We start from the raw sequence: 55,643 nt of genomic DNA on the forward strand, positions 1-55,643 counted from the left end.
GCATGCGCCGTTTTTAGGATTGAAAGTTAACAGGTACCCACTCTGTTTACAAGCAATATTTGAGGGGAAGGCTCAGGGTCAGGTCCACCATTGCTACACGAACTGGACTGTAACCCGCAAAAATCCCGGGTCGTGCGCCATTTCCAATGCACGGGATCAAACATTCGGCCCGAACGGATCAGGCCGTGTAGAAATGGTGGACCTGACCCCGGAGTTGCTGCTAGGCGCGGCGCGCTTCCTGCACGCCGCTGACCTCGGCGATGGCGTTGAGCGCTTTTTGCAGTTGCGCGGTGGCGCCGATTTCGGCCGTGAACGTCATGCGCGCGTAGCCTTTGGCGCTTTGCGTGTTGACGCCGATGACGTTGATCTTTTCACGCGAGAAGATTTCGGAGATGTCCCGCAGCAGGCCCTGGCGGTCGCCCGCGAGGATGAAGATGTCGACCGGGTAGACCGTGTCCGAGACCGCGCGCCCCCATTCGGTGACGATCACCCGCTCCGGCGCCTTGGCGCGCATTTCGGCGAAGTTCTTGCACGTTGTGCGGTGGATCGAGACGCCCTTGCCGCGCGTGACGAAGCCGACGATGCCGTCCGGCGGCGCCGGCTTGCAACACTTGGCCAGCTGCGTCATCAAGCCGTCGGTGCCGACCACCAGCACGCCAGACTTGGCGCCCTGGTCCACGCTCGACGCCTTGCTCTTGCCCAGGACCACCGCGTCCTCGGGCTCGACCGGCTCGCCGGTGTCGTGCAGCGCGTGCTCGACATGGCGCAGGCTGAATTCATCCTTGCCCACCGACAGGAACAAATCGTCGACCTTGGCGAAGCCCAGCTTGTTGGCCAGCGCTTCCAGGTTGACCGCCGTCTTGCCTTCGCGCTGCAGCGATTTTTCCACCATCGCGCGCCCGTGCGACAAGGTTTCCTGCATGTCGATGGCGTGGAACCAGGCGCGGATCTTCGAGCGCGTGCGGGTGGCGACCGTGTATTCGTCGCTGAGCCAGTCGCGCGACGGTCCGGCCGTGCCGGGCGCGCCCTTGGCGGTGATGATTTCGCAGGTCTGGCCGTTTTTGAGCGGCGTGTTCAGCGGCACCATGACGCCGTCGACGCGGGCGCCGCGGCAGCGGTGGCCCACGTCGCTGTGCAGGTGATAGGCGAAGTCGACCGGCGTGGCGCCGACCGGCAACTCCAGCACCCGCGCCTGCGGCGTGAGCACGAAGATGCGGTCGTCCAGCGCGGCCGACTTGAGCTTCTCCACCCATTCGCGCTGCTGCTCCTCCTGCCCGACGACCGCGTCGGCGACGTCGGTTTTCCACGCCAGCAGCTGGCGCAGCCAGGCGATCTTTTCGTCGTACTTTTGTCCGGCGAAGTTGGAACCGCCCTCCTCCTTGTAGCGCCAGTGCGCGGCCACGCCGTATTCGGCGAAGCTGTGCATCTCTTGCGTGCGGATCTGCACTTCCAGCGGGCGGCCGTCCTCGGCCGTCACCACCGTGTGCAGCGACTGGTAGCCGTTCGGCTTCGGACGGGAGATGTAGTCGTCGAATTCCTTCGGGATCGGCGTCCAGATGTTGTGCACCACGCCCAGCACCGTGTAGCAGGTCTTGACGTCGGCGACGATTACGCGGAAGGCGCGCACGTCGTACAGGTCGGTGAAGTCGAGCTCCTTGCCCTTCATCTTGCTCCAGATGGAGTAGATGTGCTTGGGACGGCCGAACACCTCGGCCTGGATGCCGGCCGCCGCCATCTCCGATTGCAGCCGCGCGATGGCGTTGGTGACGAAGCCTTCGCGCATCATGCGCTTTTCTTCGAGCATCTTGGCGATGCGCTTGTACGCCTCCGGCTCGATGAAGCGGAACGACAAATCCTCCAGCTCCCACTTCAACTGCCAGATCCCCAGCCGGTTGGCCAGCGGCGCGTACAAATCGAGCGTTTCACGGCCGTAGGCGCACGTCATGTCGTTGAACAGCTTGATGTCGGCGAAGTAGCGCAAGGTCGTCACGCACGAGGCCAGCCGCACCAGCACCACGCGCATGTCGGAGGCCATCGCCAGCAACATCTTGCGCAGGGTTTCGACCTGCGCCACCGCCATCTGCGCGGCGTTGCGGCCACGCCCCACCGCCACCGGCGCCACGCCGCCATGGCCACCCGGCGCCTGCGTCAATTCACGCAAGCGTATCAGCTGGCGCACGCCGGCCACCAGGTCGCCGACCTCCTGGCCGAAACGCGGTTCGATCACCGCCGCCTGCGTGGTGTCGAGCAAGGTCAGCTCGAACATCAGCCCGGCGATGCGGGTCTCGACGTCGGTGCGCATGAACGACAAGGTGCCGGCCACGCCGATCGAGAAGTCCAGCGCCGACTGGCCGCTGGTGCTGACCAGGTCGCCATACGCGGTGCTGGCGAAGTCGAGCGCCGACAGCATGCGCGCGCTGTCGTCGGGCGTGAGCCCCTGCACCAATTGTTCCGACGTGGCGCTGGTAAGCGCGGTGATTGAAACCATGATGTTCCTAACGCTGCGCGGCGACGATGACGATCTCGACCAAAACTTCGGGATTGGCCAGCTTGGCCTCTACCGTGGCGCGCGGCGGCGTGTGGCCGCTCGGCACCCAGAGGTCGTACTCTTCGTTCATGCCCTCGAAATCGGCCATGTCGGCGATGTAGATCTGGCAGCTGAGGATGCAGGTTTTGTCGCTGCCCGATTCGGCCAGCAGGCGGTCGACGTGACCGAGCACTTCACGGGTTTGACCCTTGATATCGAGACTGGTTTCTTCGGCGATCTGGCCCGCCAGATAGACGGTGCCATTGTGTATTGCCACTTCGGACAATCGTTTGCCTACATGCAGTCGTTTGATTTCCATACTTTTTCTTCTCTACGTTGTTCCAGGTGATTCAGTGGCCAGCCCGCCTTTCAGCCGAGCAGGAATTTCCGGGCGATCGCGATCTGATCGTCATGGATGAAGGTCGGCGCGTGGCCGACATTCGGTATTTCCACCAGGGTGGCTTTCGGACCGCGCTGCGCCATCAGGGCCGCCGTCTCGCGCGTGAGCAGATCGGAATCGGCGCCGCGCACCAGCAGGGTCGGGCAAGTGATGGCGTCGTAGGCGGCCCACAGCATCGCCTCGTCGGCGCCGGCAGACTCCGGCGTGGCCGAACGGAACGGCAGCGACAGCCCCATATCGTAGTGACGCACCCACTTGCCGTCCTTATCCTGCCGCAAGACATCGGTGGCCAGTTTATGCCATTCCTGCTCGGTGTGCTGGCCGAAGGACGCCGAGACGTCGCGGACGAACTTGGCGCCATCCTCGAACGTCTCGAAGCGCAGGTCCTGGCCGATGTAGTCGCCGATGCGCTGCAGCGCCACGGGCGCCAGCACCGGGCCGATGTCGTTGAGCACCAGCTTGCGGATCGGATTGTCCGGCAGCGAGGCCAGGCCCAGGCCGATCAGGCCGCCCATCGAGGTGCCGAACCAATCGATCTTTTGCGCAGGCCCCTGGTCCAACACACGTGCCAGCAAGGTCACCATGTCGCTGACATACTGGGGAATGCGGTACAGCTGCGGATTCCTGAGCCAGTCGGAGCGCCCCCGGCCGACGACGTCCGGGCAGATCACGCGGTAGTCGGACGCCAGCGCGCGCGCCATGCTGTCGAAATCGTCGGAGACGCGGGTCACGCCGTGCACGCAGACCAGCACGTTCGGGTTGGCCTCGTCGCCCCATTCCTTATATGCCATCCGGTGCAAGCCAGCCAACGACAGGCACTGAACAGACTTTATTTTCGCTTCGAGCATGCGGCTTCCTTGATGGTTTTTATGTAATGATGTTCTGAAATACCATTTTACCGGGCGTTGCGCTTAAAATCCTACCGAAGTGTAGCGCAGCCAGCCTTTTATCTCCAACCCCGCAGAGGACACCATGACAAACAAGACTTTGAGCGGTAAAACAGCATTGGTCACCGGCTCCACGTCCGGCATCGGATTGGGCATCGCGCGCACCCTGGCGGCCGAGGGCGCCAACGTGCTGCTCAACGGTTTCGGCGACGCCGCCGAGATCGACAAATTGCAGCAGGACCTGGCCAGGGAGTTCGGCGTCCAGGTCGCCTATCACAACGCCGACATGTCCAAGCCGGCCGAGATCGAAAACATGATCGCCTTCGCCGGCGACAAGTTCGGCGGCGTCGACGTGCTGGTCAACAACGCCGGCATCCAGCATGTCGCCAACATCGAGGATTTCCCGGTGGAGAAATGGGACGCCATCATCGCCATCAACCTGACATCGGCGTTCCACACGTCGCGCCTGGTGCTGCCGCGCATGCGCGCCAACAACTGGGGCCGCATCATCAACCTGGCCTCGACCCACGGCCTGGTGGCGTCGGCCGGCAAGTCGGCCTACGTCGCCGCCAAGCACGGCCTGATCGGCCTGACCAAGGCCGGCGCGCTGGAGACGGCCAGCACCGGCGTCACCGTCAACGCCATCTGCCCCGGCTTCGTGCTCACGCCGCTGGTACAAAAACAGGTCGACGCGCGCGCCGCCAAGGACGGCATCAGCAACGACGAGGCGAAGAAGGCGCTGCTGGCCGACAAGCAGCCGTCGGGCGAATTCGTCACGCCGGAGGAGTTGGGCGCGCTGGCGGTCTTCCTGTGCGGCGACGCCGCCAAGCAGGTGCGCGGCGTGGCGTGGAACATGGACGGCGGCTGGGTCGCCCAGTAAGCGGACACGGGAGACACGGAAGACACGTAGGGCGGATTAGGCGGCACGCCGTAATCGGCCAATGCATGCGCCGTCGAAACACATGCATTGGCCGATTACGCGCTGCGCGCCAATCCGCCCTACGTGTTATCCCTCATATGGAAGAGATATCACAGCCAGTGATTTGCGGGTTTCCACAATAGTGATAACTCTCCAGTTGGGACATCATGAACTCCTCAAACGAACGCGAGGAGACCCCGTGAAAAAGCCATTCTATAAAATCCTATATATCCAGGTGTTGTTCGCCATCGCCTGCGGTATCCTGCTCGGCATCTTCCTGCCTGCCGATGCGGTCGCCATGAAACCGCTGGGCGACGGCTTCATCAAGCTGATCAAGATGATCATCGCTCCGGTGATCTTCTGTACGGTGGTCTCCGGCATCGCCGGCATGCAAGACGTCAAGAAAATCGGCCGCGTCGGCGGCAAGGCCCTGATCTACTTCGAAGTGGTCTCCACCTTCGCGCTGGCCATCGGCCTGGTCGTGGCCAACGTGCTCAAACCGGGCGCCGGCTTCAACGCCGATCCGGCCCACCTGGACGCCAAGTCGATCGCGCAATACACGCACGCCGAAGGCCTGACCACGACCGACTTCATCATGAACATCATTCCGAAGACGTTCGTGGACGCGTTCGCCAAGGGCGACATCCTGCAAGTGCTCTTGATCGCCATCCTGTTCGGCTTCTCGCTGTCGCTGCTCGGTGAGCGCGGCCGTCCGATCACCAAGCTGATCGACGAGCTCTCGCACGCCATCTTCGGCGTCGTCAACATCATCATGAAGGTGGCCCCGATCGGCGCGTTCGGCGCGATGGCGTTCACCATCGGCAAATACGGCCTGGCCTCGCTGATCCCGCTGGCAAAACTGATGGGTTCGTTCTACCTGACCTGCGGCCTGTTCGTGTTCGTCGTGCTGGGCCTGATCGCCCGCTACACCGGCTTCTCGATCTTCAAGTTCATCAAGTACATCAAGGAAGAACTGCTGATCGTGCTGGGCACCAGCTCGTCGGAAAGCGCACTGCCTTCGCTGATGACCAAACTGGAACGCCTCGGCTGCGCCAAACCGGTGGTCGGCCTGGTGGTTCCAACCGGCTACTCGTTCAACCTGGACGGCACCAACATCTACATGACGATGGCCGCGCTGTTCGTTGCCCAGGCAACCAACACCGAGCTGACCCTGATGCAGGAACTGACCATCCTGGGCGTGGCGATGCTGACCTCCAAGGGCGCCTCCGGCATCACCGGCGCCGGCTTCATCACCCTGGCCGCGACCCTGGCCGTGGTGCCGACGATCCCGGTGGCCGGCATGGCGCTGATCCTGGGCATCGACCGCTTCATGAGCGAATGCCGCGCGCTGACCAACTTCGTCGGCAACGGCGTGGCGACGGTGGTGGTGTCGGCCTGGGAAAAAGAACTGGACCGCGACAAGATGAACGCGGAACTGAACAACCCTGGCTCGACCGTGGTCGCCGTCGACACCGAAGTGAAACCAGCGATCATCGTGCCAGCGCACTAAGCCGGCATCCCGCTAGCAAAAAGCCCCGCGCAGCGATGCCCGGGGCTTTTTCTTTGCCCGGTCGCACAACGTCGGATAAAATTTTTCTTTTGTATAACTTAATAGTCCATGAGACAATTAAAGTTATCCACTAGGAATCCAAAATGAACAACACCCTACGCGCCCTCTGCTGCGCCGCCCTGTTCGCCGGCAGCGCCGCCGCCCAGGCGGCCAGCTATGTCTTCGAGTACACCATGCTCGACAACACCCACGTCACAGGCAGCTTCGACGGCACGGCCAACGGCAACCTGGTCGAAGGCATCAGCAGGCTGGCGATCGCGGTCAACGGCTTCGCCATGCCGAACAGCGGCAACCTGTACGCCTACGCCGCGGACGGCGGCTTCGTCCAGGGCGGCGCCCGGATCTCGTTCGACGGCCTGGCCACCTCGCTGCTGGCGTTCGACGGCCCCGTCACCGGCAGCTGGACCTCGAGCTTTATCATCGGCGCCTTCAACGGCGGCGCCACCGATGCCATCAACTACAACATCGCCGGCCTGCCGTTCAACGGCGAAGGCGACGGCGACTATTCGGCCGGCCGCTGGAGCCTGACGGCCGTGTCGACGGTGCCGGAGCCGGCGACCTACGCGATGCTGCTGGGCGGCCTGGCGCTGGTGGGCGCCCTCGCCCGCCGCCGCAACCCGTCGGCCTGATCCCGCACCCGGCAAAAAAATAGCACGCCGAAGCGTGCTATTTTTTTATACGACCGCGAAAACCGTCACAGCGCCGACATGTCCAGCTCGACGCCGGTGGCGGCCTGGATCTGGTCCCGGCTCACGCCCGGCGCCAGCTCGGTCACCTTGAGGCCGGCCTCGGTCACTTCCATGACACCAAGATCGGTGACGATCAGGTCGACCACGCCCACGCCGGTCAGCGGCAAGTCGCATTTTTTCAGCAGCTTGTGCGACGTCGTGCCGTCCTTGGCGGTGGCGACGTGCTCCATCAGCACCACCACCCGCTTGACGCCGGCCACCAGGTCCATCGCGCCGCCCATGCCCTTGACCATTTTGCCCGGAATCATCCAGTTGGCCAGGTCGCCGCGCTCCGACACCTGCATCGCGCCCAGGATGGCCAGGTTGATCTTGCCGCCCCGGATCATGCCGAACGAATCAGCCGAGCTGAAGTAGGCCGCGCCCGGCAGCGCCGTCACGGTTTGCTTGCCGGCGTTGATCAGGTCGGCGTCGATTTCGTCCTCGGTCGGGAACGGGCCGATGCCCAGCAGGCCGTTCTCCGACTGCAAATACACGTCCATACCGGGCGGCACGTAGTTGGCCACCAGGGTGGGCAAACCGATGCCCAGGTTGACGTAAAAACCGTCCTGCAATTCCTTCGCCGCGCGCGCGGCCATTTCGTCACGTGTCCATGCCATGATAGTTGTCTCCGATGTTCTTAGTTGGCGCGCACGGTGCGCTGCTCGATGCGTTTTTCCGGCGTCGCGTTGACGACGATGCGGTGCACGAAAATGCTCGGCAGGTGCACGGCGTCCGGATCGATCTCGCCGATCTCGACCAGGTGCTCCACTTCGACGATGGTGATCTTGCCGGCCATCGCCGCGTTCGGGTTGAAGTTGCGGGCGGTCTTGCGGAACACCAGGTTGCCGGCCTTGTCGGCCTTCCATGCCTTGACCAGCGCCACGTCGGCCACCAGGCTGCGTTCCATCACGTACTGCTCGCCGTCGAATTCGCGGATTTCCTTGCCGTCGGCGACGATGGTGCCGACGCCGGTCTTGGTGAAGAAGGCGGGAATGCCGGCGCCGCCGGCGCGCAGCTTCTCGGCCAAGGTGCCTTGCGGCGTGAACTCCAGTTCCAGCTCGCCTGCCAGGTACTGGCGCGCGAACTCCTTGTTTTCCCCGACGTAGGATGCGATCATCTTCTTGATCTGGCGCGTTTCGAGCAGCTGGCCCAGGCCGAAGCCGTCGACGCCGGCGTTGTTGGAGATGGCGGTCAAGCCGGTCACGCCGGAATCGCGCAACGCGCCGATCAGCGCTTCGGGTATGCCGCACAAACCGAAGCCGCCCACGGCGATCGTTTGACCGTTTTGAACGACGCCCGCCAACGCTGCGGCGGCATCCGGATAGATTTTGTTCATGTTGTCCCTTAACTCTTGTATTTAAGTGGTGCTGGTCTTATTTATCGAAGTCGGTTGTTCGTGCTTTGTTGCTAAATCAGTTGATAACATTGTTAACTGCGCTACCAATGCGGCGTCTCAGCATAGAATACGCTCTCCAAAAGCACAATACCGTAGAACTACCTGCCACTTTCACCATGAACGCCGCCCCCGTCATCGATTACGAATCCATTTTCCTGCACGCGCCGGTCGGCATGTGCATCTCGGAAAATCGCGTCATCCAGCGCTGCAACGACGCGCTGGCGTCGATGTTCGGCTATACCCGCGCCCAGCTCGAAGGCTTGTCCTTCCTGGCGCTGTATCCGACGATGGACGAGTTCCTGCGCACCGGCGACCGCATCATTCCGATCATGAACGCCAAGGGCCGCTACTCGGACGAACGCATCATGCGCCGCGCCAGTGGCGAACTGTTCTGGTGCCACGTCACCGGCCATTCGATGAAGGCCCAGGAGCCGCTCGGCCCCGGCATCTGGACCTTCGAGGACGTCAGCGAAAAACGTCCCGTCACCGCCGAGCTGACCCCGCGCGAGCGGGAGATCGCCGCCCTGCTGGTCGAAGGCAAGACCAGCAAAAGCATCGCCCGCCAGATCGACCTCAGCCCGCGCACGGTGGAAATGCACCGCGCCAAGCTGATGCGCAAGTTCTCGGCCTCGACCTCCTCGGAACTGGTGCACAAGCTGGTCGGCATCCAGCTCTAGCGGGTCCCCGCTTGTCACATCGCGGTCATGCCATCGTCGGCCGAGATGATGGCGCCGTTGATGAAGTTCGAATCCTCCCCAGCCAACAGCAACAGCAAACCATCGAGATCCTCCGGCGTGCCGGGACGCTTGCGCGGCAGCATGTTGATCAGCTTTTGCCCCTGCTCGCTGGCGAAATAGTCCTCGTTGATCTCGGTCGAGATGTAGCCGGGACAAATGGCGTTGGTGTTGATGCCGTACTTGCCCCACTCCACCGCCATCGCCTTGGTCATCTGCACCACGCCGGCCTTGCTCATGCAATAGACGCCGATCTGCGGCAGCACGCGCAAGCCCGCCACCGAGGCGATGTTGATGATGCGGTGCTTCTTGCTCGGGTCGCCCTTGGCGCGCGCGATCATGCGCTTGGCGGTCTGCTGCGCGACAAAAAAAGCGCCGCGCAAGTTGGTGTCCATCACGAAGGCATAGTCCTCGGGCGTGACATCGACCAGCCGCTGCGTGGTCGACACGCCGGAGTTGTTGACCAGGATGTCGATCGGCCCGGCCTCCGTCTCGGCGTGGGCGATGGCCGACTTGATGCTGGCGAAGTCGGTCACGTCCAGGCTGACCACGTGCGCGGCGCCGCCGTCGGCCTCGATCTCGGCGCGCAGCTCCTTGAGCCGCTCGGTGCGGCGCGAGGCCAGCACCACCTGGGCGCCGGCCTGGGCCAGCACTTTGGCGAACCGGGCTCCCAGACCGCTGGAGGCGCCGGTGATCAGCGCGATTTTTCCCTCAAAGTTGACTTCTATGCCCACGAGCTACTCCTAGATTTATTGGTGACGAATTCCTGATAGCCGGGTCTAACCCGGGTCTAACCCTAATGCCGCCAAGTTAAGTGATGTTCGTAGGGCGGATTAGGCGGAACGCCGTAATCGGCCATGAGCCGCCGACGGAGCATGGCCGATTACGCTGCGCTAATCCGCCCTACGTGATTTAGATGAACGCTTCACTTAGCGGCATTAGGGTCCAACCCCGGGGGTTCGCCCCGGCTGTCGAAACGTAATCATTACACAAATCGCCAGTATTAGATTGCGGTGTCTAATAATGTCCCTCAAAATGGCGCCAAAGTTGCATTCGGACGGAAAAAGAAGCACACTCGTGCTAAAATTTTCCCCATCACGCAGCCCCCTCTTAAAACCACTATAAAAAAGACCATGACACAGCCTCAAAATCTCGTAGAACAGTACGGCCCGCGCGACGCGATGGAGTACGACGTCGTCATCGTCGGCGGCGGCCCCGCCGGCTTGTCGGCGGCGATCCGCATCAAGCAGCTGGCGGCCGACAAGGGCCGGGAAGTCTCGGTCGTCGTGCTGGAAAAAGGCGGCGAGCTGGGCGCCCACATCCTGTCGGGCGCCGTCATGGACCCGAAGGCGCTGACCGAGCTGATCCCCGACTGGAAGGAAAAAGGCGCGCCGCTCAACACCGCCGTCACCGAGGACCGCGTGCTGTTCCTGACCGAAACCAAGTCCTTCAAGACGCCCGGCTTCGCGCTGCCGGCCTGCTTTGAAAACCATGGCAACTACGTCATCTCGCTGGGCAACGTGGTGCGCTGGCTGGGCCAGCAGGCCGAGGCGCTGGGCGTCGAGATCTTCCCCGGCTTTCCCGCCGCCGAGATCCTGTACAACGACGACGGTTCCGTCAAGGGCGTCGCCACCGGCAACATGGGCGTCAAGCGCGACGGCGAGGCCGGCTCGGACTTCCAGCTGGGCATGGAGCTGCACGGCAAATACACCTTGTTCGCCGAGGGTTCGCGCGGCCACCTGGGCAAGCAGCTGATGGCCAAGTACGACCTCAACAAAGGCAAGGACCCGCAATCGTACGGCATCGGCCTCAAGGAACTGTGGGAAATCGATCCGGCCAAGCACCAGCCCGGCCTGGTGGTGCACACCACCGGCTGGCCGCTGGACAACAAAACCTACGGCGGCTCCTTCCTGTACCACCTGGAGAACAACCAGGTCGTGGTCGGCTATGTGGTCGGCCTGAACTACGAGAACCCCTACCTGTCGCCGTACGAGGAATTCCAGCGCTACAAGACCCACCCGGCCATCAAGCCGTTCTTCGAGGGCGCCAAGCGCATCTCCTACGGCGCCCGCGCGATCACCGCCGGCGGTTTGCAATCCTTGCCGAAACTGGTGTTCCCGGGCGGCGCGCTGATCGGCTGCGACGCCGGCTTCCTCAATATGAGCCGCATCAAGGGCAGCCACGCGGCCATCAAGACCGGCATGCTGGCGGCGGAGGCCGCGTTCGAGGCGCTGGGCGCCGGCCGCCAGCACGACGAGCTGGCCGCCTTCCCGGCCGCGTTCGAACAATCGTGGCTGCACGAGGAGCTGCACGTGGCGCGCAACGTCAAGCCATGGCTCAACAAGGGCCTGGTGCTGGGCTCGCTGATGACGGGCATCGACCAGATAGTCTTCCGCGGCAAGGCGCCGTGGACCCTGCACCATACCCACGCCGACCACGAATGCCTGAAGCCGGCCTCGCAGTTCGCGCCCATCGCCTACCCCAAGCCGGACGGCAAGCTGACCTTCGACCGCCTGTCGTCGGTGTTCATCTCCAACACCAACCATGCCGAGGACCAGCCGATCCACCTGACGTTGAAGAACGCTAGCGTGCCGGTCGACGTCAACCTGGCGCAGTACGCCGGGCCGGAGGCGCGCTACTGTCCGGCCGGGGTCTACGAGTTCGTTAAAACCGACGCCGGCGCCGACCGCCTGCAGATCAACGCGCAAAACTGCGTCCACTGTAAAACCTGCGATATCAAGGACCCGACCCAGAACATCGTCTGGGTGACGCCGGAGGGTGGCGGCGGGCCGAACTATCCGAATATGTAAAAAAGCAACAATATCCACGCAGCACGGCCTTCGGACCGTGCTGTTTTTTTATGCGGGGCGCGATTTAGCGGGACTGCCGGCAGGAAACGGAAGATAATTGACTGGTGGAAAAACAGCGGAGGGCGGCGGTTTCGCTGGGGCGAAGTCACTGTTACATATTTTTTTTAAGAAATTTCCACAAAGCATTTAATGTCCTTCCAAGTACGGTCGTCTTGTACTTGGGAGAGCGCAAAATACCGACGCTCCGAACTGAATCCACCTACCAGGAGTATTTCCATGCTGAGCCTTCACACCAACTCTTCCGCCCTTTCGGCACAAAACTCGATCTCGCGCACCCAGTCGTCGCTGTCGACCTCGCAGACCCGCCTGAGCACCGGCTTCCGTGTCAACTCGGCGATGGACGATGCTGCAGGCCTGCAGATTGCAACCCGCCTGAAAGCCCAATCGAGCGGTATGGCCATGGCCATGCGCAACACCCAGAATTCGATCTCGATGCTGCAAACGGCCGAAGGCGCGTTTGACGAAGTCACCAACATGCTGATCCGCATGAAAGATCTGGCCACCCAGGCAGCCGACGCCTCGTCGACCGCAAAAGACCAGGCCGCACTGCAGTCCGAGTTCGACGCGCTGGGTAGCGAATTGAACAACGTGATGAAAAACAGCACCTTCGGCGGCGCCAAGCTGATGGACGGCGGCACCATTGCAGCGTCGATGACGTTCCAGATCGGCGCCACCAAGTCCGAGCAAATGACGATCGACCTGTCGACCGCCATGACCGCCCTGACCGGCACCGCCCTGACCGCTGTTTCCGCACGCTACGCCGCCGGCGGCGCCGCTGTCGGCACCGAAATCTCGGACGGCACCGACGGTACCGCCTCGGCCAGCAACGCAGCCGGTCAAACCGCCGCCAACAACACCATCGACACGATCAGCACCGCAATCGACCAGGTCGGCGGCATCCGTTCGTCGCTGGGCGCGGCCTCCAACCGTCTGGACCACATCTATAACAACCTGTCCAACATTTCGAGCAACACGAAAGCCGCAACTGGCCGTATCATGGACACCGACTTCGCGACCGAATCGTCGAACATGACTTCCAGCCAGATGCTGCTGCAAGCCGGCACCGCGATGCTGAAGCAGTCGAACAGCACGTCGTCCCTGGTTATGTCCTTGCTGCAATAATCGTAGCTTTTCCGTCCCGCGCGCGGGACGGGAAAACAAGGAGCCAACCGGAGTTTTCGGTTGGCTTTTTTTTCACCGGATCGTATCAGCCACATTAAAGAGCGAGCCTGATGGCCGTAGACCGCGTCGGCGCCACGTTGCGCCCCTTGAGCATCCCAGATCGGCAGGCCGGACAGCCGGGCCCGTCCGTGCGCGGGCCGATCGACGCGCGCGACAGCAACGCCCCCTACCCGGTCACGCCGCTGGCCCCGGCCGGGCCGGCCCGCGTCGGCGCGCTGTTCGACGGCCCCGACGCCCAGCCGCTGCCGCAGTCCGGGCTCGACGCCCTGGCCGCCGCGCTCAACAATCTGGCCGACACAGCCGAACCGTCGGCGATGCGGCCCAACCAGGTCTTCCTGTCGCGCCAGCTGGTCTGGCAACCGCCGGACACGGCCATGATGGCCGGCTCGTGGCAAACCATGGTGCGCGCCTACGGCGAGCAGCGCGCGGCCTGGCTGGAACAGGCCAGCGGCCAGCACGTTCCGTCGAGCCTGTTCATGGCCGACCACACGCCGTCGGCGCTGCGCGAGGGCCGCCCCGGCCTGCCGCTGGTGACGGAAATGGAACCGTGGCGCTTCGCCGTGTTCGCCTGGGGCGCCGAACGGCTGGTGCTGCGCGTGGTCGTCAACGACGACGAGGAACCCGAGCGCCAGCGCCGCAAGCGCTCGCGCGTGGCACTGCGGCTCGAACTGATGCTGCCCGGCCTGGGCCGGGTCGTCATCCAGATGGAACCGGCGGCCGGCAACGGCGTCATCATGGAAGTGGGCGCGGCGCACACCTCGGCCATGCAGCACATGCGGGAAATCCTGCCGCATCTGGCGGCGATGGTGGGCCGCTGCGGCCTGACGATATTGCGCTGCCGCCTGCGGCGCGAACTGCCGCCGACCAGCAGCGAGCACCCCTACCCCACCCGCGCGCACACGGCGGCGCTGACGCCGGCCGTCTTCAAGGCCATGGCCGAAATGGCGGTCATGCTGTCGCAGCCGCTGCCGCCGGACGACGTTTTTGCGGAAACCGCATGATAAACTCGCGCGCATGAGCGTAAAAGACATCGAACACGATCCCGCCCGGGCGGCGCCGGAAGCGGTCGGCTTCGGCGCCGCTTTTCTGTATTGGCTCAAGCTCGGCTTCATCAGCTTCGGCGGACCGGCCGGCCAGATCGCCATCATGCACCAGGAGCTGGTCGAGCGGCGCCGCTGGATCTCGGAGCAGCGCTTCCTGCACGCGCTCAACTACTGCATGGTGCTGCCCGGTCCCGAGGCGCAGCAACTGGCGATCTACATCGGCTGGCTGATGCACCGCACCCGGGGCGGCATCGCCGCCGGCGTGCTGTTCGTGCTGCCGTCGCTGTTCATCCTGATCGGCCTGTCCTGGATGTACATGGCCTATGGCCACACGCCGGCCGTGTCCGGCCTGTTCTACGGCATCAAACCGGCCGTCACCGCGCTGGTGTTGCACGCCGCCTGGCGGGTCGGCTCGCGCACCCTGAAAAACGGCTGGCTGTGGGCCATCGCCACGGCCGCCTTCCTGGCCATCTTCCTGCTGGCGATCCCGTTCCCGCTGATCGTGCTGGCCGCCGGCCTGGCCGGCTACCTGGGCGGGCGCTACGCGCCGCAACGTTTCAACGGCACGGGCGGCCACGGCAAGGCCGCCGCGACCCTCGGCCCGGCGCTGATCGACGACCACACGCCGACGCCCGCCCACGCGCAGTTCAGCTGGCGGCGCTTCCGCAACGTGCTGCTGGCGCACCTGGCCCTGTGGCTGGGCGGCATGGGCGCCTTGATCGCCCTGTTCGGCACCGACGCCGTGCTCACGCGCATGGCCTGGTTCTTCACCAAGGCCGCGCTGCTGACCTTCGGCGGCGCCTACGCGGTGCTGCCGTACGTGTTCCAGGGCGCGGTCGAGCACTACCAATGGCTCAGCGCGGCGCAGATGATCGACGGCCTGGCGCTGGGCGAGACCACGCCGGGGCCGCTGATCATGGTGGTGTCGTATGTGGGCTTCGCCGGCGGCTGGAACACGGCCATCTTCGGCGGCGACGCGCTGTTGCTGTCGGGCGCGGTGGCGGCGGCGGTGGTCACCTGGTTCACCTTCCTGCCGTCGTTCCTGTTCATCCTGCTGGGCGGCCCGTTCATCGAATCGACGCACGGCAACCTCAAATTCACCGCGCCGCTGACCGGCATCACCGCCGCCGTGGTCGGCGTCATCGTCAACCTGGCGCTGTTCTTCGCCTGGCACACCTTGTGGCCGAGCGGTTGGAGCGGCGCCTTCGAATGGCCCGCCGCGCTGATCGGGCTGGCGGCCGGCGTGGCACTGTTCCGCTACAAGCGCGGCGTGATCCAGGTCGTGGTAGCCTGCGGACTGGCCGGCCTGGCCTGGACGCTTTTCGTCAAATGAGGACTATGAGAGCTTACATTTACCCCGTTTACATTTATCCCGCGCTGCTGCTGGCCGCCCTTGGTGGCTGCGCCCTGCGGACACCGGCGCCGACGCCGGTGCATGTCTGGGAAAGTCCGGCGGCCGAATATCCGGCGATCTGCATGGTGATGCGATCGGACGGCTCGCTCGCATTCAAGGGCGGTTTCCAGTTCTACCAGCCGGGCAAATGGCGGCAGGACGGAGCCACCGGGATGCTGACGGTGACCCTGGGCGGCAACGCCGACTTCCCGTCCGACATCGCCAAGGTACAGCTGCGCAGCAAGATCGGCGCGCTGGCGGCATACAACGAACAGCGGCGCGAGCTGACCTACAAGGTCGGCGCGGCGACGCAGTTCATCGCGCTGGGGAATTTTTACTTCTACCGCAAGGACGCTTGCAGCGCCACGTGACCTGATCCGGCACCCGCTGGCTGTGACGCATGCGTGGCGGATTACGCTACGCTAATCCGCCAAGCTCCGCCAGCGGCACATGACCAACCACGCACCAGCCCGTGTAGCAATGGTGGACCTGACCCCGGATCAGCCAACGGTGCCGATGATGCTCACTTCGCGGTTTTCGGGGATCTCGTTGTACGACAGCACGTGCAGGCCGGGCGCGAACAGGCGCGCGTAGCGCGCCAGCAATGGCCGGATCTGCGGCAGCACCAGCAACAGCGGCGGCGTGGCCTGCTGCTTCATCTGCTCGCGCGCCACCGGCATGTTGACCTGCAGCTGCGCCAGCAGGTGCGGGTCGATCGGGTAGTTGTCCAGCACCACCTTGCCGCCCTGGCGCGCCTGGTTCAACGAACCGAGCAACATGTTCTCCAGGTCGCCACCGAGGTTGAACGCCAGCATCTCGGTCTTTTGCCCGAACAAGCCGGTGACGATCTGGCGCCGCAGCGCGCAACGCACCTCGGCCGCCAGCAGGATCGGGTCCTTGGTGGTCTCCGAGCTGTCGACCAGGGTGGTGGCGATCGGCACGATATCCTTCAACGACACGTTCTCGGCCAGCAGCACGCGGAACACGCGCAGCATCTGCGTGTGCGTCAGCGCCTTGTCGAGCGAGGCGGCCAGCTTGGGCGACAAGGCCGTCAACCGGTCCATCAGCGCCGGCACGTCCTCGTGGCGGAACAGCTCGGGCAGGTATTCGCGGATCAGCTTGGACAAGTGGGTGGCGATCGCGCTCGGCGCCTCCACCACCTGGTAGCCCAGCCCCAGCGCGTTGGCCTTCTCGCTGGTTTCGATCCACGTCACCGGCATGCCGTAGGCCGGCTCGATGCCGGGGATGCCGTCGATCTGGCCGTAGACGTTGGGCGACGGGATCGCCATCAGGCGGTCGGCGAACACCTCCGCCTGGGCCACCACGCTGCCCGAGAGCATCACCGAATACTGCGACGGCTTGAGACCGAGGTCGTCGCGCACGACGATGGGCGGCAGCAGCAGGCCCATCGATTCGGACAGGCTCTGGCGCACGCCGCGCACCCGCTTGGTCAGCGGCTCGCCGTGGGTCTTGTCGATCAGGCTGACGAGCTTGTAGCCCAGCGCGACCTGCAACTGCTGCACCGCCGGCAGGCTGTGCCAATCGAGCTCGGGCGCGCGGTCGTCGCGCAGCGCCGCCTCGATGGCGTCGATGCCGGAGGTGTCCGGCGCCTTGACCACCTGCCCCAGCTTCCAGCCGACATAGGCCAGCACCAGCGCGAACGGCGTGAACATCTGCCACGGCATGCCCGGCACCACGGCCAGGATGAGCATCATGCCGGCGGCGCTGAACATCACCTGCGGCGACGTCAGCACCTGGTCGCCGACCTGCTTCTCGAAGTCGCCCGAGTCGGAGATGCGGGTCACCAGGATGGCCGAGGCGGCCGACAGCAGCAGCGCCGGGATCTGCGCCACCAGGCCGTCACCGATGGTCAGCAGCGCGTATTGCTTGAAGGCGTCGCCGAACGACATGTCCTGCATGATCGAGCCGATCGCCACGCCGCCGACCATGTTGATGATCAGGATCAGGATACTGGCGACGGCGTCGCCGCGCACGAACTTGGAGGCGCCGTCCATGGCGCCGTAGAAGTCGGCCTCGGCGGCGACGTCCTTGCGCCGCGCCTGGGCCTTCTCCTGGTTGATCAGGCCGGCGTTGAGGTCGGCGTCGATCGCCATCTGCTTGCCCGGCAAGGCGTCCAGGGTGAAACGCGCGGACACCTCGGAGATGCGCTCGGCGCCCTTGGTCACCACCATGAAGTTGATGATCATCAGGATCACGAACACCACGATACCGACCACGTAGTTGCCGCCGATGACGACCTCGCCGAAGGCCTCGATCACCTCGCCGGCCGCCGCCGTGCCCTCGTGGCCGTGCAGCAGCACCACCCGGGTCGAGGCCACGTTCAACGTCAGCCTGAGCATGGTGGTGGCCAGGATCACCGTCGGGAACACCGAGAAGTCCAGCGGCCGCTTGGCCGAGACGGCCACCATGATGACGATCAGGGCCAGCACGATGTTGAACGTGAACATCACGTCCAGCAGGATCGGCGGCAACGGCAGGATGATCATCGCCAGGATCACCAACAGGAATATCGGTGTGGCGAACTTGTGGCGACGCGCTTCGGCGATCAACCGCTGGAATAAATTCATGACTGCTTAACCTCGCTCATGGATGTTGGTACGACGACTTCGTTCGGATACGCCGGCTCGGCGGCGCGCCGCCCGGTACGGAATGCCTTCAGCTGCAGCACATAGTTCAGCACCTGCGAGACCGCCTGGTACAGCTGCACCGGGATCTGCTGGTTGACCTGGCTGGTGTTGTAGATGGCGCGCGCCAGCGGCGCCAGCTCCATCACTTCGATCTTGTGTTCGGTGGCGATCTGGCGGATGTAGAGCGCCATCTCGTCGACGCCCTTGGCCACCACGTACGGCGCCTCGGCGCGGTCGTGGTCGTACTTCAGGGCGACCGCGTAGTGTTCCGGGTTGACGATGACGACGTCGGCGCTGGGCACGGTCTTGCGGGCGCTGTTGCGCGCCAGCGCGCGCTGCAGCTGGCGGATCCGGCCCTTCACTTCCGGCCGGCCCTCGGTCGACTTGTGCTCCTCCTTCTGGTCCTGCTTGCTCATGCGCTGCTGCTTGGCGAAGAAGAAGGCCTGCGCCGGCACGTCGATCAGCGCGAAGATGACGAACACGGCGATCAGCGCCATCAGGCTGTCGAGCATCAGGTTCGAGCCGTTCATCATCGCCTGCCCCATCGGCATGTGCTGCAGTTGCGTGTAGTCGCGCACGGTCGAACGGGCCACGTGGATGAGCACGGCGATCAGCACGCCGGCCTTGGCGATCGACACCAGCAGCTCGAAGCCGTGCTTGGCGCCGAACAGCCGGCCCAGGTTGGCGGCGGGACTGAGGCGGCTCAGCTTGGGCGCCCAGTGCTTGGTGGTCATCACCCAGCCGCCCGGCACCATCGCCCCCAGCACGATGAACAGCGGCACCACGAACAGCGGCAGCACCATCTTGATGAACAGCAGCATGGCGCTGCCGAACACGGTCGACATCGCGTTGTCGATCGACCCGACGCTGTCGAACGGCGCGAAGCTCTGGTGGAAGATCTCGTTGAAGTCCGCCATGTAGTTCGGCAGCAGGTAGACGAACAGCTTCAGGCTCACCAGGATGCCGATGGCCGTCGACAGGTCGCGCGAGCGGACCACCTGCCCTTCGTCGCGCGACTTCTTGAGCTTCTGTTGGGAAGCCTTTTCTGTCTTGTCGCCGGTGCTGTTCTCAGCCATTGGCGGCCACCTGCATCTGCTGGCGGATCAGTTCCAGCACCTGGTTGGTCATGCGCACGTAGTGCTCGGGAATGAAGCGCACCACCTCGGCCAGCATCAGCAGGCCGAAGATGGTGATCACCGAAAAGCCCAGCGCGAACAGGTTCAGGCTGGGCGCGACGCGGTTGAGGAAGCCGAAGCCGAGCTGCACCACCAGGGTCGAAAACACGATCGGGATCGCCAGCAGCATCGCCGCCGAGAAGATCCAGGCGACGTTGTAGGCCACGGCGTTGAGCAGCATCGGCGAATAGCCCTGCCCCAGCGGCCAGGCGCGGAAACTCTGGCCGATGATGTTGGAGATCACCAGGTGGCCGTCGATGGCGAAGAACACGATGATCGACAGCACCGACAGCAGCGCCGACACCACGTCCGACGACTGGCCGTTCATCGGATCGTTCATGACCGCCATCGAAAAGCCCATCTGCGACGACACCATGAAGCCGAGCACGCCGATGACCGACATGGCGAAGTGGAACGCCAGCCCGAGCACGAAGCCGATCAGCGCCTGCTCGATGGTGGCGACCACGCCGTGCATCGAGAACGGGTCGATGTCGTAGCCGCCCACGCCGCCCGTGGCCGGCAGCATCAGCACCGCCAGCACCAGCGCGATCAGGATGCGCACCGTCACCGGCGTGACCGCCTCGCCCAGCACCGGGGCGCCGATGAACATCGCCAGGATGCGGCAGAACGGCCACCAGATGGCGGTGAGCATCGGCAGCAGCTGGGCCAGGACCGGTTCCATGTCGGGGTTGTCGGGAGGCGGACGCCGCTAGCCGACCAGGGTGGCGGCGCGGGTGAAAATGGAGACGCAGAAGTCCATCAGGTAGCCGGCCATCCAGCGGCCCATCAAAATGATGGCCAGCAGCGTGACCAGCAACCTGGGCAGGAAACTGAGCGTCTGTTCGTTGATTTGCGTGGCCGCCTGCACCAGCGCCACCAGCAGGCCCATGATCAGGCCGGGCACCACCAGCAGGATCACCAGCAGCATGACGATATGCAGCGATTCGACCACCAGGTCGACGGCAACTTCGGGAGTCAGCATGGTTTGCAATCCACTATCTAATACGCCTGCACACTGGTGACGAGCGTGTTGACGGTCAGCGTCCAGCCGTCGACCAGCACGAACAGCAGCAGCTTGAACGGCAGCGAGATGACCAGCGGCGACAGCATCATCATGCCCATCGCCATCAGCACCGACGACACCACCAGGTCGATCACCAAAAACGGAATGAACAGCATGCAGCCGATCTGGAACGCGGTCTTCAACTCCGACAGCACGAACGCGGCCAGCTTGACGGTGAACGCGTGCTCGGCCGGGGTGGCGACCTTGCCCTCGCCGGCCAGGTGGGCGATCTGCTGCAGCGCGGCCTTGCTCGTTTGCGCCAGCATGAAGCGGGAAATGGGTTTTTCGGCGATCTGCAGCGCCGTCTCCAGGCTGATCTTGTCCTGGTCGTAGGGCACGAAGGCGTCGGTCCAGATCTGGTCGCCGATCGGGCGCATCACCAGCAAGGTCAGGATCAGGGCGACGCCGGTGATCACCCGGTTGGGCAGGCCCTGTTGCAGGCCCAGGGCCTGGCGCAGCAACGACAGCACGATGACGAAGCGGGTGAAACTGGTCATCATCATGACCATCACCGGGAGCAAGCCCAGCAACGTCATGATGATCAGGATTTGCATCTTGACCGTCAGTTCGGTGCGCGCGCCCGGCACCACGTTGGCCAGCAGGTCGACCGCCTGGGCGGCGCCCGGCGCCAGGGCCAGGGCCAGCCCCACCCCGGTAGCCGCCACGGCGGCGGCGGCGAGGCCGGGCCGGCGCCACCGCGTCGTCACACTCCAGGTCATGGAGTCATCATGTCGAGATTGAGGCCGTCCAGGTCGATGACTTTGAGGCCGTAGTTTTCGCCGGCCACCACCACCTCGGCGCGGCCGATGGCGGTGCCGTTGACCTTGATGACCAGCGGCTCGCCGGCCAGCACGTCGAGCTCGACCACGCTGTCCGGGCCGATCGCCATCAACTCCTGCAGCGAGATGCGCGCCGAGCCGACCTCCAGGGTCAACGTCACCGGGATCTTGCGCATCATCGCCGGCAGGTCGCGGCGCGGCGCGACGGCCGGCACGTCGGCCAGCTCGGTGCCGACCTGGTCGATGATCATTTCCTCGGACAGGTCTTCCAGCAAGGCGTCACTTGGGTTGGCTACGTTCATGTTCATCATGTTTATTCGACATCTTCAAAGGAGGTTAGACAGAGTTTGCCCTTGTGCTCGGTCACGGCCGCGGTGAACAGCCGGGAATCCTCGAGCAGGACGTCGGCTCTGCTCAGGCTGATGGGGATGACATCGCCAACCTGCAAATCGTAGAGGGTGCCCAGCATCACTTCCTTGCTGGCCAGGCGGCCCGTCAGGCCCACCTGCAGGCGCTGCGCCAGCGGGCTGGGGGCCTGGGGTTTCTTGGCGCCGTCGCGGTCGCGCAACAGGCCGCGCAGCACGCTGGCCATCAGCGCCTTGTCGAGCGCGAACCAGAACTGGCCGGTCGCGCCGCTGGCGTTGTCGGCCAGGGTGACGGTGATGGTCCAGTTGCCCTTGGGCGGCGGCGCGCCCGGCGCCGGTTTGAATTCCGTGTCGGCGCCGTCGTCCCCGCCTTCGGCGGACGGCGCCTTGTCGATCACCGGCAGGTTGAGCTCGATGCGGCCGGCCAAGGTGCCGGCCAACTGTTGCCCCAAAACCACAGCGAGGCGCTCCTCGGTGGCGGTCACGCGCACCGTGTTTTCGTCGACGGCGGCGGCGCTGTTGTCGGACTTGCCACTGCTGCCGTAGCGGAAGTTGAGTACGCTGAGCAACACCTTGCGCTCGAGCGAGAAAGAGATGTGGCCGGCCGGGGCCGCGAAACTCAACCAGCGCCCGCGCTGTTCGCCGTCGAAACGGGTGAACTGCACGTCGTCGACCCGGAACGCGCCCCAGTAGCGGCGGTTCATGTTCAAACGCATGGCTTGCGTCAGGTCGTCGCGCAACTGGGCCGCGAAGATGTGCAGCAGGTGCACCGGACGCCCAAGCAAGCAAGGGTCCAGAACCTGATGGGGCGCGGTCTGTTTTGTGGTTGTCATGTTAGGGCCAGGTCGGGTGTTAGGGCCGGGTCGGATAATTCTTCATACGCTCCATCATCGCACTATCCAGCTAAAAACTGGTTACTTCCAGCGCAAAATTTGGCTCCGTGCAACAGCATAAGGCAAAGTAGGCCCGGATCGCTAGTCGGAGTCTACAGGAAAATTCACATTATTGCTATGGAACAAGTTTTGTCGCAGGATGTTTACGGTGGGCAAATAAACCTTTACAAGAATATTGCCAGCCGGTAAGCTAAACGCAGCCTCATAGAGGAGGCGACGCATGGCAAGAAACCTTAACAAACGACCCTTAGTGAATGATTTATAACGGTATTTGCTCCAGGAAAACACTTTCCAAGCGATCCGGAATTGGCAGCGCAAACATTTAACCAGGGTACGCTCAAAACGTGACATTTTCCCGCCGCACAATACCACCCGACACAATTGCCATCAGGCAATGCACCAGGGTTAATCCGACGGCACCGTCGCGCTCTTTCCTACAAGAATGTGACATGCAAGACGGATGTGTAGCACGAATGCGATAGAGACAGCGCGGCACAGCCCGGCAATGGACGCCGAGCTTGCCGCATACCGGCAATCTGGATATGGTAGACACGTGGGACCCGGCGGCACGCAAGCCGCGCACGGCGCACGAAACAGGAGGTAACAAGCATGAGTAACGGATTCTCCAGCCTGATTCAGGCCGACCTGGCGTCGCTCACCAACGCCGCGCAAACGCTGGGCAACAGCGCCATCGCGCCGGCCGCCCAGTTCGGCGGCCAGGCCGGCCAGTTCGGCGCGGCCGACGCCAACGCCGGCTTTTCGTTCGCCCAGTCGATGAAGGACGCGATCGGCAAGGTCAACGATGGCGACACCGCCGCCGGCCAGAAGATGGCCGATGTCGACTCCGGCAAGAGCGACGACCTGGTCGGCGCCATGCTGGCCAGCCAGGAAGCGAGCCTGTCGTTCTCGATGCTGATGCAAGTGCGCAACAAGGTGATGGGCGCCGTCGACGAGCTCATCAAGTTGCCGCTGTAAGCGCCGTTAACCAGCAAACCCACACCACCGCGCACCCACAACGCGAAAGCAATCAACGTGATCAACACCATCAAGACCGCCTTTGGTCGCTGGCGCACCAGCCCGGCCGCCATGTCGCTGCCACCGAACCTGCTCAAGAACCTGTATCCGCTACTGCTGCTGGCGATCGGCGTGACGGCGCTGGTGCTGATGTATCTTTGGAACGACCAGTCCGGCTACAAGCCGGTCTTCGGCGCGCGCGAGAAAGTGTCGGCGTCCGACATGATGACCGTGCTCGACACCGACCACATCCCCTACCGCCTGCATCCGGAGAGCGGCCAGGTGCTGGTGCCGGCGTCGATGCTGGGCAAGGTGCGCATGCTGCTGGCCGCCAAGGGCGTGACCGCCCAGCTGCCGGCCGGCCTCGAACTGATGGACAAGAACGACCCGCTGGGCGTGTCGCAGTTCGTCCAGGACGTGCGCTTCCGCCGCGGCCTGGAAGGCGAGCTGGCGCAGTCGATCATGACCATGGACGCCATCGCGCACGCCCGCGTGCACCTGTCGATCGCCAAGTCGACCTCGTTCGTGTCGTCCGACGGCGACAAGTCGTCGGCCTCGGTCGTGGTCGCGCTCAAGCCGGGCCGCACCCTGCAGCCGGAGGCCATCGCCGCCGTCGTCAACATGGTGGCCGGCAGCGTGGCCAGCCTCAGCCCGCAGCGGGTCAGCCTGGTCGACCAGACCGGCAACCTGCTGTCGTCGCACATCGACCTGACCGAGGGCTTCGACGCCGGCAGCGCCGGCAACGAGAACGGCAAGCGCATCCAGGACGAGGTCAAGGCCAACGTCAAGAATTTGCTGGGCCCGGTGATCGGCGACGACAACTTCCGCCTCAGCGTGATGGCCGCCGTCGACAACGACAAGATCGAGGAAACGGTGGAGAAATTCGGCGCCGACCCGAAGGTGACGAGCGAGGCGATGCGCGAGGAGCAGGACCGCAACCGCATGGCCATGGGCGTGCCGGGCACCCTGTCGAACCGGCCGCCGCCGGCCAACCCGAATCCGGCCGACGCCGCCAAGCCGGCCACCGACCCGGCCGGCATGGGCGACGGCACGGCGCGCAAGAACGCCACCACCCGCCAATACGCCTACGACCGCAGCATCACCCAGACCAAGCGCAGCCGTGGCCGCCTGCAAAAGCTCAGCGTGGCCGTGGTGCTGGCGCAGGCCGCCGCGCCGACGCCGAAGACCGGCTGGAGCGCCGCCGAGATCGCCAACATCGACAAGATCCTGCGCAACGGCCTGGGCATCGACACCGAGCGCGGCGACCAGCTGGTGGTGTCGGCCATGAACTTCCCGCCCAAGGCGGCCGTCACGCCGTGGTGGGAGGAGCGCGACAACATCGTCGACATCAGCTCCTACGTGATCTACGGCGTCGGCCTGCTGCTGGGCTACCTGTTGATCCTGCGTCCGCTGCTGCGCCTGGTGACGGTGCGCTTCACGCCCGATCCGAAGGAATTGCAGCGCGTGGCCGCCGAGCGCCGCGCCGCCGAGGCCGCCGCCGTGGCGGCCGCCAAGGAAGCCAAGGACGCCAAGGACGGCGTGCTGCCGGCGCTGCCGGGCGCCGCCGCGCCGGGCGCCCCGGGCGCGCCCGCCCTGCCGGGTTCGGCGCAACCGGGCATGCCGGTGGTGCCGCTGCTGGAAAACTACGATCTGCCGCCACCGGGCTCGGCGGTCGACGTCATGGTCGACCACCTCAAGGTGCTGGCCGCCAAGGAACCGGAACGCGTAGCCGAAGTCGTTAAACAATGGATGCAGAAAAATGGCCGAACTCAATAAACCGCAGGACCACGACGATTCCGACTACGCCCACGGCGCGCCCAAGCTGTCGCCGGTCGAGCAGGCCGCGATCGTCTTGCTGAGCATCGGCGAGGAGCCGGCCGCGGCCGTGCTGCGCTGCCTGAGCCGCGAGGAATTGCTCGAGGTGACGCAGGTGATGTCGCGCATGAGCGGCATCAAGGTCGAGTCCGTCAAGGCGGCGATGCAAACCTTCTTCGACGACTACCGCGAGCAGTCCGGCGTGCACGGCGCCTCGCGCAGCTACCTCAAGCGCTCGCTGGACCTGGCGCTCGGCGGCGACCTCGCCAACACCGTCCTCAACAACATCTACGGCGACGAGCTGCGCCCGAAAATGGCGCGCCTGCAGTGGGCCTCGCCGAAGTGGCTGGCCGAATACATCTCCAACGAGCACGTGCAGATGCAGTCGGTGTTCCTGGCCTTCCTGCCGCCGGCGCTGGCCGGCCAGATCATCGACGCGCTGCCGCAGGAGGGCCGCGACCTGGTGCTGCTGAACCTGGCGCGCCTCGACGAGATCGACCGCGACCTGCTGCAGGAGCTCGACGAGCTGGTGGTGCGCTGCCTGAGCTCGTTCGACTCGCAAAGCACCAGCGTCGAGGGCATCCGCCAGGCCGCCGAGATCCTCAACCGCCTGCCGGGCAACCGCGCCCAGATGGTCGAGCTGCTGCGCGCCCACGACCCCGAGGTGGTGGCGCAAATCGAGCTGTCGATGTACGACTTCTTCATCCTCGGCAACCAGTCCGAGGTGGCCATCACCCGCATCATCGAGGAAGTGCCGCTGGAGCAGTGGGCGATCGCGCTCAAGGGCGCCGAAGTGTCGATCCGCGACGCCATCCTCAAGACCATGCCGAAACGCCAGGCCCAGGCCTTCGAGGACATGATGCGCCGCGCCGGCCCGATGCCGATGTCGCGCATCGAGCAGACCCGCCAGGAGATCATGGCCACCGTCAAGGCCCTGGCCGACGGCGGCGAGATCGAGATCCAACTGTTCGCCGAACAGGTGGTCGAATGAAGCAGTTCCGCGCCTACCGCTTTCCGCCGCTGGCCCAGTTCACCAACCTCGCCCACCAGCGCGCCGTGGCGCAGAGCCACGGCCAGGGCGGCGACGGCGGCGCCCAGTGGGCGGCGTCGGTCAGCGAAGGCTTCGAACAAGGCCAGCGCGACGGTTACGAGATCGGCCTGGCGCGCGGCCAGGAGGACGGCTTCGAGGCCGGCCGCGCCGCCGGCCAGGAACAGGGCCGCGAGGAAGGCCGCCACGAAACCCTGGTCGCTTACGACCAGATGGCGCGCCCGGTCGACGCCATGCTCAAGAGCCTGAAAAAGCTGCGCTCGGACTACCGCGCCGCCCAGCGCAAGGAAGTGGTCGACCTGGTGGCCAAGGTGGCGCGCCAGGTGATCCGCGCCGAGCTGGCGTTGCAGCCGGTGCAGCTGATGGCCCTGGTCGAGGAAACGTTGGCATCGATGCCACCGACGCGCGAGGAGATCGACGTCTTCCTCAACCCCGAGGAATTGAAGCGTATCGCCGAGCTCGATCCGAAACGTTCCAAGCGCTGGAACCTGATCCCCGACGCCCGCCTGGAAGTGGGCGAGTGCCGCATCAAGGCTGGCGATAATGAAGTCGATGCCGGATGTCATCAACGTCTTGCCGCTGTCATGGAACAGGTCGATAATCAATTGCAGGCGGCCGATGGCGGCGACGAAACGGAGACCGAAGAGTGATCGCTGACGCGTTACGCAATCTCGAGCTGGGCTCCGTGCCCATGGCGACCCCGACGGGCCGCCTGGTCGGCGCGTCCGGTTTGCTGCTCGAGGCCGCCGGGTGCCCGCTGCACACCGGCCAGCGTTGCCAAATCGAGACAGTCGGCGGCGAATGGCTCGACGCCCAAGTCGTTGGCTTCCGCGACAAGCTTTCCTTTTTGATGCCGTTCAAAAAAGCGGTCGGCCTGACCACGGGCGCGCGCGTGCTGCCCTCCCCCGAAAAAATCAGCCTGCAGATCGGCTCGAGCTGGCTCGGCCGCATGGTCAACGGCCTGGGCGAACCGATCGACGGCCTGGGCAAGCTCAGCGGCGACTTTCCGCTCGAGTCGCAGCCGCCGCGCGTGCATCCGCTGAAGAAAAAACCGGTCACCGAACCGCTCGACGTCGGCGTGCGCGCGATCAACGCCATGCTGACCCTGGGCAAGGGCCAGCGGGTCGGCCTGATGGCCGGTTCCGGCGTCGGCAAGTCCGTGCTGCTGGGCCTGATGACCCGCCAGACCGTGGCCGACGTGGTGGTGGTGGGCCTGATCGGCGAGCGCTCGCGCGAGGTGCGCGAATTCGTCGACATGTCGCTCGGCAAGGACGGCCTGGCCAAGGCGGTGCTGGTGATCGCCCCGGCCGACGAGAGCCCGTTGATGCGCATCATGGCCACCGAGCTGTGCCATTCGATCGCCGCCCACTACCGCGACCAGGGCAAGAACGTGCTGCTGCTGGTCGATTCGCTGACGCGCTACGCGATGGCGATGCGCGAGGTGGCGCTGGCGCTGGGCGAGCCGCCTGCCACCAAGGGCTATCCGCCGTCGGTGTTCTCGGCGCTGCCGCAGCTGGTCGAATCGGCCGGCAACGGCGAAAACCAGACCGGCTCGATGAGCGCGATCTATACCGTGCTGGCCGAGGGCGACGACCAGCAGGACCCGGTGGTCGACACCGCCCGCGCCGTGCTCGACGGCCACATCGTGCTGACCCGCGAGCTGGCCGAGCGCGGCCACTATCCGGCGATCGACATCGGCGCCTCCATCAGCCGCTGCATGAGCCAGGTCATCACGCAGGAGCACATGCTGGCCGCGCGCGCGCTCAAGTCGAGCATGGCTCGCCACAACCGCGTGCGCGACCTGATCCCGCTGGGCGCCTACGTGCCAGGCGCCGATCCGATCACCGACAAGGCGGTCATGCTGCACCCGAAGGTGGAAGATTTTCTGTGCCAGGGCACCAAGGAAGAAGCGCCGTTCGCGCCGTGTGTAAGTGAACTTGAAAAGCTGATGACATGAGCCACCAAAATATCCGCAACCTGACCACCCTGGTCGCCCTGCGCAACACCGAGGTCGAGCGCCTGCAGACCGAGATGGCGGAAAAGCAAAACTTGCGCGACCGCTACCAGAAAAACCTGGACCGCCTGACCGGCCTGTACACCAACAGCGGCGCCAGCGGCAACCTGCACCCGGCCCTGGCCGGCAACTGCGGCGACTACAAGCAGGCCGTGATGCAGATGGCCGACAGCCACCGGCTCGACCTGCACATGCACGAGGCCGACATGGCGGTGTCGCAAAAGGCGCTCAACGCCGCCTGGGCCAAGCGCGAGGTGCTGGGCAAGGTGCTGGTCACGCAGCAGAAGGTGGTGCTCAAGGAAAAGGACGCCAAGGAACGCAAGCAGCATGACGACCTGGCGACCCAGGCCTGGCTGCGGGGACAGAAAGCGCCCGTGTAATCTTAACGCCTTGTCACATCAGTTGTCGCGGCGTCATTGATAGCCTTTAGGACACATTCCCGCCCCGGCACGACACATTTGCAACACCCAAAAAAAAGTTAGAAATATTTTCATACGGAAACGATTAGGGTCGCCTTGTATCAAGGTACACTTCATTTATCCTTTCCAGGAGCAAGATCATGGCAGTCATCAGCAGTCCAACCTACGACCCAATCACCACCGCCACCAATCTGGCCAACACCTACGTCGCGGCGTCCAAGCTGCGGTTGGACACGCAAGCGGCCAGTGCCAAGGCGACCGCGGGCGCACTGACCACGCTCGGTTCGGCGTTGAACGCCTTCCAGAGCGCGCTGCAGGGACTGACCAGCGGCTCCAAGACGGTGACGGCCAACTCGGCCACGATGAGCAACACGGCGGTCGCCACCGCCACCGCCACCTCCAAGGCCGTTGCCGGCACCTACTCCTTCTATGTCGAACAACTGGCCACCGCCGGCCAGGTATCCTATAACGTCGCCGACAGCGTCGCCACCAACGCCGGCTCGCTCAACATCGCGCTGGCCGACGGCTCGACCTTCCAGGTCGCGCTGACCAACGCCGACAGCGACATGGACGGCAAGTTGACGGCCAAGGAAATCGCCGCCGCCGTCAACGTCGCCGCCACCAACAATTCGCGCGTCACCGCCTCGACCATGACGGTCAACGGCGTGTCCAAGCTGGTGCTGACCTCGGCCAAGACCGGCGCCGACAACGCCGTGGCGTCGATCGACGTCGCCGGACTGGGCGACCCGGCGCTGCAGGCCGACCTGTCGGCCAAGACCGTGCTCAGCGCGGCAAGCAACGCCATCGTCTGGATCGGCGGCCAGAACGGCACCAAGATCGAGCAGGCCTCCAACACCGTCACCGCCATCGACGACGTCAGCTTCACCGTCACGCAAGCGCAGGCGGCCAACGCCGCGCCGGTGACCTTGACCGTGGCCGCCGACAAGAGCGGCACCGCCGCCAACGTGCAAACCTTCGTGACCGCCTACAACACCCTGCTCGGCGTGATGAACACGCTGACCGCCGCCGGCGACCACACGCCGAAATCGAACACCGATACGACCTCGACCAGCGCGGACGCTGCGCTGTACGGCGACGCCGGCCTGGGCTCGCTGCGCGACCGCCTCAACGCGTCGCTGCGCGCGGTCACCGGCGGCCGCTCGCTGATCAACTTCGGCATCTCGGCGCAGCGCGACGGCACGCTCTCGCTCGACACCGGCCGCCTCGAAAAGACCATCGCCACCGATCCGGCCGCGCTCGACGCGCTGTTCGGGCAAGCCAGCGCGGTCGGCGCCGGCACCGGCGTGCTGGGCACGATGAACAAGCTGGTGGGCAGCTGGACCAACGCCGCCAACGGCTTGCTCGGCAGCCGCAAGGAATCGACCACCAGGCTGCAACGCGACATCACCGAGCGCCTGGCGACGGTGGAAGACCAGTTCAACAATGCCTACAAACGCTATCTGACGCAATTCACCGCGCTGCAACAGTTGCAACAGAAGATGACCGGCACCTCGAACCTGTTCACGGCGCTGTTCTCCTCGGACAGCGACAACTAAACACTATCCCCCTCCGCGGCAATCGGGCCGCGGAGTCTTACCAGTACGGTGAACCCCATGTTGAACCACGAAGCTTATAGCAGTTACCACTCCACCAATCTGGACGCCCAGGTGGCGCGGGCGTCGCCGATCGAACTGGTGCTGGTGTTGACCGACGGCTTGCTCGAGGAGCTGGCGCGCGCGCGCGGCCACATCATCGGCAAGCGCTACGAGCTCAAGGCCATCAGCCTGAACAAGTGCACCGACATCATCAACGGTCTGTCGAGCTCGCTGGACTTCGACAACGGCGGCGAGGTGGTGGAAAACCTGGGCCGCCTGTACGACTACTGCGCCGGGCGCCTCTACACCGCCGGCGTCAGCCTCGACCCGGCCATCATCGACGAGGTGACCACCTTGCTGACGACCATCAAAAAAGGCTGGCTGGGCGTACAGGCCAAAAATGGATAGGCAGGCGACCTTGCTGCAGATGGCAAAGAAAATGAACGCCGCCATCGCCGCCGAGGATTGGAAGTTGCTGGGGGCGATAGACACGCTGGTGGCGGCGACCTTGCCGCAAATGGCGGCGCAGGGCAAATGGAGCGGCGCCGAACGGGCCGCCCTGTCGGCCTTGCATCAAATGCATCAGGAAGCGGTACGCCGTTGCGACCTCGCCACCGAAGACCTGGGGCGTCGTCTGAACGAAATGCAGGCAAACAAGGAGGGGTGGCTGGCCTACTCCCTCGACAGCGAACAAGCAGAAAACGGAATTCAAGCATGAGCATCACTATGAACCGCGTCAACCACGCCGACAAGGCCGCCCAGGCGGCCAAGGCCGATTTCACCGCGCCGGTCGCGGCCAATCGCGGCCAACAGGAACGCGCCGGCAGCACCGCCGCCTCCGCCAGGCAGCCGGCCCACCGCAGCGCGGCGGCCGCGAACGCGCACACGAACCAGGCCGCACCGGCCAAGTCGCCTGCCGGCCCGGCCCCGGCCCCGGCCAGAAGCACCCAGTCCGGCGCTGGCGCGCAAACCGCCAAAGCCACGCAGTCCGGCAAGACCGCGCCGGACGCCGAACCCGCCGACGCGCCGAGCGCCGACACGCCGGTGGTGGCGCCGTTCGCCCACATGCTCCATCCGGTGGACCTGCCCGCCGCCGGCGAGGAAGACAATGCCGCCGCCGCGCCGGTCGCCGAGGCCGCCGACGGCGCCCACCCCGCCGCCGGCACGGATGCCCTGCCGGCGATGATCACCTCGATGCTCAACGCCGGCGCCGCCACCGGCGGCACGCAGGCCCCGGCCGCCGACGCCCGTGGCGAGACGGTCAGCGCCGTCTCCACGCTGAGCAACTCGGCCACCCGCCTGAACCTGGCCGCCGCCAGCGTGGCCGTCAACGTCGTCGCGCCGCAACCGGCCGCCGATGCCGCCGCCGCGCGCGCCGCCGCCCAATTGCAAGCCGCGACGGCCGCCACCGCCCAGGTCGTCAGCACCCCGGCCGGCGCCGCCGTCCAGGGCGCCGTCGCCCAGCAAGCCAAGGCCGACGCGCCCGCCGCCGCCGATGCCGACGCCGCCGTGCCGGTGCCGGTGCCGGCGACCGACGCCGCCGTACCGCAAACGGCCAACGCCGCCACGGCGCCGCGCGCCTTGCCGCGTGGCGCCGAAGCGGCCGCCGGCCAGCCCGCCAACACCGGCGCCGCGCCGCCAGCCACCGCCACCGTGGCCAAGGACGAGAACCGCGCCACCGCCGCCGCGCCGGCCGCCACCACCGCCACCACCACCAGCGCCGGTTTGACGGCGGGCGCGCCCGCCGCGCCGGCCGCATCGGGCGCCACCGTCAAGCTCGCCGGTACGCCGGAGCAGTGGCAACAGCCGCTGCGCCAGGCGCTGGGCGACCGCCTGCAGCTCAACCTCCAGCGCAACAACGACCACGCGGTGATCCGCCTGGAACCGCCCAATATGGGCAGCATCGAGATCTCGATCCGTCACAGCGCCGGCGCGCTGCAGGTGAACCTGTCGGCCAACAACAGTGAAGTGCTGCGCCAGCTCAACGCCATCGGCGACAGCGTGCGCCAGGATTTGTCGACCCGCCAGTTCAGCGACGTCGCCGTGACGGTGTCGTCGAGCCGCGCGCAAGCGCAGGCCCAGGCCGACAGCGGCGGGCGCAACGGCCAGCAACGCGGGCAGGACGACGCCCGCACGCCGGGCCGCGCGCTGTCCGAGGACGGCGCCGCCTCCCTCTTTGCCATGACGTCCGAGCAGGAGTAATCAGTAGATGAAGAACATGAAAATGATTGTCGCGTTCGCCCTGGTGGCGGTGGTAGGCGCCGCCGTCGCCGGCGGCGCGGTGTGGTACATGTCCAAGGGCGACGCGGCAGCGGCCGAGGAACACGACGCCAAAGGTGGCAAGGACGCCAAGGCCAAGAAGGCCAAGAAGGAAGAGAAAAAGGATGAAACGCCGCCGAAGTACCTGACGGTCGACAAGGTCATCATCATGCTCAAGCGGGTGCCCACCGACACCTCGGCCCATTACATGTCGGCCGACCTGGTGATCACCACCAACATCAAGCAGGAGAAGGAAGCCAAGGAGCACTTGCCGATGCTGCGCAGCGTGGCCGTGCGCACCCTGTCGAATTTGCCGATGGCGACCGCGCAGGTGATGACGATCGACCAGTTCGCGGCCGAGTTGAACAAGGCCTTCGACGACACGTACGAGCAGGAAGGCCGGGAGAAACCATTTTCCGAGGTCATGATCGGCAAGCTCATCATCGAGTAAGCCGGACCGGGCATGAACACGAGTGGAGCGGGCATGGCCTACACAGAGCAGTACGCGGAAACTTATGCCGAAGGCTACAGTGAAGACGGCAAGGCGCCGGTCATGCACAGTGCGGCCGACGAGCAAAAGTATCTGCTCGCCTATGCGCCGCTGGTCAAGCGCATCGTGCGCCAGCTCAATTCGCAGGTCGCCGGCGCCATCGACCGCGACGACATGGAACAGATCGGCCTGATGGGCCTGCTGGAGGCGCTGCGCCGTTACGGCGAGCCCGACGGCGGGTTCGGCAGCTACGCCAGCCTGCGCATCCGCGGCGCCATCCTGGATGAACTGCGGCGCCAGGACTGGCGCCCGCGCGCGGTGCGCCAGCAAAGCCACAAGCTGCGCGACGCCGTGCGCGCGCTGACCCGCAAGCTCGGCCGCGAGCCCAGCGAGCAGGAGATCACGACCGGCCTGGGCCTGACGGCCGAGGCCTACCAGGCCTACCAGCTCGACGAGAATGCCGAGCTGATCGCCAGTTTCGACGAGATTTTGCAGGATAGCGTCAGCAACGAGAGCGCGCCCAGCCCGGAGGACCAGCTGATGGTGCGCCGCAGCCTGGAGCAGGCGCTGCGCGGGCTCGACGAGCGCGAGCAGCGGGTGGTGCAAATGTATTACGAATTTGAGCTCAGCTACAAAGAAATCGCCGCCGTGCTGGACCTGACCGACGCCCGCGTCTGTCAGCTCAACAAGGCGGCGCTGGGCAAAATGAAAGCCGTACTGCAAGCCTGAATGGTTCAGCGGGCACGGTAAGAATAGTCAATGACGCGGAAAGGCGAATCAACATGCAGCAACTAGTCGGCATCCTCATCGTTTTAGGCAGCGTCTTCGGCGGCTTTGCCCTGATGGGCGGAACCTTCCACCAGATCTGGCACCCGGTCGAGCTGATCGTCATCGGCGGCGCCGGCCTCGGCGCGCTGGTGCTGGGCAACCCGCCCCACGTGCTCAAGGAGCTGATGACCCAGATCAAGAAGATCATCACGCGCAAGAAGTACGACTCCGAATTCCAGCGCCAGTTGCTGCTGCTGATGTATGAACTGCTGCAACTGGCCGCCGGCGGCCTCAAGGCGCTCGACGCCCACGTCGAGGCGCCCAAGGACAGCCCGCTGTTCCAGCGCTACCCGCGCGTGCTGGAAGAACCGAAACTGCTGGCCTTCATCGTCGACAACTTCCGCCTGATGGCCATGGGCAAGATCAACGCCCACGAACTCGAGGGCGTGCTGGACCAGGAACTGGAGGCGCTGCACACCGAGCTCGAGCAACCGGCCAAGTCGCTCGGCAAGATCGGCGAGGCGATGCCGGGCTTCGGCATTCTGGCCGCCGTGCTGGGCATCGTGATCACCATGAGCACCGTCAGCCAGGGCGCCACGTCGGGCGAGATCGCCGAGAACGTCGGCGCCGCCATGGTCGGGACCTTCATCGGTATTTTCTTCTGCTACGGCCTGATCGATCCGCTGTGCAACATGATGAAGCAGTTGGTCAACCAGGAAGCGTCCAACAAGGAAACCGTCAAGGTGGTGCTGGTGACCCATGTGGCCGGCAAGCCGCCGCTGCTGGCGATCGACTCGGGCCGCCGCCTGGTGCCGCTCAACATCAAGCCGAGCTTCGCCCAGCTCGAGCGCTGGATCAACGACCTGGAAGGCCGCGACAGCGAACCAGCCGATGACAGCTCACGTCGTGGAGGCCGTGGTGCTAAAGCCGCATGACAAGGGGCATGACCAGACCATCGTCAAGCGCGGTGGCGGCAAGCACAAACACGACGACCACGGCGGCGCCTGGAAGGTAGCGTTCGCCGACTTCTGTCTGGCGTTGATGTGCCTGTTCCTGGTGCTGTGGCTGATGGCCGCCCGCAACACCGAGTCGCTCGAACAAATCCTGACCGAGGCCGACGGCGCCAAGACCGACCAGGGCAAAGGCGTCATGCCGCAGCAGGTCGGCGGCCCGCGCGGCAGCCTGATCGACCGCTATCCGATGCCGCACTTCGGCACCAGCGACGACCCCGGCGAGAAGAAAAACGCCCAGGGCGAGCCGGACCCGGAGCCGGTCATCACCCCGGCCAAGGTCAAGTACGAGTCGCCGGCCGATTTGGCCGCGCTGTCGAAGGCGCTGACCAAGATGAGCGCCGAGTTCGGCCTGACGGCCAACCTGGAAGCCATCATCACGCCCTACGGCCTGCGCGTGATGCTGCACGACACCGACCGCCAGGGCATGTTCGTGCGCGGCAGCGCCGTGCCGACCGACAAGTTCCGCGCGCTGTTGCGCAAGATGGGGCCGCTGTTCAAGAAGATGGAAAACCAGATGCTGATCGTCGGCCACACCGATTCGCTGCAATACGCCGACACCAGCTACGCCGCCTTCTCGAACTGGACCTTGTCGTCGAACCGCGCCATGTCGGCCCGCTCCCAGCTACTGGCCGGCACCATGAATCCGGAATCGGTGCTGCAGGTGGTGGGCATGGCCGACCGCGCGCCGCTCGACACCAAGCGCGCCGACGCCGGCGTCAACCGCCGCATCGAACTGCTGATTTTGACGACCGCCCAGGCCAAGACCATCGCCGCCATGTTCGGCATGCCGGACAACTCGATGCCGCTGACCGAGGACATCGACACCGCCCTGCCCGACCGCAGCCTGCTGGAAAAATTGCGCAACTCGCTGGGCGGCGGCGCCTCCCCGCGCCAGCCACCGCCACCGCCGCCCGATCCGCGCCGCAACGGTAACAACACCGGTAACAATTAAGCGGTAACATTAAAGATATCGTATGGAAACCAAGCCAAGCAGAGGCACACGTATGAGAATCACAAGCTCCAGCCCGGACGGCATGACCGTCCAGCGCGTGGCCGACGCCGCGCCGGTCGACGCCGGCGAGGCCGCCGCGCCGGCGCCGGCCGCCGCGCCGTTGCAGTCGGCCGTCATGCAGCCGGCGCTGCAGGCGATGCGCAACATGCCCGAAATCGACCAGGAAAAGGTCGACATGCTGCGCGACGCGCTGGCCAAGGGAGAACTGCCGTTCGACCCGGCCAAGCTCGCCGGCCTGATCCAGCGCTTCCACGGGAGCGAGAAGTGAGCGATGCGGTGAGCGATGCGAGCGACAGCGCGCGTAAAATCGCCGCCATGACGCGCCAGGACGCGATGCGCGCGCTGTTGGCCGGCATCGCCGACGATTTGCAGGGCTACCCCGCATTGCAGGAGTTGCTGGAGCAGCAATTCCACGCCGCCCTGCGCCACAAGGCCAAAGAACTGGGCGAGGTGGCCGAGGCCATTTCGGCCCTGGTCGACACCTTGCAGGCGCGCCGCGCGCAACGCGTTGCGCTCGCACAACGTTTACTTGGTCCAACTGCCAACATGGCCCAGGCATTTGCCTTGCTGAAAAATGCTGCCCGGGAGAAAATAGAGTCCGACTGGAAGACGCTGGAAACCATGGTGGTTGAATGCAAGCGTCTCAGCAAGCGCAATAGCGACTTGCTGTTAGAACAGCACAGCATCATGCAGCGCGTGCTGCATGGCGAGGACCAACTTTATGCGCCAGCTTAACCCTATGCCCGCGACGGCCCCGACCGCCGCCACCGTATCGAACATGACCTCCAGCCGCCCCGTCGCGGCTGTTGGCGCTTTTGCGTCCTCTTCGTCGTCGGGCAACTTCGCCTCGACCTTCCGCCAGGTGCAGCAGGATGTCGCCACCTTCATCAGCCATGGCGGCGGCGGTTTCGGCGATGCTGCGCCCTCGCCGTCCGCGTCCCAGGCGATGAGCCTGCAGGCGATGGCGTTGCAGCGCTCGACCGGCGCCATCGACGGCGCAAACGCGGGCGCCAACGGCGGCGGCATCGACAGCGACCTCCAAAAACAATTCCTGGCCTCCATCAAGCCATGGGCCGAAGAGACCGGCAACAAGCTGGGTGTCTCGCCGGACGTGGTGGCGGCCCACGCCGCGCTCGAATCGGGCTGGGGCCAGCAACCGCTGCGCAAGGGCGGCGCCGACACCAACAACCTGTTCGGCATCAAGGCCGGCGGCAACTGGCAAGGCGCAGTCGCGGCCGCCACCACCACCGAATACGAGCAGGGCGCGATGTTGAAGAAGACCGAGCGTTTCCGCAGCTATCCTGACACCGCCAGCGCCTTCCGCGACTATGCCGACCTGCTGTCGAGCAATCCGCGCTACCAGGCCGCGCTCAACACCGGCAACGACGCCCGCGCCTTCGCCACCGGCCTGGCGCGCGGCGGCTACGCCACCGACCCCGCCTACGCCGACAAGCTGAGCAAGTTGGCGGCCCAGGTCCAGCGCGGCGCCAGCGCGGCGCTCGATTCCAAGCCCTAAGCCGCGTCTCCACCCCCGCACAACGAAAAGCCAACCCCACGGGGTTGGCTTTTTCGCATTCCAGGCGCCAGGCAGCGCGCTAGCCGTGACGCTCCTGCCCGTCGTGCTTGTCGTGATGATGGGTGGCGTCCTCGTGCTTGACCGCCGCGTGCTTGACCGGCGCCGGCGGGGCTGCATGGGGACGCTCATTGTGCATGGCGAGCATATCCTGGCGCGCGGCATGGGCATGCGACCGGTCGAGACCGTTGACGTCATGGTTAGGCATCGTCCCGTGCTGCATGAAGGCCTCGGCGTGCTGGGCGGGCCGCGCGGGGGCCTCGGCGTGCTGGACCGGTGGCATGGCCGCCTCGGCATGCTGGATCGGTGGCACGGCCGCCTGGGCATGCCGGATCGGTGGCATGGCCGCCTCGGCGCGTTGGGTGGGCGGCATGGTGGCATCGGCGCCGCCACGTTGCTGCATAGGCATCGCCCTTTCACGCCCAGGTTCGACATGATCGTGCTGCGCCATCGGCGCAACCGGTGCGACGTGCGGCGGCGGCGGCGCGAACGCGTTCACGTGGGGTGCCACCGCAGCGTGCATCGCCGGCGCGGCAAATGACGGACGCGCGCCCGGCACCGCGTCGTGCGCGGTGAAATGCGGCACAGTCATCGGCCCAACGGGCCGCGGTGCCGGATGGGCCGCCAGCGCCGTGCCCATCGGTGCGAAATTCGGCTGGGACCGGGGGGCGCTGAAAGTCACGGCAGGCGGCTGCGCAGCGTTGCGAATCGCGAAGTTCTGGGTACGATCGACGACGTTATTATTGGTTCGGTAGTTATTGTTAACGTTGTTGCTGTAGTTGTTCACCACATTGACGTTATTGACATGGTTGACGACCGTGACCGATTTCGAGACATAGGTCGCGTTGTTGTACACCACGGCGGGCCGGCGCCAGCCGCCGTCGTAGCCGGCGCGCGGCGCGCCCCAGTTGACGTCCCACGCGTTCCATCCCCAGTCATGGTGATGGCTGATGGCCGCGCCCACCAGCACGCCCACGCCGAACGAGATCACACCGGTGGTGACCAGGTTTTCGCTGGCGTAGGCCGGTTCGCGGTAAGTCCGGTAGACCGGTACCGGCGCGCCATAGACGACTGCCGGATCGTAGCGCGGGACGTACACGACATCGGGCTCGGCCGGCTCGATGACGATGGTTTGCGGCGGCGGAGGTATCACCGCCGGTCCCGAGTACACCATCGGCTCCGACGGCGATTGCGCGACGTAATTCGGTGGCGGCGCCGCGCGCACGGTGGTCGATACCCGCAGATGCGGCGAGCTTTTCAGGTTGCCGGCCTGCTGCGCGCGCAAGCGCATGGCCTGGATCGCGTTCATCACATCATTGGGGTCGTTTACATAGGCCTCGCCCAGCGCCGTGGTCCACTGGATATTGCCGGCCATCTGATTCAGCACGCTTGGGAAGGTGGTCAGCGCTTTGACGCTGACGTCCCACGGCTGGGCGGCTTCGGCGCTCTGCAGCGCGTCGCCCTTCAGGGACGGATTTTGCCCCAGCCACCGGTTGGCGGCCGAAATCTGCTCCGGATAGGTGGCCCCGGCCAGCACCTGGCCGACCAACTTGTCCGGAAACAGCGCGATCGGCGCGACCATCTGCGACAGTTGATCGGCCGTCGGCGGCGTATAGGGGGCCACTTGCGCGCTGGCGAGCGTGTCGGCCGTCTTCGGCTGCGCGGGATCGGAAGGTTTGTTACATCCGGCAAGAGCCAGCAGGCCCAACACCAGCGTGGAGGACACGACGGTCCTCATATTTTTCGTCGGCACACCCATGATCGACATCCTTCCATGCTAAAAGTATGGAACTAGATTAACAATCGCCTACGGATGAAGCTGTTACCCTTTGTAACGTGCGTAAGCAAGCTGTTCCGGACTCGCTACGGCTTGATCGTCACCGGCATGTCGGCCGGTTGCACCGTGCCGGCGCCGGTCACCTTGGCGCGGATGATGGTGCCGCTGGCGTTGCGCACCCGTACCAGCGAACCGCGCGCGCCGGCGTCGAGCGCCTCGCCGGCCATGCTCACCTCCACTTGTTCGTTGCGCGCAACGATGCGCACCGCCTCCCCCCGCTTGACCAGGGTGGGCGAGGCCAGCAGCGCCATGCGCAGCACCTCGCCGCCGCGCAAGGCCCGCTTGCCGCTCATGCCCACCACGTCCTGCGGATCGGAAACGGGATCGGCGATGTTCGAGATATCGTGGCGTTCGAGCAACACATCTTCATCCGCAATAACTTTTCCGGCGGGCACGTCATTGGCCGCGATGGCGATGCGCGCCGACACCTGCGCCCGCACCACGAACTCGTAGCGCCAGCCGGGGGCGCCCGCGCCGGCGGTGCAGGTGGCCGCGAACTTCATGCGGCCCGGCGTGCGCGTGTCGACCGCCTCGACCGTCACCGCCTGACCGCAGGCGGCCAGCGGACGGCTGCCGCGCAACACATTCAACTCGAATTTAGGCTCTATCAAACCGCTACTGTCTGCCCAGCGCAACACATATTGACGTGCCGCAGCCTCCACCAAAAGCGGCACCTGTTCGGCGTTTGTGGGGCTAGCGGCGGCATAAGTGTTAAAAATTGTTGTGCTAACCAGCAACATTCCACCTAAACCGGTTACAATACTTTTGTTGAACATGGGCAATACCTCTACTATGATGCGGAGAGCGATGGTAGTTAAACCGCTGTGCCGTCATTTTACATTGGCGGTAACGTTTTGCACTCATGCAACACCGCTTTTTAGCAATGCAGCTGAATTTGGACAGGGGAAGACTATGGGCATCAACTTCAAAGAAGCGGCAGGGGTCCACGCCGACGCGCTGCAACTGCGCGCCGAACGCACCCGCATCCTGGCCACCAACCTGGCCAACGAGAACACGCCGGGCTTCCAGGCGCGCGACATGGATTTCGCCGCCACCCTGGCCAACACCCAGGCCGAGGCGGCCGGCGACATCGGCGGCGACGAGGATGCCGCCTCGATGTACCGCGTGCCCTTCCACCCGACCCGCGACGGCAACACCGTCGAGATCGGCGTCGAGCAGGCCGCGTTCTCGCAGAACGCCTCCGACTTCCAGACCAGCCTGACGTTCGTGACGATGCGTCTGCGCGGTCTCGCCAAGGCCATCAATGGCCAGTGAGCACGCCGTGCAGGCCGCCGCAGTGGTCCCCAATGGTCGCACCATCGCCCGCATCAACCACGGAGTAACACATGTCCTTTAAAAATATTTCCGAGATCGCAGGATCGGCCATGTCGGCCCAGAGCGTGCGCCTCAATACCATCGCCAGCAACCTGGCCAACGCCGATTCGGTCAACGGCAACGAAGCCGACACCTACCGCGCCCGCAAGCCGGTGTTCTCGGCCGTCATGAGCGACAGCTTCGACGGCGACATGCAGGCCGGCGGCAAGGTGCAGGTGCTCGACGTGGTCGAGTCGGCCGAGCCGTTGCGCAAGGTCTACGAGCCCGGCCACCCGATGGCCAACGCCGACGGCATGGTGTTCTACCCCAACGTCAACGAAGTGGCGGAGATGGCCGACATGATGTCGGCCTCGCGCGCCTTCGAAACCAATGTCGAAGTCCTGGGCCGTATCCGCGGCATGCAGCAATCCCTCCTCAAACTCGCTGAAGGTTAAGCCATGGCAGTCAGTCTACTCAACAACAGCAGCGCCAGCGCCGGCAACGGCGGCACCAGCGTGACCGGCAACGCCGCCAGCGCCTCGTCGGACATGTTCACCAAATTGCTGGTGGCGCAGATCCAGAACCAGGACCCGCTGTCGCCGACCGATCCGTCGCAGTTCGTCCAGCAGTTGACGCAGCTGTCGCAGACCGAGGCGTTGCAGAACCTGTCGCAGCTCACCAGCGCCAACTCCAGCGTGCTGCAAAGCATGCAGGTGATCTCGCTGGGCGCCCAGGTCGGCTCGGACGTCATGGCCGAATCCAGCACCGTCAAGATCGACGGCAAAACGGCCATCAGCGGCCAGACCACCCTCGCCGCCTCGAGCACCGCGACCAGCGTCGTGCTGACCGGCGACGACGGCACGAAATACACCGTCAAGCTGGGCACGCAGGCGGCCGGCACGGTGCCGTTCACGATCGATACGGCCGGGATGAAGATCCCCGCCGGCACCTACAAGCTGTCGGTCGAGACCAGTTCCAAGGAAGCCCCGCCGGTCGACGTCCAGGGCCGCCTCAACAGCGTGCGCCTGTCGGCCAACGGCGGCGTGGTGCTCAACGTCAGCAACATCGGCGAAATCGCGCCGACCTCGATTACCGCCTTCAACGGCAAATCCGCCTCTGCCATTCAATAATCTTTACTTAGGAAGGACTCCATCATGAGTTTCGATATCGCATTGTCTGGCATCCAGGCCATCAACGAATCGCTGAACAGCACCAGCCAGAACATCGCCAACGCCGGCACCTACGGCTACAAGTCGTCGCGCGCCAACTTCGCGTCGCTGGTCTCGGGCGACGTCCAGACCGGCGTGATGATCGGTTCGACCACGCAGAGCATTAGCAAACAGGGCGGCGTGCTCAACACCGGCCGCGCGCTCGACGCCTCGATCAACGGCCGCGGCTTCTTCGTCACCAAGGACCAGAACACCGGCCAGACCGAGTACACCCGCGTCGGCATCTTCGACGCCTCCAAGGACGGCTTCCTGGTCGACGCCACCGGCCGCAAGGTCCAGGGCTATCCGATCAAGCAAGGCACCACGACACTGGGCGCCCTGGGCGACGTGCCGATTCCGACCGGCTCGATCCCGGCCGTGGTCTCGAAAAACGTCGACTACGTCGGCAATATGTCGGCCGACTGGACGCAGCCAGCCGCCTGGGTGGCCGCCACCGTCGCCGCGCCGCCAGACCCGTCGACCTTCAACATGTCCAAGGCCTCGGTGATCTACGACACCCTGGGCGGCAAGCACACCTTGACCCAGTATTTTGCGCAGGACGCAGCCGCCAACTCCATCAGCGTCCACTACGTGCTCGACGGCGTGAGCACGGGCGGCACCGCCACCCTGACGTTCGACGCCAACACCGGCCAGATGACCGCCCCGGCCACCGGCAAGTTCGCGGTGACCCTGCCAGCCGCCGCCCCCAACGGCGGCGCGTACAACACGATCAACATCGACTACACCGGCACCACCGGCTTCGCCGGCGAAGCGACCACGAGCGCCAACTCCGCCGACGGCTACGCTGCCGGCACCTTCACCGGCATCGCGCTGGGCACCGACGGTTCCGTCATCGCCAGCTACAACAACGGCCAGAAGCAAGCCGTCGGCCGCCTGGCGATCGCCACCTTCCCGGACGAGGGCTCGCTGCAGGCCATCGATGGCACCAGCTGGATCGAGTCGATCAACTCCGGCACGCCGCTGGTCAACGCCCCGGGCGTGGGCCAGGGCGGCAACATCAACACCTCGTCGCTGGAGCAGTCCAACGTCGACATCACGTCCGAACTGGTCGGCCTGATGACCTCGCAGCGCAACTACCAGGCGAACTCGAAGGTCATCCAGACCGAGAGCACGATGCTGCAATCGCTGATGCAAGCGATCTAAGGAACGACTAAGTCATGGACGCGTTGATTTACACAGCGGTGAGCGGGGCCGAACGGGCCCTGCGCGGACAACAGGTGCGGGCCAACAACCTGGCCAACATCGACACCGGCGGCTTCCGCGCCAATATGGAGTTGGCGACGGCGCAAACCGTGCAAGGCTACGGCTACGACGACCGCCACATGTCGCAGTTGCAGGCGAACTCGGTGTCGACCCGCCAGGGCACGCTCAAGGCCACCGGCCGCGAGCTCGACGTGGCCGTCTCCGGCGCCGGTTTCCTGGCCGTCGACGGTCCGACCGGCGAGGCCTATACCCGCGCCGGCAACATGGCGCTCGACGAGAACGGCACGCTGCGCATCAACGGCAACGTGGTGCTGGGCGAAGGCGGCCCGATCACCCTGCCCGAATACAGCAAGATCGACATCGGCGCCGACGGCACCATCTCGATCCAGAACCCGGGCACGACGACCATGCAAACGGTCGACAAGCTGCGCCTGGTCAAGGCCGAGGCGTCCGAGCTGACCAAGAACGAAGCGGGCCTGCTGATCACCCGCGACGGCGTGCCGCTGGCCACCGATCCAACCGTCGTGATCCGCGCCGGCCACCTTGAGGGCAGCAATGTCTCGGCGGTGGAGGAAATGGTCGCCACCATGAGCCTGAACCGCACGTTCGAGATCCAGATGAAATTATTCAAGGCCAGCGACGCGATGGCCGAGACCGGTAACCGCCTGATCAGCGGCTAAGCTGATCCAAAAACCATTAACAGGAGCAATTCATGAACCCAGCAATGTGGATCAGCAAGACCGGCGTGCAAGCGCAAGACCAGAAACTGCAAGCCATCGCCAACAACCTCGCCAACGCCAACACCGTCGGCTTCAAGCGCGACCGCGTGGTGTTCGAGGACCTGTTCTACTCGATCGAACAGCAGCCGGGCGCGCAAGTGGCCGACAACAACACGCTGGCGCCGTCGGGCGTGCAGCTCGGTAACGGCGTGCACATGGTCGGCACCCAAAAAGTGTTCACCAACGGCAGCCTGCAAACCACCGGCCGCGACCTCGACGTCGCCGTCATGGGCAACGGTTTCATGGCCGTGCGCCAGCCCAACGGCGAGACCGCCTACACCCGCGCCGGCCAGTTGCAGGTCGACGCCAACGGCATCCTGGTCAACGCCCACGGCCTGCCGCTGATTCCACAGATTACCGTACCGCCCAACGCCACCGCGCTGACCATCGGCGAGGACGGCACCGTCTCGGCCACCATCGCCGGCACCGCCACCCCGAGCCAGCTGGGCCAATTGACCCTGACCAGCTTCATCAACCCGACCGGCCTGATGGCGCTGGGCGAGAACCTGTTCGCCGAAACCGCCTCCAGCGGCACGCCGACCGAGGGCGCGCCGGGCACCGCCCAGTGGGGCAAGCTCAAGCAAGGCACGCTGGAAGGCTCGAACGTGCAAGTGGTCGAGGAAATGGTCGACATGATCGCCGCCCAGCGCACCTACGAAATGAACACCAAGGTGCTGTCGGCCGCCGACAATATGCTGCAGTACCTGGCGCAGGCGGCACGCTGATGAAAGCCGCATTGCACACCCTGGCACTGGTGGTCGCGGCCTCGCTGCTGGCCGGGTGTGCCGCGATCCAACCGCCGCCGGTGCGTCCCGGTCCGTCCGACGAGGCGCCGACGATCTCGCGCGTGGTGGGGCCGAAGGGCAGCTCTGGCGGCGTCTACAGTCCCGACCTGGGCCTGTCGCTGACCTCCGACAGCCGCGCCTTCCGCGTCGGCGACGTCGTCACCGTGAGCCTGCAGGAAACCACGCAGGCCAGCAAGCGGGCCGGCACCAGCTATTCCAAGGATTCGGACAACAACATCAACGCCCCAAGCCTGCTGGGCAAGGTGTTCCCCAAGGCTTCCATCGGCCTGGGCTCGTCGAGCAACTTCGCCGGCGACGCCACCAGCACCCAGCAAAACGCTTTGACCGGCGCCATCACCGTGATCGTGCAGGAAGTGCTGCCGAACGGGCTGCTGCGCGTGTCCGGCGAAAAAACGCTGACCCTGAACCAGGGCGAGGAATTCGTCCGCCTGCGCGGCTACCTGCGCGCGGCCGACATCGACGCCGACAACCAGGTGTCGTCGCTGCGCATCGCCAACGCCCGCATCGCCTACTCGGCGCAGGGCACCCTGGCCGATACGCAATCGGCCGGCTGGCTGTCGCGGTTCTTCACCGGCCCATACATGCCGTTTTAAAAGCGGCCGTTTTAAGTTGTTAGCAGAACTCTATTTGGATTGAACATCATGAACTTCCGCAAGCTGCACCGTATTTTGGCCCTGCCTTTGGCGCTCTGCCTCACGCTGACCGCGACGGTGCCGGCCCAGGCCGCGCAAGTGCTGCGCAACTTGGTCGCCGTCGAAGGCATGCGTGACAATCCGCTGGTCGGCTACGGCCTGGTGGTGGGCCTGAACGGCAGCGGCGACTCGACCCAGGTCAAATTCGCCAGCCAGTCGGTGATCAACATGCTCAAGCAGTTCGGTGTCAAGGTGCCCGACGGCACCGACGCCAAGTCGAAAAACGTCGCCACCGTGATGGTGTCGGCGGTGTTTCCGCCCGGCTACCGCAAGGGCCAGAACATCGACGTGGTGGTCTCCTCGATGGGCGACGCCAAGAGCCTGCGCGGCGGCGCCCTGCTGCTGACCCCGCTGCGCGCGGCCGACAACGAAGTCTACGCGCTGGCCCAAGGCAACGTGGTGGTCGGCGGCTTCAGCGCCCAGGGCAAGAGCGGCTCGTCGGTGACCGTCAACACCCCGACCTCCGGCCGCATCCCGAGCGGCGCGGCGATCGAGCGCGAGATCGCCAGCGATTTCGCCACCAAGCCGAGCGTGCGCCTGTCGCTGCGCCATCCGCACTTCCAGACCGCCATTAATATTGTCGATTCGATCAACAAACGCTTCGGCGACATCGCCACCGCCAGCGACGCCACCAGCGTCGACGTGGTGGCCCCGGCCAACCCGACCCAGCGCATCGCCTTCATGGCCAAGCTCGAGGCGCTGTCGATCGACGTCGGCGACGATTCGCCGAAAGTGGTGTTCAATTCGCGCACCGGCACCGTGGTCATCGCCGAGGGCTTGCGCGTACGCGCGGCCGCCGTCACCCACGGCTCGCTCAAGGTGGTGATCTCCGAGAGCACCAAGGTCAGCCAGCCGAACGCCTTGGCCGCCGGCAACACCGTGGCCACGCCGCAATCGCAGGTGAGCGTGGACCAGGGCTCGGGCCAGATGTTCAACTGGCCGGCCGGCGCCAAGCTGCAGGGCATCATCGACGTCATCAACAGCTTGGGCGCCTCGCCCGACGACATCATGGCGATCCTGCAGGCGCTGGACCACGCCGGCGCCATCGAAGGCGAACTGGTCGTCATCTAAGAGGAACTCCCATGAGCATCCAAGCCCCGTTCGATCCCAGCAAGCTGCGGCCCGGCGTCGCCGACAAGCTCAGCGACGTGCACGTGGCGCCGGTGGCGGCCCAGCCGGGCGACACGGTCGATCCGGCCTACCGCGCCAAGGTGACCGAGGCCGCCGTCAAGTTCGAAAGTTTCTTCATCAGCCACATGCTGCACCAGATGCGCTCGGGCACGCGCGAGCTGTCCTCCGAGGACAGCGTCTTCAAAAACAAGGTCAACCAGGATATGCTGGACATGGCCGACAACCTGGTCGCCGACCAGATGGCCGGCCGCCGCGCCTTCGGCGTGGCCGACGTCATCCTGCGCCAGTTGTTGCCGGCCGCGGCCCCGGTGGCGGTGCAGCCGGCGCCTAAAACGGCGGCCTCCCCGGCCTCCCCGCCCCCCTTGGAAGGCGCCGCGCCGGCCGCGTGAGCCGGGAAAAACTTCCCGGATGGAAATTTTATGCGTGCATCGCTTAATCCTGTCCGCTTAGCTGTCGCCTTGTACTGATAACGGAGCGCTCGTGCCAGCTTTGGCGCTGCCAGCGACCGCTCCTTCTGCCTTCACCAGGAAAGACCCGCACCATGAGCATCTCTTACAACGCACTGTCCGGCGCCCTGGCCGCCCAAGCCGCCATCAACACCGTCAGCCAGAACGTCGCCAACCTCCAGACCAAGGGCTATACCCGCCAGGGCGTGCTGTTGCAGTCGATCGCCTCCGACCCCGGTGTCAACAGCCCTGGCAACGGCGTGCAGGTCGGCGCGCTGCTGCGCTTTAGCGATTCCTACAAGTCGCAGCAGATGTGGCGCGCCAACTCCGAGCTCGGCCAGCGTTCGCAAATCCAGCCCTACCTGACGCAGCTGGAAAAGGTGATGGCCGACAAGACTTCGAGCATCAGCTACGGCGTCGACAACTTCTTCAAGGCGCTCAACGCCGCCGCCGTCGATCCGACTTCGACCCCGCTGCGGCAGCAGGTCATCACGATGGCCGACTCGATGTCGCAGCAGATCAACAGCATTTACAACCTGACGGCCACCCAGCTGGTCTCGGTCAACCAGCAGCGCACCACGATGCTGCCCTCGCTCAACGAGTCACTGGCCGGCATCGCCGCGCTGAACAAGCAGATAATCCAGGTCGGCGCCGCCGGCACCAGCACCTCTGGCCTGATCGACCAGCGCGAACTGCTGATCGACGCCGTCTCGGCGCAGGCTGCGGTGGAAGTGCTCAACAATCCCGACGGCAGCGTCAGCGTCTCGCTCAAAACCGGCCAGCCGCTGGTGGTCACCGACATGGCGGCCAAGCTCAGCTTCGACACGGTGGGCGGCACGCAAACCCTGAACCTGGCGTTCGCCGGGAGCACGTTCAAGCTCGACGACACCAAGGTCGGCGGCCAACTGGGCGGCCTCGGCGATTTCCTGAAAAACACCCTGATGCCGCTGCAGACGTCGATCTCCGAGATCGCCGGGCAGATGTCGACCATGGTCAACGACCAGCTAAAACTCGGCTTCACCGCTCCCGGCGTGAACGGCACGGACCTGTTCGTGTTTAACCCGTCCAGCGCCACCGGCCTGCTGGGCATCGATCCAACCATCACGGCGGCCGGACTGGCCTTCTCTAGCGACGGCACCCCCGGCAACAGCGCCAATTTGCAGGTGCTGATCGATATCAAGAGCCAGTCGATCCTTTTGACCGGCCTGGGCAACGTGCTGCTCAACGACGCCGACACCCAGGTGGTCGGCAAGCTGGCCGTCGAAAGCCAGCAAAACCAGTCGCTGCTCAAGACCGCCACCACCATCCGCCAGCAGTCCGAGGACGACTGGAAATCGACCAGCGCGGTCAACCGCGACGAAGAGGCGATCAATTTGATCGAGTACCAGAACATGTACCAGGCCAATATGAAAGTCATTTCCGTGGCGAACAGCCTGTTCGACGCCACCCTGCAAATGTTTAATTAAGGAAACGTCATGCGTATCGCCTCCAGTCAATTCCAGGCCACCATGAACCGTGGCCTGCAGGAAAATCAAAGCTGGGTCTCCAAGCTGACCGAGCAGATGGCCTCGGGCAACCGCATCATGGTGCCGTCGGACGACCCGATCAGCGCGGTGCGCATCTCGCGCCTGACGCGCGAGGAAGCCATCGTCGGCCAGTACCGCGAGAACATCGCGGCCACCAAGATCCGCCTGACCAGCAACGAGGAATACTTGAGCAGCATGACGCGCGACATCACGTCGGTCAGCGACCAGCTGGTGTGGGCGGCCGACGGCAGCAACACGCCGGCCGACCTCCGGTCGATGGTCAGCACCATGACGTCGCTGCGCGACAGCCTGCTCTACACCGCCAACCAGAAGGACCAGGAAGGCCGCTACATCTTTTCCGGCACCCTGACCAACACCCAGCCCATCCAGGTCACCCCCGGTCCGCCCGATGTCTACACCTACATGGGCAACCCGGACCAGCAAAAGACCGTCATCGGCAACGGCATCACGCAGACCGTCAATGTCGACGTCGGCGGTCTGGAGAGCTTGCTGACGAAGATAGACGCCACCATCGCCGCCCTCTCCGATCCCGCCCTCGTCATCGGCAGCGCCACGCTGCAAGCAACGCTGAAGGACAATATGGACGGCGCCACGGCCGCGCTCGAGCTGATTGCCGGCAAGATCGCCCAACTGGGCGGCGCCCAGAACGTAATGAAGACGCTCGACGACAACCACGCCAACGTCAGCCTGTCGAACAAGGCCGCCATCCTGGATCTGGGACAACTCGATTACGCCGAGGCCGCCACGGAGCTGTCCGGGTATAATTTGTCGCTGGAAGCGTCGTACAAGGCCTATGCCAAGGTGAGCGACCTGTCGTTGTTCAACGTCCTGTAACCCCGTTATTACCCTAGCGTATGCAAATCTCGCCCCAACCCACCCCCACCGTCATTGTCCCCGGCGGCGCCGGCAATGCCAGCGCGGTGGACGGCACCGCGCTCGGGCTGAACGGCGAGAACGCGGCCACGGCCACGCCGGTCAACCCGACGCCGACCTCGGCGGCGCCGCTGCGCCGCGGCCTGACCAATATGGACCAGCCGTTGCAGGGCGAGATCTCCGGCGCCCAGCAAGCCCTCGACTTCCTCGAGCAAAGCGCGGCGCAATTGCGCAACCTGAAGGCCGACCTGAGCGCCCGCCTGGCCAACCGCCAGCGCGCCGACGGCACCCTGGAGGCGCGCGTGCGCCAGTTCAGCAACAGCTGGCGCAACCGCTCGCAGGCGTCCGGCGGCACGCTGGACTCCCAGCTCAATTTCAGCAACCAGGCCACCAACACGCGCTTCAACGTGCGCGGCATGAACCTGACCAACCTGCGTCCCGGCGGGCGCGAGGTGCTGGCCATCTCGCTGGGCGGGCAAAACCTCAGTTCGGTCGTGCTCGAACCGGGCCTGACCGACCAGCAGATCACCCAGCGCTTCGACACCGCGCTGGCGCCGAGCGGCGTGCGCACCACCTTGGGCGAGGACGGCCAGCTGGAATTCAGCGTCGCCGAATCGCAGTGGGGCAATATCCGCGACGCCATCGCCGTGCAGGGCGGCGGCCAGCGCTTCCCCACCGGCCAGCTCAACCGCGTCAAGGCCGAGGCGCAGGCGCCGGTGGTCGATCCGGACAACTGGCAGACGGCCGACGTCGACTCGATCCGCACCACCTTGCAGCAAGTGTTGCAAGCGCTGGCGCAGGTGGAACGCTCGATCGCCTCGGTGCAAACGGCGCTCAACCAGGCCGCCGCGCGGGTCAAGAACGCGGTGCCGGCCGACACCACCGACGGCATGGAGCAGGTCGCGCAAAATTTCGTCACGACCGCCAAACAGCCCGGCTACCAGTCGCTGCTGTCGATCACCTCGGCCCTGGCGGGCATCAGCCGCGAGCGCGTGGTTTCGCTGCTGAGCCTGCGCTAAGATCCCCTCTAAAACACGTAGGACGGATTAGCGGGCGAGGCCCGCTAACCGCCCCGGGGCCCATCGAAGGGACAGCCTACCTGGCCGGTAGGCTTTAGAGGCGGCACGCCTTAATCGGCCATGCAAGCGCCGCCGCCGACGCATGCATGGCCGATTACGCTCCGCTAATCCACCCTACGCAAATCAATTCAGCCTCGGCAGTCCCTGCCGCGCCATCGCGCCGAACGCCTCGGCCGGCATCGGCTGCGCATAGATATACCCCTGCGCGAAATCGCAGCCGGCCAGCTCCAGCAGATTGCTCTGCGCCACCGTCTCGACGCCCTCCGCCACCACCCTCAGCCCCAGTTTGTGGGCCATCAGGATCAGCGCCTCGCACATGGCCAGGTCGCCGCTGTCGTTGGCCAGGTGCTGGATGAAACTGTGGTCGAGCTTGAGCAGGTCGATGCCGAAATGCTTCAGATGGGCCAGCGACGAGTAGCCGGTGCCGAAGTTGTCCAGCGCCACCTGCAAACCCATCTCGCGCAGCTCGCGCAGGCGGTCGCCCACCTGGGCGGCGCCGTCGAGCAGCACGCCCTCGGTGATCTCGATGATCAGGCTGCGCGGCGACAGCCCCAGCTCGGTCGCGTAGTTGAGCCAGCCCACATACAGCGCCGTGTCGCCGCGGAACTGCGCCGACGACTGGTTGATGCCCACCTGGAAGCCCGAACCGAGCTCGTCCTGCCATAGCCGCGCCTGCCTGGCCGCTTCGCGGAACACCCAGTCGCCGATCTCCATCATCAGCCCGCCCGATTCGGCGAACGGCAGGAACTCGGCCGGCGCGAGCAGGCCGCGCTGCGGGTGGCGCCAGCGCAGCAGCGCCTCGGCCCGCTCGATCTGGCCGCTGCGCAGGTTGACGATGGGCTGGTAATGCAGCTCGAACTGCCGGCCCGACAGCGCCGAGCGCAAATCGATGGTGACCTGCTGGCGCGCCTGCGCCGCCTTTTGCAGTTCCGGCGTGAAATAGCTATAGCGGTTGCGCCCGCTCTGCTTGGCCGCGTACATGGCCTGGTCGGCGTTGCGCAGCAAGGCCTCGGGCGAGTTGGCGTCGGCCGGGAACACCGAGATGCCGATGCTGGCCGACACCGACGGATGGGCCACGCCCAGGGTGAAGGGCCGGTTCAGCCGCGCCAGGATGGTCTGCGTGATGCGCTCGATGGCGCTGATCTGTTCCAGTCCGGTGAGAATCACGGTGAACTCGTCGCCGCCGAGCCGCGCCACCGTGTCGGAGGTGCGCACGCAGGCGCCGATGCGGCGCGCCGCCTCGACCAGCAACACGTCGCCCTGGTCGTGGCCGAGCGTGTCGTTGACCTGTTTGAAGCCGTCGAGGTCGATGAACAGCAGCCCCAGCAGCACGCCCTCGCGGCGCGCCTTCTTGACCTCCTGCTCCAGCCGGTCCTGGAACATATGGCGGTTGGGCAAGGCGGTCAAGCTATCGAAGTTGGCCTGCTGCCAGATCAGCTCGGTCGAGGCGCGGGTGGCCGTGATGTCGCTCACCAGCGCCAGCGCGCCCAGGTAGCCGCCGTCGCCGTCGAAGATCGGGTTGGTCGCCAAGGTCACCCACAGCTCGGCGCGGTCCTTGCGCAGGAACTTGAACTCGTGGCGCTCGGCCACGCCGCGCTGGCGCCGCGCGATGTTGCGCTCGAGGATGGCGCGGCCCTCGTCGTCCATGAAGGCCACCAGCGGCTGGTCGAGCATCTCCTCGATCGTATAGCCGAGCATCTGCGCCATCTTCGGGTTGACGAAGCTGGTGCGGGCGCTGGCGTCGATTTCCCAGATGCCCTCCTCGGCGCAGTGGACGATGCGGCGGAAGCGCTCTTCGCTGCGTTCGAGCGCGGCGGTCTTGCCCTCGGCCAGCTCGACCACCACCCGCAGCGCCTGGCCGCTGGCGTCGGCGCTGGCGCGCAAGGTGACCGGGAAGCCCTGCTGGTTGCGCGCGCGCACCATCTGCAGGTCGCACTGCTCCGGCTGCACGCTGTTGAGGGCGTGCCGCACGAAGCGGTCGAAATCCTCGTGAAAGCGGGGCGCGACGAACTGGCGGAAGGAGACCTGCTCGGGATGGCTCCGCGACAAACCGAGCAAATCGGCGCCGACCACGTTCATCTGCAGGATGGCGGTATCGAAGCCGAGCACGAAATAGCCGACCGGGGCAAGCAGATAGATATCGTTGAAATAGGACGTTTCGGCGACGGCCTTGCCGGTCTCGGCGAAGTCGGCGGCGGGAACGGTGGACTCGCCAATGGTGGCCATCATCGCCTCATAGGGCGCCAGGGAGGCCGCCTCGGCGACGACCGCCAGGCCGGCCAGCCCGCCGAGACGCTCCTCGGAAATCGGCTGCCTGCGCGCCGGCGCCTCGGTACTGGACGTTTGCTTCTCCATACCCTCCCTTTGCGTAACCCCAACTCCGGGGTCAGGTCCACCATTTTTACACGGGCTCGTGCATCAATGGTGGACCGCCCCGGAGTGTGGAACTAGACTAGCATTTACGCGTGGCGATGTCGAGAAAACACGGAAAGTTAGCGATGTGCACGGTTCAAACGTTGTTCGGCGCGTCGTTGCAGCGCCTCAAACAACAGGCTGAGCGCCCAGTAGATCAGCGCGGCGGCCAGGTACAGCGGCAACGGCCGGAACGTCGTGGCGATCACTTCCTTGGTCGAGAGCATCAGCTCGGTCATGGTGATGACCGACACCAGCGAGGTGTCCTTGATCAGGCTGATCAGGGTGTTGCTCATCGCCGGCACGGCGATCCTTAGCGCCTGCGGCAACACCACGTGGCGCAAGGTGCTCCAGTAACCGAGCCCGAGGCTGTAGCTGGCCGCCCACTGCCCCTGGCTGACCGCGCCGATGGCGCCGCGCAGGCTTTCGGACAAGAAGGCGCCCGCGTTCAGGCTCAGCGCCAGTATGCCGGCCGTCACCGGCGTGAATTCGATGCCGACGCTGGGCAGGCCGTAGTAGATGACGAACATCTGCACCAGCAGCGGCGTGCCCCGGAACAGGCTGACATACACGGTGGCCGGCCAGCGCAGCAGCGGGTACGGCAGGATGCGCAGCACCGCCACCGGAAAGCCGATCAGCAGCCCGCCCAGCATCGAGGCCAGCGCGAAGATCACCGTGTAACCGGCGCCGCGCAACATGACCGGCGCCGCCTCCGTCAGCAGCGCCCGCAGCTCCAGCACGCCCTGCCAATCCATGCTCAGGGCGCCTTGCTGACGTCAGTGCCGAACCATTTGATCGAAATCGCCTTCAGGCTGCCGTCGGCGGCCACATCGGCCAGCGCCTTGTTGAGCGCGGCCTTGAATTCGGGATTGCCCTTGTGGAAAGGGATGCCCATGCGCTCGACCGCGCCGACCTGGGCGCCGGCCTTGATCGGCAACTTGGAGATTTTCAGCAGATAGGCCGACATCAGGCTGTCGTTGAGCGCGGCGTCGAGCCGGCCGCTGGCCAGGTCCGACATGGTGTCGGGCGCGGCCGCGTAGCTGCGCACGTCGATGCCGGGCACCGCCTTGGCTTGTTGCTCGTACACACTGCCCTGCCCCACGCCCAGTTTTTTGCCCTTCAGATCGGCCAGCGAGGTGTAGACGGCCTTCTCGTCCTTGCGCACGATCAGCTGCGGCATCGAGTAGATATACGGGGTGGAAAAGTCGAACGCCTGCTCGCGCTTGGGATTGATGCCGACCTGCGAAATGATGACATCGTATTTATTGGCCGACAGCCCGGCCAGGATACTCGCCCATTCGCTGCTGACGAACTCCACCTTCACACCCAGCTTCGTCGCCAGCAGACGCGCGACATCGACGTCGTAGCCGGCCAACTGGCCCGTCTTCTGGTCCTTGTAGTTGAACGGCGGATACGTGCCCTCCAGCGCCACCTTCAGCGTGCCGCGCGCCTTGACGGTGGCCAGCAGGTCCGCCGCCGACGCCGGCGCCCATGCCGCCCCGGCCGCGATCAACAAGGTCACGGCCAGGGTCCGCAGCGCAGGCCGGCGTCCGGATTTGATGGCGGAAACAAAACCGAATTCAGGTGTGTGCATGGAATTCCTCATAGTGGCGGGCGCTACCAGGCGCCCATACGGCGGCGCAGGCCGAAGTTGTGGCCCACGACCAGCATCGAGGTGGCGATCAGCCCGCTCAGCCCGATCATCAACTGTACCAGCTTATCGTCGGGCAGCACCCACAGCGAGCCCTGCGGCGCCTCGTCGGTGCGCGCCGCCGCCATGATCAAGGGCGCCACCCATTGCGCTTCCGGCGTGACATCCAATATCAGCGCGCCGTCCTGCGTGGTCTGCATGTAAATCTCGCCGCCCTCGGCCAAGGTGAAGCAAACGCCGTAACCAGTTTCATTCTTGCCGATGTGCTGCTGCAGGCTGAGGTTATGCTCCTCGATCCACAGTTCGACATCGGCCGGACTCTCCAGCCCCTGCCACGGCACCGGCTTGAAACGCGGCGGCTCATTCTTATCTTGCATACTCATCCCGTTGACTGGCCAAGCCGCCAGTTTACCCGATAGGAGGATTCGACGATGAAATTCAAGTATCTATACGGCCCAGGCCGCAAGGAGTATGTGTCGGACTTCGGCCGGTTTCTCAACGACTTCATGCGCGAGCATCCCGAGGTCAAGCGCGACCAGGAGCTCGGCTGGCGTATCTGGTGGGAGCGCCCGGTCGACCCGCGCAGCATCGACCGCGAACGGCAGGCCGAACTGAAACCGACCGCCTACCACTCCTACTATTACGAGTAGGCGCCGCCGATGGCGGCCGAGGTCAGCCCTTCCAAGTGCGCTTGAGGCCGGTATCCGCGTGGATCCAGCCGCCGCGCGGACCGGCGCGGTAATAGAAGCCGACGCCGCCCTGGCGGAAGCTCTTGACGAGGCCGCCGAGGACTTCGGCGTTCAGGTTGGCGATGCGGATATCGGCGGCGCGTCCTTCGATGTGCAGCGACTGGCGCGCGGCGGGCACGCCGGCCTCGCGCAGCTTGTTGTTGGACGCGGGCGTGCGGTATCCCGACAGGATCTCCAGCGGCGTATCGATGCCGTAGCGCTGCACGAAAGCCTGGGTGCCCCAGAGCGTTTCGAACAGTTTGGGATCGATGCGGGCGGTTTCCTTGCCGTTGACGTCGCGCAGCAGGTGGCACAAGTCCTGGT

General features: G+C 65.2%; 59 protein-coding genes (1 of these 59 running past the window's edge). 39 read left to right on the forward strand and 20 right to left on the reverse strand.

Annotated features, from left to right (window positions below; translation table 11 throughout):
- Positions 1-220: 220 nt before the first annotated feature.
- Genes AC07P1_RS18860 through AC07P1_RS18870 form a run of 3 tightly spaced genes read right to left on the reverse strand, consistent with a single transcriptional unit; the run spans position 221 to position 3,775 of the window.
- The gene (locus tag AC07P1_RS18860) at positions 221-2,488 is read right to left on the reverse strand and encodes a RelA/SpoT family protein (protein WP_494697255.1); all 2,268 of its coding nucleotides are present in this window, start codon (positions 2,486-2,488) and stop codon (positions 221-223) included.
- A gap of 7 nt (positions 2,489-2,495) precedes the next feature.
- Positions 2,496-2,846, reverse strand: coding sequence for a RidA family protein (locus AC07P1_RS18865; protein WP_494697256.1), 351 nt, complete (start codon positions 2,844-2,846; stop codon positions 2,496-2,498).
- A 50-nt stretch (positions 2,847-2,896) separates the two neighbouring features.
- Positions 2,897-3,775, reverse strand: coding sequence for an alpha/beta fold hydrolase (locus AC07P1_RS18870; protein ID WP_494697257.1), 879 nt, complete (start codon positions 3,773-3,775; stop codon positions 2,897-2,899).
- Between the two features lie 124 nt (positions 3,776-3,899).
- Here AC07P1_RS18870 and AC07P1_RS18875 point away from each other — a divergent pair, with 124 nt between their 5' ends.
- The 3 genes from AC07P1_RS18875 to AC07P1_RS18885 all read left to right on the forward strand — a co-directional run bounded on the left by AC07P1_RS18875 (position 3,900) and on the right by AC07P1_RS18885 (position 6,932).
- Positions 3,900-4,694, forward strand: coding sequence for a 3-hydroxybutyrate dehydrogenase (locus AC07P1_RS18875; protein ID WP_494697258.1), 795 nt, complete (start codon positions 3,900-3,902; stop codon positions 4,692-4,694).
- Positions 4,695-4,932: 238 nt separating this feature from the next.
- Positions 4,933-6,243, forward strand: coding sequence for a dicarboxylate/amino acid:cation symporter (locus AC07P1_RS18880; protein ID WP_494697259.1), 1,311 nt, complete (start codon positions 4,933-4,935; stop codon positions 6,241-6,243).
- A 143-nt stretch (positions 6,244-6,386) separates the two neighbouring features.
- Positions 6,387-6,932: a PEPxxWA-CTERM sorting domain-containing protein gene (locus tag AC07P1_RS18885; protein ID WP_494697260.1), complete on the forward strand. Its 546-nt coding sequence runs from the start codon at positions 6,387-6,389 to the stop codon at positions 6,930-6,932.
- Positions 6,933-6,997: 65 nt separating this feature from the next.
- On the opposite strand, the gene AC07P1_RS18890 is transcribed toward AC07P1_RS18885, so the two are convergent.
- Together AC07P1_RS18890 and AC07P1_RS18895 are read right to left on the reverse strand one after the other, a co-directional pair.
- On the reverse strand, positions 6,998-7,648 hold the full coding sequence (locus AC07P1_RS18890; RefSeq protein ID WP_494697261.1) for a CoA transferase subunit B: 651 nt from the start codon (positions 7,646-7,648) through the stop codon (positions 6,998-7,000).
- A 20-nt stretch (positions 7,649-7,668) separates the two neighbouring features.
- Positions 7,669-8,367 (reverse strand): CoA transferase subunit A, encoded by a 699-nt coding sequence (locus AC07P1_RS18895; RefSeq protein ID WP_209714198.1) that lies wholly within the window; start codon positions 8,365-8,367, stop codon positions 7,669-7,671.
- Positions 8,368-8,543: 176 nt separating this feature from the next.
- On the opposite strand from AC07P1_RS18895, the gene AC07P1_RS18900 reads away from it, so the two are divergent.
- A complete protein-coding gene (locus AC07P1_RS18900) occupies positions 8,544-9,104 on the forward strand; it encodes a LuxR C-terminal-related transcriptional regulator (protein ID WP_494697262.1) in 561 nt (186 codons plus the stop codon).
- A gap of 14 nt (positions 9,105-9,118) precedes the next feature.
- On the opposite strand, the gene AC07P1_RS18905 is transcribed toward AC07P1_RS18900, so the two are convergent.
- Complete coding sequence (locus AC07P1_RS18905; protein WP_090313962.1) at positions 9,119-9,895, reverse strand: SDR family oxidoreductase; 777 nt, start codon at positions 9,893-9,895, stop codon at positions 9,119-9,121.
- Between the two features lie 399 nt (positions 9,896-10,294).
- Here AC07P1_RS18905 and AC07P1_RS18910 point away from each other — a divergent pair, with 399 nt between their 5' ends.
- The 5 genes from AC07P1_RS18910 to AC07P1_RS18930 all read left to right on the forward strand — a co-directional run bounded on the left by AC07P1_RS18910 (position 10,295) and on the right by AC07P1_RS18930 (position 16,020).
- A complete protein-coding gene (locus AC07P1_RS18910; protein ID WP_494697263.1) occupies positions 10,295-11,971 on the forward strand; it encodes an electron transfer flavoprotein-ubiquinone oxidoreductase in 1,677 nt (558 codons plus the stop codon).
- 276 nt (positions 11,972-12,247) lie between these two features.
- Positions 12,248-13,153, forward strand: coding sequence for a flagellin N-terminal helical domain-containing protein (locus AC07P1_RS18915; protein ID WP_494697264.1), 906 nt, complete (start codon positions 12,248-12,250; stop codon positions 13,151-13,153).
- Between the two features lie 110 nt (positions 13,154-13,263).
- Positions 13,264-14,214, forward strand: coding sequence for a hypothetical protein (locus tag AC07P1_RS18920; RefSeq protein WP_494697265.1), 951 nt, complete (start codon positions 13,264-13,266; stop codon positions 14,212-14,214).
- A gap of 13 nt (positions 14,215-14,227) precedes the next feature.
- Positions 14,228-15,589, forward strand: coding sequence for a chromate efflux transporter (gene chrA / locus AC07P1_RS18925; RefSeq protein ID WP_494697266.1), 1,362 nt, complete (start codon positions 14,228-14,230; stop codon positions 15,587-15,589).
- Between the two features lie 5 nt (positions 15,590-15,594).
- Complete coding sequence (locus AC07P1_RS18930) at positions 15,595-16,020, forward strand: hypothetical protein (protein WP_494697267.1); 426 nt, start codon at positions 15,595-15,597, stop codon at positions 16,018-16,020.
- A gap of 129 nt (positions 16,021-16,149) precedes the next feature.
- On the opposite strand, the gene AC07P1_RS18935 is transcribed toward AC07P1_RS18930, so the two are convergent.
- From AC07P1_RS18935 to AC07P1_RS18965, 7 genes are read right to left on the reverse strand one after another with little or no spacing between them, the layout of a single operon-like run.
- Positions 16,150-18,237, reverse strand: coding sequence for a flagellar biosynthesis protein FlhA (locus AC07P1_RS18935; protein WP_494697268.1), 2,088 nt, complete (start codon positions 18,235-18,237; stop codon positions 16,150-16,152).
- Positions 18,234-19,373, reverse strand: a complete 1,140-nt coding sequence (locus tag AC07P1_RS18940; protein ID WP_494697269.1) for an EscU/YscU/HrcU family type III secretion system export apparatus switch protein — start codon at positions 19,371-19,373, stop codon at positions 18,234-18,236. The genes AC07P1_RS18935 and AC07P1_RS18940 overlap by 4 nt, the downstream gene beginning before the upstream one ends.
- Positions 19,366-20,154, reverse strand: coding sequence for a flagellar biosynthetic protein FliR (locus AC07P1_RS18945; RefSeq protein WP_494697270.1), 789 nt, complete (start codon positions 20,152-20,154; stop codon positions 19,366-19,368). Before AC07P1_RS18945 ends, AC07P1_RS18940 begins: the two co-directional genes overlap by 8 nt.
- 27 nt (positions 20,155-20,181) lie before the next feature.
- On the reverse strand, positions 20,182-20,454 hold the full coding sequence (locus AC07P1_RS18950; protein ID WP_090313971.1) for a flagellar biosynthetic protein FliQ: 273 nt from the start codon (positions 20,452-20,454) through the stop codon (positions 20,182-20,184).
- Positions 20,455-20,471: 17 nt separating this feature from the next.
- Positions 20,472-21,254, reverse strand: coding sequence for a flagellar type III secretion system pore protein FliP (gene fliP, locus AC07P1_RS18955; RefSeq protein WP_494697271.1), 783 nt, complete (start codon positions 21,252-21,254; stop codon positions 20,472-20,474).
- Positions 21,251-21,622, reverse strand: a complete 372-nt coding sequence (locus tag AC07P1_RS18960; protein ID WP_494697272.1) for a FliM/FliN family flagellar motor switch protein — start codon at positions 21,620-21,622, stop codon at positions 21,251-21,253. The genes fliP and AC07P1_RS18960 overlap by 4 nt, the downstream gene beginning before the upstream one ends.
- A 5-nt stretch (positions 21,623-21,627) precedes the next feature.
- The gene (locus tag AC07P1_RS18965; RefSeq protein WP_494697273.1) at positions 21,628-22,512 is read right to left on the reverse strand and encodes a FliM/FliN family flagellar motor switch protein; all 885 of its coding nucleotides are present in this window, start codon (positions 22,510-22,512) and stop codon (positions 21,628-21,630) included.
- A 669-nt stretch (positions 22,513-23,181) separates the two neighbouring features.
- Between AC07P1_RS18965 and fliE the strand changes: the two genes are divergently transcribed.
- The 17 genes from fliE (at position 23,182) to AC07P1_RS19050 (ending at position 37,535) form a co-directional block, all read left to right on the forward strand.
- Positions 23,182-23,547: a flagellar hook-basal body complex protein FliE gene (gene fliE / locus AC07P1_RS18970; RefSeq protein ID WP_315212724.1), complete on the forward strand. Its 366-nt coding sequence runs from the start codon at positions 23,182-23,184 to the stop codon at positions 23,545-23,547.
- Between the two features lie 57 nt (positions 23,548-23,604).
- A complete protein-coding gene (gene fliF / locus AC07P1_RS18975; RefSeq protein WP_494697274.1) occupies positions 23,605-25,362 on the forward strand; it encodes a flagellar basal-body MS-ring/collar protein FliF in 1,758 nt (585 codons plus the stop codon).
- Entirely contained in the window at positions 25,346-26,392 is a 1,047-nt protein-coding gene (locus AC07P1_RS18980; protein WP_494697275.1) for a flagellar motor switch protein FliG, read from the forward strand. Before fliF ends, AC07P1_RS18980 begins: the two co-directional genes overlap by 17 nt.
- A complete protein-coding gene (gene fliH / locus AC07P1_RS18985) occupies positions 26,389-27,099 on the forward strand; it encodes a flagellar assembly protein FliH (RefSeq protein WP_090313977.1) in 711 nt (236 codons plus the stop codon). The genes AC07P1_RS18980 and fliH overlap by 4 nt, the downstream gene beginning before the upstream one ends.
- A complete protein-coding gene (gene fliI, locus AC07P1_RS18990) occupies positions 27,096-28,406 on the forward strand; it encodes a flagellar protein export ATPase FliI (RefSeq protein ID WP_315212720.1) in 1,311 nt (436 codons plus the stop codon). The genes fliH and fliI overlap by 4 nt, the downstream gene beginning before the upstream one ends.
- Positions 28,403-28,843: a flagellar export protein FliJ gene (gene fliJ / locus AC07P1_RS18995; RefSeq protein WP_494697276.1), complete on the forward strand. Its 441-nt coding sequence runs from the start codon at positions 28,403-28,405 to the stop codon at positions 28,841-28,843. The genes fliI and fliJ overlap by 4 nt, the downstream gene beginning before the upstream one ends.
- Positions 28,844-29,022: 179 nt before the next feature.
- On the forward strand, positions 29,023-30,438 hold the full coding sequence (fliD, locus tag AC07P1_RS19000; RefSeq protein WP_494697277.1) for a flagellar filament capping protein FliD: 1,416 nt from the start codon (positions 29,023-29,025) through the stop codon (positions 30,436-30,438).
- A 57-nt stretch (positions 30,439-30,495) separates the two neighbouring features.
- Complete coding sequence (gene fliS, locus AC07P1_RS19005) at positions 30,496-30,885, forward strand: flagellar export chaperone FliS (RefSeq protein ID WP_315212717.1); 390 nt, start codon at positions 30,496-30,498, stop codon at positions 30,883-30,885.
- Between the two features lie 31 nt (positions 30,886-30,916).
- Positions 30,917-31,195, forward strand: coding sequence for a hypothetical protein (locus AC07P1_RS19010; RefSeq protein WP_494697278.1), 279 nt, complete (start codon positions 30,917-30,919; stop codon positions 31,193-31,195).
- On the forward strand, positions 31,192-32,679 hold the full coding sequence (locus AC07P1_RS19015) for a flagellar hook-length control protein FliK (RefSeq protein ID WP_494697279.1): 1,488 nt from the start codon (positions 31,192-31,194) through the stop codon (positions 32,677-32,679). The genes AC07P1_RS19010 and AC07P1_RS19015 overlap by 4 nt, the downstream gene beginning before the upstream one ends.
- Before the next feature lie 7 nt (positions 32,680-32,686).
- Positions 32,687-33,187 carry a flagellar basal body-associated FliL family protein gene (locus AC07P1_RS19020; RefSeq protein WP_494697280.1) on the forward strand — a complete coding sequence of 167 codons (501 nt, stop codon included), beginning with the start codon at positions 32,687-32,689 and terminating at the stop codon, positions 33,185-33,187.
- Positions 33,188-33,220: 33 nt separating this feature from the next.
- The gene (locus AC07P1_RS19025; protein ID WP_090313985.1) at positions 33,221-33,955 is read left to right on the forward strand and encodes a FliA/WhiG family RNA polymerase sigma factor; all 735 of its coding nucleotides are present in this window, start codon (positions 33,221-33,223) and stop codon (positions 33,953-33,955) included.
- A gap of 53 nt (positions 33,956-34,008) precedes the next feature.
- On the forward strand, positions 34,009-34,929 hold the full coding sequence (motA, locus tag AC07P1_RS19030; RefSeq protein ID WP_494697281.1) for a flagellar motor stator protein MotA: 921 nt from the start codon (positions 34,009-34,011) through the stop codon (positions 34,927-34,929).
- Entirely contained in the window at positions 34,886-35,959 is a 1,074-nt protein-coding gene (locus AC07P1_RS19035; protein ID WP_494697282.1) for a flagellar motor protein MotB, read from the forward strand. The genes motA and AC07P1_RS19035 overlap by 44 nt, the downstream gene beginning before the upstream one ends.
- A gap of 52 nt (positions 35,960-36,011) precedes the next feature.
- Positions 36,012-36,287 carry a flagellar biosynthesis anti-sigma factor FlgM gene (gene flgM, locus AC07P1_RS19040; RefSeq protein WP_494697283.1) on the forward strand — a complete coding sequence of 92 codons (276 nt, stop codon included), beginning with the start codon at positions 36,012-36,014 and terminating at the stop codon, positions 36,285-36,287.
- Positions 36,284-36,754: a flagellar export chaperone FlgN gene (flgN, locus tag AC07P1_RS19045; protein WP_494697284.1), complete on the forward strand. Its 471-nt coding sequence runs from the start codon at positions 36,284-36,286 to the stop codon at positions 36,752-36,754. The genes flgM and flgN overlap by 4 nt, the downstream gene beginning before the upstream one ends.
- Complete coding sequence (locus tag AC07P1_RS19050) at positions 36,741-37,535, forward strand: glycoside hydrolase family 73 protein (protein WP_494697285.1); 795 nt, start codon at positions 36,741-36,743, stop codon at positions 37,533-37,535. Before flgN ends, AC07P1_RS19050 begins: the two co-directional genes overlap by 14 nt.
- Before the next feature lie 79 nt (positions 37,536-37,614).
- Here the strand turns inward: AC07P1_RS19050 and AC07P1_RS19055 are convergent, their stop codons facing one another.
- Positions 37,615-39,330, reverse strand: coding sequence for a DUF3300 domain-containing protein (locus AC07P1_RS19055; RefSeq protein ID WP_494697286.1), 1,716 nt, complete (start codon positions 39,328-39,330; stop codon positions 37,615-37,617).
- A gap of 125 nt (positions 39,331-39,455) precedes the next feature.
- Positions 39,456-40,040: a flagellar basal body P-ring formation chaperone FlgA gene (flgA, locus tag AC07P1_RS19060; protein WP_494697287.1), complete on the reverse strand. Its 585-nt coding sequence runs from the start codon at positions 40,038-40,040 to the stop codon at positions 39,456-39,458.
- A 301-nt stretch (positions 40,041-40,341) separates the two neighbouring features.
- On the opposite strand from flgA, the gene flgB reads away from it, so the two are divergent.
- The 12 genes from flgB to AC07P1_RS19120 all read left to right on the forward strand — a co-directional run bounded on the left by flgB (position 40,342) and on the right by AC07P1_RS19120 (position 50,468).
- The gene (gene flgB / locus AC07P1_RS19065; RefSeq protein ID WP_315222253.1) at positions 40,342-40,704 is read left to right on the forward strand and encodes a flagellar basal body rod protein FlgB; all 363 of its coding nucleotides are present in this window, start codon (positions 40,342-40,344) and stop codon (positions 40,702-40,704) included.
- 71 nt (positions 40,705-40,775) lie between these two features.
- The gene (gene flgC / locus AC07P1_RS19070) at positions 40,776-41,198 is read left to right on the forward strand and encodes a flagellar basal body rod protein FlgC (RefSeq protein ID WP_494697288.1); all 423 of its coding nucleotides are present in this window, start codon (positions 40,776-40,778) and stop codon (positions 41,196-41,198) included.
- A 3-nt stretch (positions 41,199-41,201) separates the two neighbouring features.
- A complete protein-coding gene (locus AC07P1_RS19075; RefSeq protein WP_494697289.1) occupies positions 41,202-41,873 on the forward strand; it encodes a flagellar hook capping FlgD N-terminal domain-containing protein in 672 nt (223 codons plus the stop codon).
- 24 nt (positions 41,874-41,897) lie between these two features.
- Positions 41,898-43,115 carry a flagellar hook protein FlgE gene (locus tag AC07P1_RS19080; RefSeq protein WP_494697290.1) on the forward strand — a complete coding sequence of 406 codons (1,218 nt, stop codon included), beginning with the start codon at positions 41,898-41,900 and terminating at the stop codon, positions 43,113-43,115.
- Between the two features lie 14 nt (positions 43,116-43,129).
- Positions 43,130-43,855, forward strand: coding sequence for a flagellar basal body rod protein FlgF (locus tag AC07P1_RS19085; RefSeq protein ID WP_494697291.1), 726 nt, complete (start codon positions 43,130-43,132; stop codon positions 43,853-43,855).
- Positions 43,856-43,887: 32 nt separating this feature from the next.
- Positions 43,888-44,679 (forward strand): flagellar basal-body rod protein FlgG, encoded by a 792-nt coding sequence (flgG, locus tag AC07P1_RS19090; RefSeq protein ID WP_315222248.1) that lies wholly within the window; start codon positions 43,888-43,890, stop codon positions 44,677-44,679.
- A complete protein-coding gene (flgH, locus tag AC07P1_RS19095; RefSeq protein WP_494697292.1) occupies positions 44,679-45,353 on the forward strand; it encodes a flagellar basal body L-ring protein FlgH in 675 nt (224 codons plus the stop codon). The genes flgG and flgH overlap by 1 nt, the downstream gene beginning before the upstream one ends.
- Before the next feature lie 48 nt (positions 45,354-45,401).
- Complete coding sequence (locus AC07P1_RS19100; protein ID WP_315222246.1) at positions 45,402-46,523, forward strand: flagellar basal body P-ring protein FlgI; 1,122 nt, start codon at positions 45,402-45,404, stop codon at positions 46,521-46,523.
- An 11-nt stretch (positions 46,524-46,534) separates the two neighbouring features.
- A complete protein-coding gene (locus tag AC07P1_RS19105) occupies positions 46,535-46,972 on the forward strand; it encodes a rod-binding protein (protein ID WP_494697293.1) in 438 nt (145 codons plus the stop codon).
- A 152-nt stretch (positions 46,973-47,124) separates the two neighbouring features.
- Positions 47,125-48,495 (forward strand): flagellar hook-associated protein FlgK, encoded by a 1,371-nt coding sequence (gene flgK, locus AC07P1_RS19110; RefSeq protein WP_494697294.1) that lies wholly within the window; start codon positions 47,125-47,127, stop codon positions 48,493-48,495.
- A 9-nt stretch (positions 48,496-48,504) separates the two neighbouring features.
- The gene (gene flgL / locus AC07P1_RS19115) at positions 48,505-49,410 is read left to right on the forward strand and encodes a flagellar hook-associated protein FlgL (protein ID WP_494697295.1); all 906 of its coding nucleotides are present in this window, start codon (positions 48,505-48,507) and stop codon (positions 49,408-49,410) included.
- 20 nt (positions 49,411-49,430) lie between these two features.
- A complete protein-coding gene (locus AC07P1_RS19120) occupies positions 49,431-50,468 on the forward strand; it encodes a hypothetical protein (protein ID WP_494697296.1) in 1,038 nt (345 codons plus the stop codon).
- Positions 50,469-50,651: 183 nt separating this feature from the next.
- On the opposite strand, the gene AC07P1_RS19125 is transcribed toward AC07P1_RS19120, so the two are convergent.
- From AC07P1_RS19125 to AC07P1_RS19140, 4 genes are all read right to left on the reverse strand, one after another.
- Positions 50,652-52,883 carry a putative bifunctional diguanylate cyclase/phosphodiesterase gene (locus AC07P1_RS19125; protein ID WP_494697297.1) on the reverse strand — a complete coding sequence of 744 codons (2,232 nt, stop codon included), beginning with the start codon at positions 52,881-52,883 and terminating at the stop codon, positions 50,652-50,654.
- A 137-nt stretch (positions 52,884-53,020) separates the two neighbouring features.
- Positions 53,021-53,695, reverse strand: coding sequence for an amino acid ABC transporter permease (locus AC07P1_RS19130; protein WP_494697298.1), 675 nt, complete (start codon positions 53,693-53,695; stop codon positions 53,021-53,023).
- A 2-nt stretch (positions 53,696-53,697) separates the two neighbouring features.
- A complete protein-coding gene (locus AC07P1_RS19135; RefSeq protein ID WP_494697299.1) occupies positions 53,698-54,534 on the reverse strand; it encodes a transporter substrate-binding domain-containing protein in 837 nt (278 codons plus the stop codon).
- Positions 54,535-54,557: 23 nt separating this feature from the next.
- On the reverse strand, positions 54,558-54,968 hold the full coding sequence (locus AC07P1_RS19140; RefSeq protein WP_494697300.1) for a hypothetical protein: 411 nt from the start codon (positions 54,966-54,968) through the stop codon (positions 54,558-54,560).
- A gap of 54 nt (positions 54,969-55,022) precedes the next feature.
- On the opposite strand from AC07P1_RS19140, the gene AC07P1_RS19145 reads away from it, so the two are divergent.
- Positions 55,023-55,241: a DUF3460 family protein gene (locus tag AC07P1_RS19145; RefSeq protein WP_494697301.1), complete on the forward strand. Its 219-nt coding sequence runs from the start codon at positions 55,023-55,025 to the stop codon at positions 55,239-55,241.
- Positions 55,242-55,263: 22 nt separating this feature from the next.
- Here the strand turns inward: AC07P1_RS19145 and AC07P1_RS19150 are convergent, their stop codons facing one another.
- Positions 55,264-55,643, reverse strand: partial view of a YcbK family protein gene (locus AC07P1_RS19150; protein ID WP_494697302.1) — the 3' portion only. Its footprint extends 394 nt past the window's final position; the window shows 380 of its 774 coding nt (coding positions 395-774); its start codon lies off the right edge, out of view; it ends in the stop codon at positions 55,264-55,266.

The organism is Duganella sp. GW821-FHT07F09 (genome assembly GCF_059418705.1).

Bases quoted from the DNA above. Each gene is read 5' to 3' on its own strand.
- AC07P1_RS18860 (WP_494697255.1), bottom strand. From the start codon at position 2,488: ATGGTTTCAATCACCGCGCTTACCAGCGCCACGTCGGAACAATTGGTG.
- AC07P1_RS18865 (WP_494697256.1), bottom strand. From the start codon at position 2,846: ATGGAAATCAAACGACTGCATGTAGGCAAACGATTGTCCGAAGTGGCA.
- AC07P1_RS18870 (WP_494697257.1), bottom strand. From the start codon at position 3,775: ATGCTCGAAGCGAAAATAAAGTCTGTTCAGTGCCTGTCGTTGGCTGGC.
- AC07P1_RS18875 (WP_494697258.1), top strand. From the start codon at position 3,900: ATGACAAACAAGACTTTGAGCGGTAAAACAGCATTGGTCACCGGCTCC.
- AC07P1_RS18885 (WP_494697260.1), top strand. From the start codon at position 6,387: ATGAACAACACCCTACGCGCCCTCTGCTGCGCCGCCCTGTTCGCCGGC.
- AC07P1_RS18890 (WP_494697261.1), bottom strand. From the start codon at position 7,648: ATGGCATGGACACGTGACGAAATGGCCGCGCGCGCGGCGAAGGAATTG.
- AC07P1_RS18895 (WP_209714198.1), bottom strand. From the start codon at position 8,367: ATGAACAAAATCTATCCGGATGCCGCCGCAGCGTTGGCGGGCGTCGTT.
- AC07P1_RS18900 (WP_494697262.1), top strand. From the start codon at position 8,544: ATGAACGCCGCCCCCGTCATCGATTACGAATCCATTTTCCTGCACGCG.
- AC07P1_RS18910 (WP_494697263.1), top strand. From the start codon at position 10,295: ATGACACAGCCTCAAAATCTCGTAGAACAGTACGGCCCGCGCGACGCG.
- AC07P1_RS18915 (WP_494697264.1), top strand. From the start codon at position 12,248: ATGCTGAGCCTTCACACCAACTCTTCCGCCCTTTCGGCACAAAACTCG.
- AC07P1_RS18920 (WP_494697265.1), top strand. From the start codon at position 13,264: ATGGCCGTAGACCGCGTCGGCGCCACGTTGCGCCCCTTGAGCATCCCA.
- chrA (WP_494697266.1), top strand. From the start codon at position 14,228: ATGAGCGTAAAAGACATCGAACACGATCCCGCCCGGGCGGCGCCGGAA.
- AC07P1_RS18930 (WP_494697267.1), top strand. From the start codon at position 15,595: ATGAGAGCTTACATTTACCCCGTTTACATTTATCCCGCGCTGCTGCTG.
- AC07P1_RS18935 (WP_494697268.1), bottom strand. From the start codon at position 18,237: ATGAATTTATTCCAGCGGTTGATCGCCGAAGCGCGTCGCCACAAGTTC.
- AC07P1_RS18940 (WP_494697269.1), bottom strand. From the start codon at position 19,373: ATGGCTGAGAACAGCACCGGCGACAAGACAGAAAAGGCTTCCCAACAG.
- AC07P1_RS18945 (WP_494697270.1), bottom strand. From the start codon at position 20,154: ATGGAACCGGTCCTGGCCCAGCTGCTGCCGATGCTCACCGCCATCTGG.
- AC07P1_RS18950 (WP_090313971.1), bottom strand. From the start codon at position 20,454: ATGCTGACTCCCGAAGTTGCCGTCGACCTGGTGGTCGAATCGCTGCAT.
- fliP (WP_494697271.1), bottom strand. From the start codon at position 21,254: ATGACCTGGAGTGTGACGACGCGGTGGCGCCGGCCCGGCCTCGCCGCC.
- AC07P1_RS18960 (WP_494697272.1), bottom strand. From the start codon at position 21,622: ATGAACATGAACGTAGCCAACCCAAGTGACGCCTTGCTGGAAGACCTG.
- AC07P1_RS18965 (WP_494697273.1), bottom strand. From the start codon at position 22,512: ATGACAACCACAAAACAGACCGCGCCCCATCAGGTTCTGGACCCTTGC.
- fliE (WP_315212724.1), top strand. From the start codon at position 23,182: ATGAGTAACGGATTCTCCAGCCTGATTCAGGCCGACCTGGCGTCGCTC.
- AC07P1_RS18980 (WP_494697275.1), top strand. From the start codon at position 25,346: ATGGCCGAACTCAATAAACCGCAGGACCACGACGATTCCGACTACGCC.
- fliH (WP_090313977.1), top strand. From the start codon at position 26,389: ATGAAGCAGTTCCGCGCCTACCGCTTTCCGCCGCTGGCCCAGTTCACC.
- fliJ (WP_494697276.1), top strand. From the start codon at position 28,403: ATGAGCCACCAAAATATCCGCAACCTGACCACCCTGGTCGCCCTGCGC.
- fliD (WP_494697277.1), top strand. From the start codon at position 29,023: ATGGCAGTCATCAGCAGTCCAACCTACGACCCAATCACCACCGCCACC.
- fliS (WP_315212717.1), top strand. From the start codon at position 30,496: ATGTTGAACCACGAAGCTTATAGCAGTTACCACTCCACCAATCTGGAC.
- AC07P1_RS19010 (WP_494697278.1), top strand. From the start codon at position 30,917: ATGAACGCCGCCATCGCCGCCGAGGATTGGAAGTTGCTGGGGGCGATA.
- AC07P1_RS19015 (WP_494697279.1), top strand. From the start codon at position 31,192: ATGAGCATCACTATGAACCGCGTCAACCACGCCGACAAGGCCGCCCAG.
- AC07P1_RS19020 (WP_494697280.1), top strand. From the start codon at position 32,687: ATGAAGAACATGAAAATGATTGTCGCGTTCGCCCTGGTGGCGGTGGTA.
- AC07P1_RS19025 (WP_090313985.1), top strand. From the start codon at position 33,221: ATGGCCTACACAGAGCAGTACGCGGAAACTTATGCCGAAGGCTACAGT.
- motA (WP_494697281.1), top strand. From the start codon at position 34,009: ATGCAGCAACTAGTCGGCATCCTCATCGTTTTAGGCAGCGTCTTCGGC.
- AC07P1_RS19035 (WP_494697282.1), top strand. From the start codon at position 34,886: ATGACAGCTCACGTCGTGGAGGCCGTGGTGCTAAAGCCGCATGACAAG.
- flgM (WP_494697283.1), top strand. From the start codon at position 36,012: ATGAGAATCACAAGCTCCAGCCCGGACGGCATGACCGTCCAGCGCGTG.
- AC07P1_RS19050 (WP_494697285.1), top strand. From the start codon at position 36,741: ATGCGCCAGCTTAACCCTATGCCCGCGACGGCCCCGACCGCCGCCACC.
- AC07P1_RS19055 (WP_494697286.1), bottom strand. From the start codon at position 39,330: ATGAGGACCGTCGTGTCCTCCACGCTGGTGTTGGGCCTGCTGGCTCTT.
- flgB (WP_315222253.1), top strand. From the start codon at position 40,342: ATGGGCATCAACTTCAAAGAAGCGGCAGGGGTCCACGCCGACGCGCTG.
- flgC (WP_494697288.1), top strand. From the start codon at position 40,776: ATGTCCTTTAAAAATATTTCCGAGATCGCAGGATCGGCCATGTCGGCC.
- AC07P1_RS19075 (WP_494697289.1), top strand. From the start codon at position 41,202: ATGGCAGTCAGTCTACTCAACAACAGCAGCGCCAGCGCCGGCAACGGC.
- AC07P1_RS19080 (WP_494697290.1), top strand. From the start codon at position 41,898: ATGAGTTTCGATATCGCATTGTCTGGCATCCAGGCCATCAACGAATCG.
- AC07P1_RS19085 (WP_494697291.1), top strand. From the start codon at position 43,130: ATGGACGCGTTGATTTACACAGCGGTGAGCGGGGCCGAACGGGCCCTG.
- flgG (WP_315222248.1), top strand. From the start codon at position 43,888: ATGAACCCAGCAATGTGGATCAGCAAGACCGGCGTGCAAGCGCAAGAC.
- flgH (WP_494697292.1), top strand. From the start codon at position 44,679: ATGAAAGCCGCATTGCACACCCTGGCACTGGTGGTCGCGGCCTCGCTG.
- AC07P1_RS19100 (WP_315222246.1), top strand. From the start codon at position 45,402: ATGAACTTCCGCAAGCTGCACCGTATTTTGGCCCTGCCTTTGGCGCTC.
- AC07P1_RS19105 (WP_494697293.1), top strand. From the start codon at position 46,535: ATGAGCATCCAAGCCCCGTTCGATCCCAGCAAGCTGCGGCCCGGCGTC.
- flgK (WP_494697294.1), top strand. From the start codon at position 47,125: ATGAGCATCTCTTACAACGCACTGTCCGGCGCCCTGGCCGCCCAAGCC.
- flgL (WP_494697295.1), top strand. From the start codon at position 48,505: ATGCGTATCGCCTCCAGTCAATTCCAGGCCACCATGAACCGTGGCCTG.
- AC07P1_RS19120 (WP_494697296.1), top strand. From the start codon at position 49,431: ATGCAAATCTCGCCCCAACCCACCCCCACCGTCATTGTCCCCGGCGGC.
- AC07P1_RS19125 (WP_494697297.1), bottom strand. From the start codon at position 52,883: ATGGAGAAGCAAACGTCCAGTACCGAGGCGCCGGCGCGCAGGCAGCCG.
- AC07P1_RS19130 (WP_494697298.1), bottom strand. From the start codon at position 53,695: ATGGATTGGCAGGGCGTGCTGGAGCTGCGGGCGCTGCTGACGGAGGCG.
- AC07P1_RS19135 (WP_494697299.1), bottom strand. From the start codon at position 54,534: ATGCACACACCTGAATTCGGTTTTGTTTCCGCCATCAAATCCGGACGC.
- AC07P1_RS19140 (WP_494697300.1), bottom strand. From the start codon at position 54,968: ATGCAAGATAAGAATGAGCCGCCGCGTTTCAAGCCGGTGCCGTGGCAG.
- AC07P1_RS19145 (WP_494697301.1), top strand. From the start codon at position 55,023: ATGAAATTCAAGTATCTATACGGCCCAGGCCGCAAGGAGTATGTGTCG.